Consider the following 57,296-nt stretch of genomic DNA (forward strand, 5'->3'; position numbering starts at 1 on the left):
CAGAGCATGTCGTAGTCGCCGCCGAGATAGCCGCCGGCGAACACCGGCTGGCCGATGATCGCGACGGCGTGGGCGCTCACCAGCACCCGGTTCACCACCAGCGCCACGTTCGCCTTCCGGCTCGGGCCGGTCAGGGTTTCACTCACGCGATCGAACGTAAGAGCCGACGCCTTATGCTGTCCAAGACAAGATCGGTTATCTGTTCATAACAGGTGAGGTATCAGCAGTGGATCTTCTGGCCCTCCGGTACTTCCAGACGGTCGCCCGGCTCGAACACGTCGGCCGCGCTGCCGAGAAGCTGCGTGTCGCGCAGCCCTCGCTCAGCCGGACCTTGGCCAGGCTGGAAAACGAGCTCGGCGTTCCGCTGTTCGACCGCCACGGCCGCCGGATCAGGCTCAACCGGTTCGGCGCCGCGTTCCTTCGCCGCGTCGACCGGGCACTGGCCGAGCTCGACGACGCTCGTCAGGAGCTCGACGACGCCGCCGGGCTGGAACGCGGCACCGTCACCGTCGCGGCCGAAAGCCTGCTCGTCCTCACCGAACCGGTTCGCACCTTCGTCCCCGGCCATCCGCTGGTGGACGTGCGGCTGTCCCAGGCGTCGGGGGAGGGCATGGCGGAGAAGTTGCGGTCCGGCGAGGTCGACCTGTGCGTCACCTCCCAGCCCTTGGCGGGCAACGACATCCGCAGCCGCGTGCTCCTCGACGAACAGGTGATGCTCTGCGTACCCGCCGGGCACCGGCTCGCCGGGCGTGGCCGCGTCAGCCTGGCGGACCTCGAAGGCGAGCCGTTCCTCACCACACGCCCCGGGTACTGGCAGCGCGCGCTCGCCGAGCGCCTTTTCGCGAAGGCCGGGCTCGATCTCCACATCGTCTGCGAGGGTGACGAAGCCGCGGTGCTCTTCCAGCTCATCGACGCGGGCCTCGGGATCGCGTTCGTGCCGTCGCTCGGGCTGCGGCCCGAAACCAGCCAGACGGTGGTCTGGCTGGACGTCGACGATCCCGGGTGCCGCCGCGTGCTCAGCGTCGCCTGGCGCGAGGACACCTATCTTTCCGTTGCCGCCCAACGCTTTCGCGATCACGCCGTCGAGCACTTCCACGCACAGGCCGGGCCCCGGTCGCGGTGACCGAGGCCCGGAGGGTGCTTACGGGTTGAGCGTGACGCTGTAAGCGCTCAGCGCCTCACCGATCGGCTGGAAGTACGACGTACCGCTGCCCTTGCCGGAGGTGATGCCCAGCCCGACGCTGCCGGAGAACAGGCAGCCGCCCGAGTCACCGGGGTTGACCAGCGCGTTGGTCTGGATCAACTGGTAGACCGAGCCTTCGGCGTAGTTCACCGTGACGTTCAGCCGCTGCACCGAACCCGAGGTGAGGTGGGTGGTGCTGCCGCTCTTGCTGATCCGCTGCCCGACGGTGGCCGAACCGGCGGAGGCGATCCGCTGGGTGGAGCCGTTCCACAGGGTGACCGCGCCGGGCGCGCTGCCGGTGGTGTTGCGGATCAGGCCGTAGTCGTTGTTCGGGAAGCTGGCGCCCTGCGACGGCCCGACGTTCCACTGCGACACCGCGCGGGTGCAGTGGCCGGCGTCGAGGATGTAGTTCTGGCCGCCGCGGTTGGTGTTGAACCCGACCGAGCAGCGGGTGCCGCCGCCGGTGATGGCCTCGCCGTTGTAGATCGCGGTGTGCATCTCGCCGGTGGTCCGCTCCACGCGGACCCGGTCGCCGAGCGCTTCCGCGGCCTTCACGAGAGCCTCGGAGCCCTTCGCGGCGTCGGAGATGGTCAGCACGACCTGGTTGGCCTTGGGGTCGAGGCCGATCGAGGTGTGCGCGACCGTGGGCAACGCCTGCAGGGCGTTCTGCGCCCCCGTCAGCGCCGCGCTGGAATGCTTGACGACGCGGGCCCGCGCGCCGGTCGCGGTGACCTGGTCGGCGGCGGCCTGGTCGAGCACGTTCACCACCGGCTCGGCGTTGTCGTCGAGGTAACCGTCGGCGGCACGGGAGCCGAGCGACGCGGTGACCTTTCGCAGCGTCTCGACGCTCGCGGTCTGCGTCCGGAGGAATTCGACCGCGTCGGCCCGGCTGATCCCGGCTTCGGTGGCGAGGGACGTCACCGCCTCGTGCTGCACCGTGGGGGAGTAGCCCGCGATGGTGGTGGCGGTGGCCGTGGACGGGGCGAGGAAGCCGACGACCGCGGCCGCGGCCACCAGTGTGGTGGCGGTACGGGCCAAGGGGTTTGTGCGCATACCGGTGACTCACTTTCGCGAGGGAGGATCCAGCGCGAGGGGTGGCCGCGCTGGACACAGTGGGGTCGCCGGGCACGGCCAAGGCGCCCCGGCACCGGTGATCCGGTGCCGATCATGGTGATCCGCGGCACCGGTGGCGGATACCGACTTTCGTTGGACAGGAAGAAAAATAGGTACCCGCGAAAGGGACTACCGAGGTTTACGCGCACAGTAAACGATGGGTCTCGTGAGTGGTAAGGGCGGTTCTATTGGAGGGGTAGGCCAAACGTGGCGTTCTCGGGCGGGCGGATGGTGGGATGAAGGCTCCCTTCGCCGCGCCTGATGCGGTGAAAGGAGCCTTCGGCCCTGGTCAAGCCACTCACGAGGCGTCGAAAGCCAGCCGTGCGAAGCGTTCCCCGATGAGCCGGTGCGTGGCCGCGTCCGGATGGAGACGGTCGGGCAGCGGCAGCTCGGCGTGGTCCGCCTCGCCGTACAGTTCGAGGCCGTCGAGATGGCGCAGGTGCGGATCGCTCGTACTCCGCTCCTTGACGATGCGGGCGAGTTCGTCGCGGATCACGGTGAGCGTCAGCTTTCCCGCGGCGGTCTCCGCGGGATCACCGGTCGCCCTGAACCGCACTTTTCCTTCCCGCAGGCCGTCCGGGTCGAACTCGAGGGGCCCCGGCGTGTGTTCGTGGATGGGGCAATAGAGCGGCGAGACGACCAGCAACGGCGTGGTGGGGTGCCCTTCCCTGATGGTGTCGAGGAAACCGTGCACCGCCGGGCCGAACGCGCGCAGCCGCAGCAGATCGGCGTTGACGAGGTTGATGCCGATCTTGACGCTGATGAAGTCGGCCGCCGTGTCCCGCATCGCGCGGGCGGTGAACGGGTCGAGCAGCGCGCTGCCGCCGAAGCCGAGGTTGACCAGCTCCACTCCGGCGATGGCCGCGGCCGTGGCGGGCCAGATCCCGGTCGGGGTCGCCGCGTTGGACCCCTGGCTGATGGAACTGCCGTGGTGCAGCCAGATCCTGCGGTCCGCAGACTGGACACTGTGGACGGACGCGTCGGTGCGCAACGCGACGAGCTGTGTCGTTTCGTTGTGCGGCAGCCAGATTTCGACGTTCTTCTCGTGCCAGGGCAGGCCGTCGAACCGCAGGGTCCGGACGGGACCCGGCTGATGCCGTGCGTCGCCGGTGGTCAGGTCGACGGTGATCGTGTCGCCTTCGGTCACGCTCGCCTGCCCGGCGAGCCGCCCGTCGACGAACAGGTCGTAGACGCCGTCGGGCCTGGGCGGCGCGCCGGCGAAGACGCGTTTGGTGGCCAGGACGTCCAGTTCGACGAGTGACGCCGTGGTGCGGAAGACCAGCCGCACCCCGGACGGCTGCGATTCCGCCATGGCCAGCTGTCCGTCGGGGATCTGCTGCCTCGCCCGCGCGGGCAGGCGGTGGGGGAGCAGGCCGCGTTCGGTGTACTCGAGGTCCAGTGCACCGCGGACGAGGGCGGCGGTGATCGGGGTCGTGAGCATTCTTCCGTTCATTTCGTTCGGGGCCAGGCGCGCAGCAGGACGTCGAGCGCGTCGAGGATCTCGGTCCAGCTCTCCTGCGAGCCGGGGACGCTGTGACTGAAGCCGCCGGCGGCCTCCAGGCCGACGAACCCGCTGAACACACTGCCCAGCAGCCGGACCGCGTGCGTCTGGTGTGGTTCGGCGAGGTCGTAACCGCGCAGGATCGCCCGCGTCACTTCGGCGTGCCGGACACCGGCGCTGGTGGAGGCCTTGTCCGGGGTGAGCCGGAATCTCGCGGCGGTGAATCTGCCAGGGTGTTCGAGGGCGTAGTCACGGTGGACGTTCGCCAAGGCGATCAGCGCGTCCTTGCCCGCCAGGCCCGCCACCGCGGAGGCGGCGAGATCGGCGAGCTCGGCCAAGGCCAGCAGGGCGATCTCGGTTTTCAGCTCGTGGGCGTTCTTCACGTGCGAATACAGGCTCGCCGTCTTGACGTCGCACCGTTTCGCGAGCTCGGTCGGGGTCACGTGCTCGAAGCCGATCTCGTCGGCGAGCTCCGCACCCGCCCGGACCACGCGTTCCGTGGTCAGTCCCGCTCTGGCCATGCCGGCCACCTTACCATATTGCATTCGGAATTTGCCTAATGAGATTAGGAAGCAGGGAAACCTGGGTTCGGTAGCGCCGCGCTCGACGGAGGCTGGGCACAGCACGAACGGAGGTGACGTGATGAACACGGTGGACCCGGCCAAGGCCCGGCACGACCGCCTCGAGCGGCTGCGCGGAGACCGCCGGCTGCTCGTGGGCGCGATCCTGGCTTCGGCGGTCGTCCTGGTCTGCGGCTTCTTCGCCGGACGCGGCTTCGGTGACCTCGTCGAGCAGTTCCGGACCATGGCGATCGACAGCGTCTTCGACGACCGAGGTGACGGCATGCCGCCGTACGGCCCCATGTGGGGAACCTTCGGCTTGCTCGGTTGCGTCGCCGCGGGCGGCCTCACGAGGGCCGCCCTGCGGCGGTACCAAGGACGGTCGTCGGGACCGGCGTTCCCCGTCGTGCTGGCGTTCGCCGCCGGCACGCTCGGCCTCTGGTATTCGTCGAGAGACTGGCTTCCGCCGCTCGCCGTGGGCACCGCCGTCGACCCTGTCTTCCACTCGGACGAGAAGTGGGGCTTCTGGGCGTGGCTGATGTACTACGCCGACCGATGGGCACCGGCGTTCCTGTTCGTCCTGACGATGCTGGCGCTCTGGTACACCATCCAGGGTTCGCGACAGCACGCTGAACTGGCCCGCACCCGGGAACGGCTGCTGCGGCACGGTTGGCGGGTGCCCGCCCGGATCGTCGAAGTGAAGCTGCTTCTGGGCGGGGACGAATCAGGCACCCGTGTCGTGGGCGCGAACGTGACGGTCATGTTCACCGATGGCGCGGGTGTCCGGCACTGGGTGACCCGCCGCACCAGGGACACCGCGATCGCGACCGCCGAAGTGCTGTTCGACCCGGCATCACCGGGCGACGACAAGAAGATCTTCGTGGCGTTCCGGCGCCATCCCGCCCTCAGTGACTGGCTGTCCGCGAACTGATCTCTGGAGTATCCATGCCGCTCGCCCTGATCCGCGGATTCCTGACCGGGATCATCATCGGGACCACCCTGTGCGCGTTCATCGTGGGGATCATCCTCGAGTACGTGCCCCTGATAGTCACGGGCGTCGGACTTCCCATCGCCTATGGAATCCTGCTCTACCTCGCCGGGGCCCCGCGACGCGCTCGCGAGGCGAGAGTTGCGCCGGTGATCGCGCTCGCGAGGATCGAGAGCCTCCGCGCGGGCGGCACCGAGACGGGGGACATCCCGGTCTACTTCGACCTCACCGTCGCCCCGGAGGGCCTGGCGACCTACCGGTTGAAGATCACCCACGGCATCAACCTGGTCGATCTCCAGAGCTACCGCCCGGGTGACGTCCTCGTCGTCCGGTATCCGCCGGACCGGCCGTGGAAGGCGGAGGTCGTGGAACGGCCTGCGCCGTCGTGGGAGCGGCGCGCGGCCGAAGCGGTGATCGAACCCGCCCCGGAATCCAGCCTGGTGCGGGAACCGGCGGAGGGCTGCGCGTTCGGCGCGCTCGCGGTCCTCGGGTTCGCTCTCGGTGCGGCGCTCGTGCTGTTTCTCTTCCGCGCGGAGCTGTTCGCACCCGAAGCGCCCGCCCGAGCGGAAGAGACCCAGTCCGCCGTGACCACGTCCTCCTTGGGATCCGCGACCGTCACCGTCAGTGGATCCCTGCTGGGCGAAGGGGAATTGCGCCGGGCGATCGACTCGCTGGCGCAGGCCACGGACGTCTCCCAGGTGATCACCGCGGTCGTCGAGGACCGGCGGCTGACCGTGGTCTTCGCCCCGACGGACGCCCAGGTGCCGAGGTTCGACCTCCGCGCGCCGGCGGTCGACCGCGTCCCGGCCCTGGTCCAGCGGGCGAAGGCGACCATCGACGTCGGGGAGCCGCGAACGTGGCAGGTCACGATCATCCCGTTCGGGACGGGGGTGAGCAGCCGGGTGATCGTGACCGGCCCCGATGGCAGCGGCTCACTCGCGGACGGCGGCTGAGCCCGGCCCGTGCTTTCCGGGCGCGGCGCTGCCGGAGTACTCGCCGAGGCCGGAGATCAGCGCGGTCAGCTCCGCGTCGTTGTCGTAGCGGCGCTGGTGCAGCTCGGCGATCTTCGCGCCCATCTCCGGATCCGGGTCGTCGGTGACGTCGAAGGACGCGAACCGGTCGACCAGCGGGAGACCGACCCGGTCGGTGTTCCGGTGCGCCGGGTGCATGAGGTACTCCCAGTACCCTTCGAGATCTTCGATCGCGAAGACGGCACCCCATTCGTAGTCGCCGCCGAAATCGCGGCCGACCACGAAGGACTTCACCGACGGGATGACCCGGCCCTGATCGCGGAGGCTCTCCAAGGCCTCCTCGACCTGCTCCGGGGAGGCGTCGGGCCGCAGGGTGAAACGGTTGCCGTGGTAGATCATCGTGTGTCCTTTCGGTTGTCGCGAACGCGTCGGTGCCGAGGTGTCCGGCACCCCACCAACTTCGCAGCGGGGCGCCGGGGTTCGCATCGGTGGAAATCGCCTATCCCCGCGCCGCCGATGTCCACAGAGGACTGGCGCGTCGCCCGCCCCGGGACAGCGGTTGCGAGTGCCTTGAGCTTCGGACATCCCGGACACTGGTAGAAATGTCCGGTGCGGGACTTCTTGAAGGGTTTACGGATGTTCGGGCGAGGCCTCGGCATCCTGGCGCGGTCGCCGAGGCTGCTGCTGATCGGCGCGCTGCCCGCGTTGCTGACCACGGTGTTGCTGATCGGCGGGATCGTCGCGCTGGCGTTCTGGATCGACGATCTCTCGCTGCTCATCACGCCGTTCGCCGACGCTTGGTCGCCGGGCTGGCAGACGACGATCAGGGTGGCGGCAGGCGTCGCGGTGTTCGGGGTGGTGCTGGCGATCGCCATGATCGGCTTCACGGCGATCACCCTTGCCGTCGGCGGGCCGTTCTACGAGCACATCGCGGAGAAGGTCGAGGACGATCTCGGCGGTGTGCCCGGCGCGGTGGACCTTTCGTGGTGGCGGTTGCTGGTGATGGGCCTGAAGGACGGGCTGGCCCTGGTGCTGCGCTCGCTGATGTTCACGATTCCGCTGCTGATCGCGGGTTTCCTCCCCGTGGTGGGACAGACCGTCGTGCCGGTCCTGCTGGCCTTGGTGACGGCGTGGTTCCTGGCGCTGGAACTGATCGCCGTGCCGTTCTACCGGCGCGGGATGGGTCTGAAGCAGCGCCGGACGCTGCTGCGACGGCACCGCGCGCTTGCCCTCGGGCTGGGGCTTCCCGTGTCACTGCTGTGCCTGATCCCGTTCGCCGCGCTGATCGTGATGCCGGTGGGCTTCGTCGGCGGCGTGCTCGTCGCGCGTGAGGTCCTGGCGGCGGACGCGGCCTGAGCTTCCGCGGTCGCGTCTGTGTCAGATGACGCAGACGGTCACCGCCGGGCAGACGACGGGTGGCGTGGACCTCGGTCCCTGCCGCCGCTGACAAGTCCGTGAAGGCCTCCTTGCCTACCCTGAAGGTAGTGAAGGAGGCCTTCACGGACAGCGCCGGACTCAGCCGACGGGCTCGATCCAGATGTTGCGGAACCGCGGATTCTCACCGGGATCCCCGTGGTCCTGCAAACGGATCGCGCCCGGTGCCGCGCTTTCCGGGATGCTGTCGCCCGTACCGCCGTCGATCTCCACGTCGTTGTGGACCACGACGCCGTTCCAGACCACGGTCACGCGGGCGTTGTCGGTCTTGTTCCCGGCACCGTCGAACCGGGCGGCCCGGAAGGTGACGTCGTAGGTCTGCCAGGTCCCGGGCGCCGTCGCCATGTTCCGGTCCGGTGCCTTCTTCGAGTAGATCGAGCCCGCTTCGTTGTTGGCGAGGGTGGTGTCCCCGAAGGATTCGAGCACCTGCAGTTCGTAGCGTTCCTGGAAATAGATCCCGCTGTTGCCCCTCTGCTGTCCGGTGACCTCCGGCGGATAGTCCGGCTCGTTCCATTCGACGTGCAGCCGGAAATCGCCGAACTGCTGTTTCGTGCGGATGTCCCCGCCGTTCGACTCCATCGCTCCGCCCGAGACCGGCCAGGTCGCGGCGCCGCCCGCGCGTTTCTCCCAGGCGTCGAGGTCTGTGCCCTTGAACAACTGGACACGCCGGGATTCGGTCAGGGTGAGGCTGTCGAGGTTGACGTTGCCCGCGTCGCCGGTGTCGTAGCGATAGGAGATCGTGTTCGGTCCGGCTTTCAGGTTCAACGTTTCAGGCTGTGTGTTCCAGGTGTCCCAGTTCCCGGTACTGGCGAGCCTGACCTGTTTCACCTTGGCGCCGTTGACGTAGACGGTCACCGATTTGGTCCCTGGCGCGGGATCCGGGCCGTTCGAGTAGCGCAAGGCGGCGTCGTAGGCGCCGGACTTCGGCGCGTTCACGGTGAACGTCGTCGCGGCGCCCTGGTTCCAGTAGCCGTCGACGAATCCGGTGCCCGTGTAGCCGGCGTGGTTCGTGTTCGTCGCGGCGCCGCCGCTCAGTGCGGCCCGCTCAGCCTCGTAGGTCGTGCTCGCCGGAGGACCACCGACCAGGGAATTCAGCGTGTACCAGGCTTCCGTGCTCCACAGCGCCGCACCGGATTCCGACGCGAACGGACGCGGCGACCGCACGTGGACCACGTGCCCGGCCTTCAGCCCTGCCACCTGCAGCGTGACCTTCTTGCGGTCGGCCGACAGGCTCGCCGAGGTGACGGACAGGGTCTGCTCGTCGATCTTCGGCCCGCCGTACGCGGGAGTCGGCTGGTAGCGCCACTGCTGCGCCTGGTACTTCGCCGCGAGGTTCTGCGCGGTCTCTGCCGACAACGGCTGGGTGTACTCCAGTTCGAATCCGCCCGCGACGGCCCGCATCGCGCGGATGTCGAAGGCGTTCGTGCCGTTGGGCGTCACCTTCTGCAGGCCGTAGGCGAGTTTGCCGGGCTGGCCCCAGTTGCCGCCGCCGTCGATCCCGCCGGTGTAGATCGCGCCGTCGGGGCCGAGGCTGATCCGGCTGACGCCCGACTCGAGGCCCTGGGTCATCCGGAAGACCGCGCCCTGGTACTCGCCGTTGACCTTCTCCAGGAACGCTCGCTGCAGCCCGCCGTAGGTCACGTCGCCGTACACCATCTGTCCGGCGAACGGGCCCTGCGTCAGCATGACCATGTTGCTCGGTGAGTTCGCGATCTCGTTGTGCGGCAACCACAACACGGGCGCGGTCACCGGCTTCGCGTCGAACGGGCCCGGGGGATTGGTGTAGTGGTTGAAGAAGCGGTCCTGCTTGATCCGCACGAGCTTGTTCGCCGGCAGCCAGCCGCCCTGGTTGTCGGTGACGAAGACGTCGCCTTCCGGTCCCCAGCCGATGCCGTGCGGCGTACGCAGCCCGCCGGCGATGTAGGAGACCTTGCCGGTGGCCTTCTCGACCTTGATCGTGGTGCCGCGGTTCGGCGCGGGCTGCGGGTCGGTCGTGGCGCCGCCGTAGTTGATGGACACGGAAAGGTTGGCGTAGAAGAAGCCGTCCTTGTACAGCAGGCCGAACGCGAACTCGTGGAAGTTGCCGCCGAACGGCCAGGTGGCGACCGTGCGGTAGTCGTCGGTCACGCCGTCGCCGTTGGTGTCGTTCAGTTCGACGAGGCGCGTCTTCTCCGAGACGTACAGCTTCCCGTCGACGTACTTGACACCCATCGGTTCCTTCAGCCCGCTGGCGACGCGCTGGGTCCGGACCTTGCTCGGATCGGTGTTCCCGCTGACGTTGCTCAGCAGATGGACCTCGCCGAGGACCTTGTCGGAGCCGCCCCAGGTGGCGATGGCGAGCCGTCCGTCCGGCAGCCAGTCCATGCCGGTGACCTGCGGCTGGAATCCTTCGGGACGCAGATTCGTCAGCGTGAAGCCGGGGTGGACGCCGTTCAGCGGCAGGCCGTCACCGGGCGAATCCGTGGCGCCCTCGCATTCCTTGCGCCCCGGCGCGGTCACCCGCACGACGTCGGCGTCGGTGCTGAGCACCGAATTCGGCACGAGCGCGAAGTCCGCCGCGCCCGGCGGCCGCCATTCGAGGGTGACCTGCTGATCGTTGGTGTTGTCGAAATGGTCGATCCGCAGGGCGTGGTACCCGGTGCTCAACTGCGCCGATCCGGTCGCCGGCGTCGCCCCGTGCAGGCCGTCGTGGTTGATCACCGTCTGGCCGTCGATCCGGAGCCGGGAGCCGTCGTCGCTGGTGAGCCGGAATTCGTACTGCCCCGCGGTGGTGATGTTGATGTTCCCGATGACCTCGGAGACGAACCGCTCGTCGAGCCCGAAATCGGCGGTGGTGGTCCAGTTGATCGTCGGCATCAGCTTGTCGACGTTGGGTGTCTGGCCGGATTTGATCGCGCAGAGCTTGGTGAGGTCGCGCTGGAGGTCGTACGTGCGGAGCGTGACACCGGGCTGCTGGGGTGGGATGGCCGCTTCGGCCGGGGCTGTCGTCAGCCCGGACAGTGCCGTGACCAGCGCCAACGAGGCGACGATGGACCGGGTGAAGCGCTTGCGGACGGACGGAAGCATCGTTGCTCCTCGGGTCGGCGGCGGAGCACCTCTGTGACGACGCTGAACCTAAGAGGACTTTCGGTCGAAGTCAACGAAAGTATGTACAGAACGGACGAAAGTTAGTCTGAACGGCCTCTCCGGGCCGACGGCTAGAGTCGCGGTATGGGGAAGCTTCATGATCTGATCCGGCTGGTGCCACCGCCGGCGGAGCCCGTCGCTCCCGGCGGCGATTGGCAAGAGGCCGAGGCGGAACTCGGCCTCACGCTGCCAAGCGAATTCAAAGCACTCGCGGCGCGTTATGGGGCGGGACGCTTCGACGACATCTCCTTGCTGAGCCCCGGCGAGCTGGCCACGGCCGCGCGTGATCTCCTCGGGATGGCAGGGCCGTTTCGCGACGACTGGCCGGAAGCGGTGCCGTTCGCGCTGTGGCCCGAGCCTGGGGGCGTGCTGGAGTGGGCTCGGACCGGCAACGGGGACTCCCTGTGCTGGGTCACCGAAGGCGAACCCGACGGCTGGACGACCGTGGCCTGGAATCCACGGGCCGGCGCCGATCGTTATTCCCTGAGCGCGGTGTCTTTCCTCTTCGCCTACCTCGAAGGACGGCTCGACAGCCCGTTGCTCGGCCCACCGCCGCCGGAGCCGTGGTTCGAGCCCCACCGCGACAGATCCCATGTGTACGTCCGGCTTTCCGACGGCGATTCGCCCTACGAGCAACGCCTGAGGACCCTTCGCGACGCCCTGAGCCCTACCGTGGACCGCGGTTCGTACGACGACGGGGAAGGCAACCGGCAGCATCATTTCAAGGCCATCGGCCGAGATTGGCTGCTGACCTATGAAGAGTGCTACGGGCACCAGATCCGGATCGCGTTCCCGCCGGAAGACGGCGGAGACGCGCGCGCGGTGATTCTCGCCGCCGCCGACGCCATGGGATGCCGGGTGCGCTCGGCGACGACGATCGAAGGGGAACCCGTCTGGCTCGGATAGAGTTGCGGCCAGAGCGGGGGAGGGCGAGTGACGACGGGATCGGGCGAGCTTAGGTCGGCCGTCCTTGCTCAAGCCTGGGAACGCATCGACGGCGTCGAGGTCCTGTCGTCGGCCGACGGCGGGCCGCTGACCCGGACGATCAAGAAGATCATCGACCCGCTGGTGATCCGCACGGCGGCGCGTCCCCGGCTCGGTCGTCCGGTGCTGGACGCGGTCACGGCGGCGGAAGTGACGGAACTCCTGCTGGCCGACGCGGACCGGTTGCGTGCGACGGCCGCGTGGTTCGTCCATCTCAAACGTCAGCGCCGTGCCCTGCGTATCACGGCGGGCAATGTCCAGGACGTCTGTTTCCCGCTGGCCTACGAGCTGGCGACGGGTTTCGGCTCGCCGGGGCCGGACGCGGCGGAGACGGCCGCGGCGGCGTTGCGGGATCTGCACGGCGAGGGCGGCACGGCGGGCGTCGATCAGCTCACCGCGTATCTCGCGGATCCGCGGCACGAAGCGCGGCTGACCGCGGAGCTGCGGCGCCGTTGGCACGCCGAATCCGCCGTACCGCAGGACATCGCCGCGCTCCGGGCGTTCGTCGACGACCTTTCCGACACCGCTTGGCGTGCTCTCGCCGATTCGCCCACCGGGCACGCTCTCGGGCTCGGACTGCGACAGCCGGGCGGGGCCCGCGCTCTGCGCGGTGCCGTCCAAGGGATTTCCGGGCTGCCCGTACCGGATCTCGGACTGCAGCGCGGGGATCGCACCGCCGTCCCGCCCTTGACGCGGCGCGACGAGACCGGCACCGAACTCCTCGACCGCAGTGTCGAACGGCGGGTGCGCGCGACCTTGCGCCGTCTTCCCCCGGACGAGCGGCCTCCCGTCGAGGACCTCGTCGACGACGAACTCACCCGGGTCGCCGCCGGATTCGGGCTCGGCCTGCCCGCACTGGCCGCTTGCTTCGCGCTGGGTGTCGTCCTCGCGCCCGCGCTGCGGCCGCTCGACGGCGCGGCGCCCGCCGGAGTCCCCGAATTCGCACGGCGGCTCAACGCGCAAGTGGCGCGGGAGGGTTACGTCCTGCACGCCCGCCGTGCCCTGGCCGGGGCCACGCCGCTCACCCCGCGGCCCGACGCCGAGCTCCTGCGCGATCTTCGCGAGTTCGCCAAGCACTTCCTCGGCAGGCTTTGGGTCCGGCTGCACGGTTTCGACGTCCGCGGTGATCTGCCTGCCGACGCCTCCGACGTCCGCGACCTCGTCACCGGCGTGGTCCGCTCGACGTCGCTGGATCTGCGGACGAAGGTGCGCCGCGCACTCGTGGCCCGCCTGCCGGATCTGGAGGCCGTGTCGTGACGCATCCGGTGCACACCCCCGTCGTCGCGGCCGACGGTGCCCTCATCCGCTTCGCCCTGGCCGATCTCCTCGCGGGCCGGACGACCACGATGCGCGTCGAGCTCAGTGACGCCGGCGTCGCCGAACCCTGGCTGACCCGTTTCGTGGGCGAGGAGGCGAGCCTCGTCGCGCTCGACCAGGGGCAGGCGGATCTCCCTGCCCGGCCGGAACTCGGCAGGCTCGCGTTGCTGCTGTGGCTCCGGCGTTGGTGGCCCGCCGGGCCGTCGCTGGGAGTCCCGTCGCTGGACCCGGCGTTGCTGGACCTCGAAACGGCGGTCGCGACAGCCGAGGTGGAGGACCTTGCCGAAGGACTTCTCGACGGTTTCGAGGCGTCCCCGGCCGAGCTGTTCGACGCGGCGGTCGCGGACGACGCCCTCGTGGCGGCCGCGCGGCCGGTCGCCGAAGACGTACGGGGACTGTGCGCTCGTCTTGCCGCGTGGTTCGACGAGCAGGACGACGTCGTGCGTGCCGAAGCCGCGGCGGAGGTGTCGGCACGGTTGGAAACACCGCTGCCAAGCCAAAACGCATACGTGCTGGCCGCGGGCCTCGATCCGGTCGCACCCGGCGAAGGCGTACTGGCGAGTGGACGCGCGAGCGTCGACTGGGCGCGGGTGCCGCCAGGGATCCTGGACGCAGGGGAGGACACGGTGAGCTGGCGGATCGTCGCCGCCGCGGCCGCCACCCGGCTCGAAGTCGTCGTCACGGGCGCGTTCGCCGACGCGGCCATCACCGCGTTCGCGAGCCACGAGGGCGAGCCGTTCGCGGAGGTGCCGCTGGAGCTGGGTGCCGGACGGTTCACCGGCACGGCCGACTTGGACGAGTCCGCGACCAGGCTGGCCGCCGGGGTCCATAGTGGACAGATCGCGCTCGTCGTCGGCGTGGCGGACGAGGGTGTCGCCGGGACCACGGCGGAAGACCGGGCGGAAGTGGTCGCGCTCGTGCGGGCACGCCGTCCGGAAGCCAGGACGCTGGCCGAACGGGCGGCGGCCGCTTCCGCCGATGAGGAGTTCTGACGTGCTCGTCGGTATGCCACCGCCCCAGAACTCCCCGGACCGTCCGCTTCCGCCAGAACTGGGGCCGGCCACCTCGCACGGCTACAACTGTCGTTGTGTCGCAAGGCATTTCGGCCTCGATCCGGCATCGTACGGCGAAGTGCCGGCGTGCTCGCTGTCCGCACGTCAGTACCAGCGGCTGCTCATCGACGCGGCCAAACTCCAGGACAAGGCCAAACGTCTCGCCGCCGCCCGGGACGTCGCCGGCGCGCACCGGATGTACGGCAAGATGCGGGAGATCGCGCAGCGACTGGACCGGACGGATCTGGACCTCGCCGCCGTCAGCGATCTGGCCACCGTCTGCTATTCCGCGGGCGACCTGCGCAACGCGAGACAATGCGCCGAGGCGGTGCTCCACGCCTTCAAGGTGAGCACCGCCGCCATCGTCCACTTCGGACAGTACGCCGAAATCCGGATGATCGAGGGCTCCCGCGAGGTCGCCGAGCGCGTGCTCATCTCCTTGAGCACGGAGGAAGGCGACGTCGTCAAGGCGCGTGAGCTGATCGCCGGGCAACGCCGCCGGGCGGCGCTGCGCAAACAAGAGGGCCCGGGCCAGTACCCGCCCGAGCTGCTCGACGTGCACGGCGCGGACGAGCTGGAACTGCGGATCTTCGACGTGCGTGTCCAGATCGCCGCCGGGGACATGGCGGGCGCGCGGGCCGCGCTCGAGGAGATCCTGACGGCGCTGGACGCGATCGCGGAAATCGACGAGGTCCGCGAGCAGGTGGCGACTCTGCGGGCGATGGCGCGAGCTGAACGCGCCCGCGTCCGCCAGGCGGGTGGCGAAGACGCCGACGCGCGTGCGGATCTGCTGCGGTTGAGCGCCCAGCACGAGGGCCGGCCTTTGGCCGCCAGGGCGAGTATCGAGCTCGCGGCCGACCGGGCCTTCGGGGGCGACTTCCCCGGAGCGGTCGCCGCGATCGTCGCCGCCCGCGACGAACTGGCGGCCGCCGGCCTGACCGGCGATGTCGCGGAGGCGAGCCACGCGCTGGGCACGCTGCTGCTGTACACGGGTGATGTCGTGCAGGCCAGAGACCAGTTCGAGCACGCGGGAAAGATCTGGACGGCCAACGCCGACGTTCCGGGCCTGCGGCGGCTCGCCGTGGCGCTGGCCCGCTGCGCCATGGCCGAAGGCGACTGGGCGATGGCGGGGGAGCACGTCACCCGCGCCCGGGAGTCGGCGCGGACGTCGGGGGACTGGTCGGACCGCCTGCACACGGATTTCGTGGCGGCCACGGTCGGCTTCGCCCACGGCGAGGACCTGCGTTCGGTGCTGGATGTGCTGCTCCCGCTGACCCTCGCGGCGGCGGAGTACCGGTTCGAGTTCACCGCGCCGCAGGCACGCACGGCCTGGGCCCGCGACGTCGCCGGCCCGGCGATGGAACTGCTGATGGCGCTACTGGCCAGGCTTCAGGAGCCGAGGCTGGCGGCCGAACTGATCGAGCGCACTTGTGCCGTCGGCGCGTACACGGGTGCGGAAGGGCGTTCGCTGGACCTGACCGGTGCGCCGCCCACCCTCGAAATGCACCCGGCCACCGAGGGACTTCCGTTGGCGGCATTGGGTTCCGTCACGTCGTCGCTTCCACTGCGGCTCGCCCCGCCGCCCGCGCTGCGCTGGTCGCCTTCGTCGCCCATGGAGCTGGACCCGTGGCTCCGCCTCGCCGCCGAGCGGTATCAGCTGCCCCGTCCGGCCGCCGAAACCGTCGAAACCTGGCCTGCCGCCAAGTCCGGACGCGAGACCTTCCTCCTGCGCTTCGCCGACGCCGGGCACACCTTCCTCACTTGGCGGACGACGGAGGATCTCGACACCGTCCACACGCATCCGATCGATTTCACCTTGGTCGCGACCGCTCGCCAGTGTCTGGACGCCGCGTCACCCACACCGCACGAAGGCGAGAGCGTGGCCGACGCGGTCCGGCGCTCACTGAGCGAAGACGCGTTCGGGAGCTTCGCCGGGGAACAACGCCTGGCCCGCGTCCTCGCGCTCAACCTCCTGCCCGCGGATCTGGTCGAACGGCTCCGGCGTGCCGCCGCCGGGGGACGCCGCCCGCTCCTGCGGATCCAGCCCTCACCGAGCCTCGCCGGCGTCCCGTGGGGAATGCTGGCGCTGCCCGATCGGCGGGCCGATCACGTGCTCGAGATCGACGAGATCGGCGGCTGTTTCGACGGCGACGAGCGCGTCCTCGACGTCGCCGACGTCTCGCTGCTCGCCCCGGCCGCGATCCCACGCCGCCCGTCCCCGGCCGGCGGCCCGCCGGTCTACCTGCTCGACCCGCGGATCCCCGGCCAGAGCGCGTTCGGCGAGCTGGGTTCGGTGCTCGGCAAGCAGGACGCGACGTCGCCGCTGATCCGCCACCTCGACACGCGGCTCGCCGAAGGCCCGGTCCTTCCCGCCGCCGCACACGGGCTCGAGCTGGTCCGCCGCACCGACACCGATCGCCGTCTGCTCGCCGAACTGGTGGCGGGACCCTGTTCGCGGCTGGTGTACGTCGGACACGTGAGCCGCGTCCGCGACGAGTACGGCGCGCAGACCGCGCTGCATCTGTCCTGTCCGGCCGATCTTCCGGGCACGGCCGCGCCGATCGGAGCGCACCGGCCGTTCACCGCCGCCGACCTCGCACTGTCCGGAATGGACACCATGCCCGCGCGGGTGGCGCTCATCGGCTGTGCCAGCGCGAGCGATTTCGGCCTCGCCGAACCCTTCGGTGTGCTGCTCGCCGCCGTCGCGGCCGGAGCGGGCCTGGTCGCCGCCACGGTCTGGGCGCTGCCGACCTCGGCCGCCGTGCCCGGTTCGGATCCGATGTCCGAACTGGTCATCGCCGTCGACACCGCGCTCGCCGGTGAGGATCCGGTCACCGAGCTGTGCGACTGGCAGCGTTCCCGGCTCGCTCGCTGGCGCGAGAAGCCCGAGCCGGCGGTCTCGCCGGTCTTCTGGGCGCCCCTGACCTGCCTCGACGCGACCGACGACGGGAAAACCTGGGTTCGGTAGCGGGACGGGCCGCCGAAGCTGTGTCCAGTACCGACGACACGGCGAAAGGCGGCACCCGATGTTCAAGAAGATCCGCGACAAGATCAACGACGCGACGCAGCAGGGCATGGCGCGGGGCGAGCAGGACTTCCAGCGCCACGCGGAGCAGTTCCGGCAGGCCGCCGCCGCGCAGGGCCACGACATCACCCCGCAGCTGCCCACTCCGCAGCTGGCCGCGCAGGCGTTCCGGAGCCTCAACGCCGACCCGGACATGGCGGCGTTCATGGCGCTGCCGATGGACGAGCAGTTGCGCCAGCAGCAGGAACTGCAGGCCTACGGCACCGAACTGCGCAGGCTTTACGACACCTGTGAGCCGGCCACCCTGGTGATCCGCGAGCTGGAGCCGACCGGCCGGAAGATCGCCGGACAGGCGCAGTACACCGCGACGCTCGAGGTCACCCGCGCCGACGGCACCACTTACCGCACGGTGACTCAGCTGATCACGCCGCTGGCGACGATCCAGCAGTACGCGCCCGGCACCCGCCACGAAGCCCGCGTCGACCCGGCCGACCCTGGCAAGGTCGCCGTGTTCGGCCCGATCGCGTAGGCGGGGGCGATGTTCGGGACCTTTGAGTTCGGCCTGCCGGAAGACTCCCGGCAGGCATCCCGCCCGGGCCTGCGTCTCTGGCTGCTCGGCGTGCCCACGACGCTCGCCTGGGCGGCCGCGGGCTGGTCGGGCGCACTCGGGCTGCTGGACGGCTTCAGGTTGATGTCGCTGAACCGCATCGACGCGTGGGGGCCCGACGCGGGCCCGGCGGTCTCGCTCGTCCTGTTCTTCAGCGTCTCGATCACGGTGGCCTCGTCGCTCGGGTTCGCGATGCTGTGGGGCGGCGGGATGTCGCTGCGCGGGATGGGTGTCGGCTTCCGGGCGAGCAGCCTGGCCGCCTCCCTCGGCGTCACGCTGGGCACCGGCGTCGCGATCCCGTCCTGGACTCCGCCCGAGGCGGTGGGGAAGCGGCTGCCGTCCGAACCGTGGACCGATGTCGACTGGATCGTCTACTACGAGCCGTATCTCGTCCCGGCGGTGGCCGGGGTGACCGCGCTGGTCATGATCATGGTGCTGGGACGGGCGTTCGTCACCAAGGCCGAGGCCGACGACCGCGCGCAGGCGCTGGCCCAGACCGGAGTGCAGGTGATCGGCCAGGTGATCGGCGTCGAGTTCACGAACGTCTGGGTGATGGGGAACCCGCGGTTCACCGTGCAGGTCCGGTTCCCCACGGAGTCCGGTGAGCGGACCGTCATCGCCACGATGATCACCTCGCCACTGCAGGCTCCGGCCCGCGGTTCGACGGTGAAGGTCACCTACGACCCGCTCGCCCCCGACACCGTCCGGATCGATCCGGATCCGGCGGATCGGGCGGCGGGCGGAAACCTCGGCGCCTTCCTGCCCCCGCCGTTCTGATCGCCCTCTACACTCCCGCGGATGGACGAACAGACGGCAGAGGTGTCCACCGCGCAGGCGGTCCGCAAGGCGATGATCCGGCTGGTCCCGTTCCTCGGGCTGCTCTATCTGCTCAACTATCTCGACCGGGTCAACGTCGGGTTCGCGGCGCTCACCATGAACGCCGACCTCGGCATCAGCTCGGCGGCCTACGGACTGGGCGCGGGCCTCTTCTTCGTCGGGTACTTCTTCTTCGAGGTGCCCAGCAACGTGATCCTGCACAAGGTCGGTGCCAGGGTCTGGATCGCGCGGATCATGATCACCTGGGGCATCGTCGCCTCGGCCACCGCGTTCATCCAGGGCGAGGTCAGCTTCTACATCGTGCGGGTGCTGCTCGGCATCGCCGAGGCCGGCTTCTTCCCCGGCATCATCCTCTACCTGACCTACTGGTTCCCGCGGAAGGTGCGGGCCAAGATCGTCGCGCTGTTCTTCCTGGCGGTCCCGCTGTCGTCGGTCATCGGCAGCCCGGTCTCCTCCCTGCTCATCAAGAACGGCGACGGTCTCCTCGGCTTCGACGCCGGCTGGCGCTTCATGTTCTTCGCCGAAGGGGTGCCTTCGATCCTGCTCGGTGTGGCGGTGTTCTTCCTGCTGCCGAGCAAACCGAAGAACGCGAAGTGGCTGACCCCGGACGAGCGCACGGCGTTGCAGTCGGCCATCGACACGGAAGACACCCGTGAGGTCGGCAAGGAGGTGAGCACCCGATCGGCGCTGACCGATCCGCGCGTGCTCGCGCTGGCCGCCGTCTACTTCGGGATCATCTTCGGCCTCTATGTCCTCGCGTTCTTCCTGCCGCAGGTGATCAAGGGCTTCCAGCAGCAGTTCCAGACCGACTACAGCATCGTGGAGATCGGGCTCATCACGGCGATCCCGTACGCGGTGGCCGCCGTCGCCATGGTGTTGTGGGCACGCCATTCGGACCGTACCGGCGAACGGGCCGGGCACGTCGCCGTCTCCGCGTTCGTCGGCGCGGTCGCGATCGCCGTCGCGCTGTATCTCGGCTCGCCGCTGTGGGTGATGATCGCGGTGACCGTCTGCGCGGTCGGCGTGTTCACCGCGATCCCGGTGTTCTGGCAGCTGCCCAACGCCTTCCTGAGCGGAGTCGGCGCCGCCGCCGGGATCGGCCTGATCAACTCCTTCGGTAACCTGTCGGGCTTCGTGGGCCCGTACCTCACCGGCTGGTTGCAGGGGTTGACCGGGAGCTTCCGCGCCGGGATGTGGGCCGTCGCGTTCTTCATGGCGATGGCGGGCGCCATCGCGTTGACCTTCCGCCACAAGGAAAAGAACGCGATCAAGTGAGGTGGTCGAAGTCGCCGCGGACCCACCGGATGTGGGTCTCGGCGCTTCGGCGCACGACGGCGCGGGCGTCGCGATCGATCGTGTCGCCGCCGAGGGTGTAGAGCCGGTCGTAGGTGAAGTCGTCGAGCCGGTCGACGACGCGGCGCACCACGGCCGCCGACAACGGGATGTGCTTGGGGAAGTTGCGCTGGAACGACACCCAGCCCGGCGCGAGCCCGCCCGAGATCGTGTCGCCGGCCAGGATGCTGCCGTCCGGTGTCCTGGCCACGGCGCTGCCGCGCATATGCCCGCCGAGCCGGACGAGGTCGAGGCCGGGCAAGGGTTCCACGTGCTCGTCCCAGAACTCGAACGCCGGATCGGGCGCGGGCAGCCATTCGCGATTGCGTTCGTTGACCAGCACCGGGACCCCGCCCAGCGCGCGGCTCCAGCCGAGCTGGGCGCCGAACATGTGCGGATGGCTGGTGGCGATCACGGCGACGTCGCCGAGACCACGTACGACGTCGAGCACCTCGGTGTCCAACCAGGACGGCGGATCCCAGAGCAGGGTGCCCGCCGGGGTCGTCGCGATGAACGACCAGTGCCCGATCGCGAAATGCGGGTCCCGTTTGACGCTGTGCAGGCCGCGGCCGTGATCCCGGTGCAAGGTCTTGTGCGGCGCCGAGATCAGTTCCTCGTGCGTCCACCAGCGTCCGGTGTGCGCGCCGAGGTCGCCGGCTTCCTCGATGCCGACCTCGCCGCGGTCGAGGACGCAGCGAGGCGGTTCGGGGGTGGCCGGGTGTTCGATACCGCACCTGTCGCAAATCCACATGATCGACAGCTTGCGACCTCCAGCGCGCTGGAGGTCAAGACGCGTCTTCCCCCGGCTCGCCGAGCCGGGGGAAGACGGGCGGTCAGCTGACAGTCGTCTTGCCCAGGACGGCGTCCTGGTCGGGCGGGTCGAGGGTGAGGTTGACGTCGAACTCGCCGAGCGAGCTGTCGGTGATGATGTGCGAGGTCGCCGCGGCGTCCACGCTGCTGGTCGCCTCGCCGGCGGGCGTCCCGGTCGGGATGGTGAAGTCGACCTTGCCCGTCGCGGTGAACTTCAGCGAACCTTCGGCGGGCACCTCGGTGTCCGGGATCGGCAGCTCGATGGGGATCGACACCTTCTGCTCGCCGAGCGCGACGTTCACCTTCGAGCTGATCGTGCCGGAGAGCTTCTTGGCGCCGACCAGCCGGAGCCCGTCACCGGCGGCCTGGCCGGAATCGACGTCGAGGGTGAACGGCACCGAAATCGGCTCGCCCGCCTTCGCCGCCGCCGGGATTTCCGCCTTCACCACCACGGCCACCTGCTGGTCGCCGATCATGGGGAAGCCGCCCTTGTACGTGAGATTCTTTTCGACGGCGGCCGCGGTTCCCGCCGCGGTGAGCATTACGGTTCCGGCGACCACGGCCGCGATCCCGGCCGCGCGGAATCGCCGGACACCCTTCCGTACGAGGGTTTCCGTCATGTCTGGTCCTTTCGTCGTTGAATGGGCTCGAAACCGAATGTAGGTGGAAAGTCACCAACGAGGAAAGGGAAAGATCTCTCGCGTTTTCTTTATGCTTCGATCTTGTCACGCGTATGTGGAATGGCGAGTTCTCGAATTGTCATGCGAAGGCGGAAAGGGGAAATGCCGTCCGTATTCTTGTCACCCCGGTGACAGGTGCTCCGTCCGCGCGGCGAACGGCTATCGTCTTGATCGTGACCGAACGACCTGAGCCGTGGCACCTCCGGACACGCAGGTTCCTGCGCGCGACGGACCAGCGCGGTGAGCTGGTGCGCGGCGCGCGGTTCCTCCGCGGGCTCGTCCCCGGGGACGGCGAGCCGCCGGCGCCGTCGACGGGCCGCTCGTCCGACCGGCTCGCCCGCCTGCTCGCCGAAGCGGGCGCGGACCGCCCCAGCGCCACCCGCGAGCTGGGGCTGGCCGCGGTCCAGGCGTGGCAGGCCGTCCGTCGCTCCGGCGCCCCGTCGCGGTCCACCGACGGGATCACCGTGCTGTTCACCGACCTCGTCGGCTTCTCGACCTGGGCCCTGGAGGCCGGTGACGACCGCGTGCTGGAGCTGCTGCGGGAGGTCTCCAAGGTGACCGAATCGATCGTCACCGGACACCGCGGCAGCGTCGTCAAGGGGCTCGGCGACGGGGTGATGGCCGTGTTCGCCGACCCGGGTGAGGCGGTGAACGCCGCCTACGAGACGTGCTCCGCCGTGGGCGTGATCAAGGCCGACGGCTACCTGCCCCATTTGCGCGCGGGGCTGCATCGCGGGAATCCGCAGCGGGTCGGTGACGACTATCTCGGCGTCGACGTGAACATCGCCGCCCGGATCATGGCCGCCGCCGACGGTGACGAGGTCCTGGCCAGCGGAAGTGTCGTCGACGAACTGGATCCCGGTGCGGTGATCACCCGTCAGCGCCGGAGTTTCCGGGCGAAGGGGACCCCGAAGGATCTCCGGGTCTACCGCGTCGTCCCTCGCTATGCGGCCGACGGCTGACTGTCCTCTCGATCACCTTCGCTTGCCCGCCCCTCTATTTCTCTAGAGGCTGGCTCTATGGGCATAGAGTTGGACTCCGGTCAGGTCGCCGTCGCGGCCCTCCTGGAGGAGGTGCCGCGAAGGCGGCGAGGTGTCTACCTGTGGGGTCCGGTGGGGCGGGGGAAGACGATGCTGCTCGACGCCTTCCACGCCGCCGCGCCCGGCCGCAAGAGCCGATGGCATCTGCACCCTCTGCTCGCGCGTCTGCAGTCCACCGCGCACGACCTCGGCGGGATCGACCGGGCCGTCGCCGCCGTGCTGGACCGGCTCTCGCTGCTGTGCGTCGACGAGTTCCATCTGCACGACATCGGTGACGCCATGCTTCTGCAGCGGCTGCTGAAGGCGGTGTTCGACCGCAAGATCATGCTGGTCGCGACGTCGAACTACCCGCCGGAGGGATTGCTGCCGGATCCGCTCTTCCACGACAAGATCGAGGCCGTCGTGACTGCGCTTCGAGCACACGTCGACGTGGTGCGCCTCGACGGCACGAACGACTACCGCCTCCCGGGAACCAGGTCGGGCCGATTCGTCGTCGGCGACTTCCCGGAGTCGGCGGCCGGTGTCACGTTCGGTTTCGATCGGCTCTGTGCGACCACTGAGATGTCGATCGGGGACTACCTCGACCTGGCCGCGCGCCACCGCCGGTTGACCATCACCGGCGTGCCGCCGCTGCGGACGGCGGGCGCCGACGCCACGATGCGGTTCCGCGTCCTCATCGACATCCTCGTCGACGCGGGCGTGGAACTGGCCGTCTACGCGCGGACGTCGCTGGACGATCTCTTCCGCGACCCGCCGGAAGTCCCGGACCTGGACCGGATCCGGAGCAGGCTCACCGCGCTGTCCGATGGAAAGGTCCATTGTGGAGTCGACTGACCGGCGGACACTCATCGCCGAGGCCGCGACGGAAATCCTCGCCTCACAAGGGATCCGCGGTCTGACGCACAGCGCCGTCGATACCCGGCTGGAGCTGCCGCGCGGCTCGACGTCGTACTACTTCCGTACGCGTCAGGCCTTGCTGGAAGCGGTGGTCCGGCGTATCGCGGACACGTCGGCACACCGCTTCCAGCTGACCGGCCTGGCGCACGCCGCCGTCGCGGGCCCTGTCGCCGCGGCGAACGCGATGGCGGCCTGGCTCGACGATCTTCTGCTGAGCCGCCGCCATCACGTCACCGCCCGCTACGCGCTGGCGATCGAACTTTCCGGCTTCCCCGAGCTCCACGAACTCCTCGCGCGTGCCCTGTTCTCCCGCGAGCACGCGACGCGGTTGTGCGAAGCCCTCGGCGCGTCCGATCCCGGCACGGCGAGCGCGGACCTCATCAGCCTGATCGAAGGCCTGCTGTTCGACCGGTTCGCCGGTGCGCGCTCCCTCGACGGTGTCGAGGCGGGCACCCCGGCCAGTGTCGACCAGTTCGCCCGGCCGCTGGCGGCCTACCTGCGAGGAATGCCTTAGCCCGGCATCTCCGAAGGCTGCGAGTCCAGCCCTGCCCGGGACTTCGTCCAGTCGCCACGCGTGAAGTCCGGCATCGCCACCGGTTTCCCGCCGCGAGCCAGGGAGACCACGCTCAACGGCACGGGGGAGCACCAGGCCGCCGAGTCGTAGACGTCGATGTCCGGCACCAGCCCGGCGCGCATCTGCTGCACGATCCGCCACTGCAGCACGTAGTCCATGCCGCCGTGCCCGCCGAGGTTCGGGTCGTCCTTGAGCTTCTTCCACAGCCAGTGGTCGTGGCGGTCGCGGTACGGTCCGAAGTCCTTCCACGCGTGCCCGCTGTGGTCGGGCTCGAGGTAGATCCGGGCGGGGTAGTCCTCCACGATGCCGCGGCTGCCGGCGAGGCTGTTGATGCGGCTGTACGGCCGTGGCGAGCTGACGTCGTGCTCGGCGCGGATGATCCGGCCCTGCTCGGTCTCGATCAGGCAGGTCACCAGGTCGCCGTTGACATAGGTCTCTTTCCACGACGGGTGGCCAGCCGGCATGTGGCGTTCCCGGTAGTCGGCGAGCCCCTTCGGCTCGGTCGCCGTGGCGCGCAGGGTGGCGAACCGGTCGCCGCGGTTGACGTCCATGCAGGCGGCGATCGGCGCGAGCCCGTGCATCGGGTAGAAGCTCGCGGTGCTGCGGGTGTGCCATTTCCGGCGCCACGCGTCGGTGTAGTACGTGTCGGAGAACAGCAGCTCGCGCAGGTCGTGCAGGTAGCCGCCGTGCCCGTTGGTGACCTCGCCGAAGAGTCCTTCGTGCGCCATCTTGAGGATGGCCAGCTCGTTGCGGCCGTAACTGCAGTTCTCGGCCAGGAACAGGTGTTTGCGGGTCCGCTCGCTGGTGTCGACGAGGTCCCACAGCTGGTCGAGCTCGGTGGCGATCGGCAGTTCGACGCCGACGTGCTTGCCGGACAGCAGCGCGGCCTTGCCCTGCGGGTAGTGGAACTCCCAGGGCGTGGCGATGTAGACGAGATCGATGTCGTCGCGCGCGAGCATTTTCTGGTAGGCGTCGGCGGATCCGCCGTACTCGGCCGGACGCGGACGCCCGTCGGCGGCGAGCTTGTCCGCGGCGGCCTTCGCGCGCTCGGCGCGGATGTCGCAGACCGCGGTGACCACGGAGCCCGGAACGGCGCTCCAGCCGCCGATCATGGACATCCCGCGGTTGCCGAGACCGATCATCCCGACCCGGACGGTCTGGTGCCGCTCGAACGGGACGCCGATCATGCTGCGCTGACCAGGACGGCGGGGCGAGCTCGCGGCTTCTTCCGCTGCGGTGGCGCTCGCCGGCATCGCGGCGAGCGCCCCGGCGGCTAGCGCGCCGCCGAACAGTGTCCGCCGGGAGACAGAGGGCAGGTCGGCCATGAAGAACACTCCTTCGTGTCGCCTTCGGTGCCCAGACCTTGTCCAATCGCCGCCGGATATGTCAAGAGATGCGCCAAAGTGCGCAGTAAACTGCACTATTGCGCAGTTTGGCTGTTTGTTTATGGCCGCTTCGCGCAACCCGGGTGCGCGCGCACCCGGGTCGCGCTCGCGCTCAACGGCGGATCAGTACCTGGTCGATCGACTTGCGCACCAGGTTCGGCACCACGCAGTCGTCCGCCGGGTAACCGACCGGGATAACGGCGAACGCCTTCTCGTTCTGTGGCCGCTCGAGCAGTTCGCCGAGGAACCGCATGGGCGATGGCGTATGCGTCAACGCGGCGAGTCCGGACAGGTGCAACGCCGTGATCAGCATGCCGACCGCGATGCCCACCGACTCGTCGACGTAGTAGTGCTTGTGTTTGGTGCCGTCCTCGTCGAGGAAGTAGCGCTGCTGGAAGACCACGATGAGGTACGGGGCGTCGGTGAGGTGGGTCTTCACGGCGTCGGTACCCAAGGGGCGCAAGGCGGACAGCCACTCCTCGCCGAGCCTGCCTTCGTACGAAACGCGTTCCTCCTCTTCGGCGGCTTCGCGGATCCGCTGTTTGGTCGCGGCGTCCTTGATGAGCACGAACGTCCAGGGCTGCTGATGCGCGCCGCTGGGCGCGGTCGAGGCCACCGCGATGGCGTCGACCAGCACCTGCTCGGGCACCGGGTCGGTCGAGAACATCCGCACGGTGCGGCGGCTGTCCATGCGGCGGCGCAGATCGGCGGCGGTGGCCAGCGATTCTTCCGTGGGCATACGCGCCGGACGGTAGGGCACCGGCTCGAAGGGGTCGCCGTAGGTCGGGGTCCACTGTGCTGCGGTCATGATGGCGATTCTGGCGTCGGACCCGGCTTTCGGGAAGCCCCGGCGTCAGGTTATGTCCTTGGGGTTATGCCGCCATCTGTCCCAAGTGGACGGACGCCGGGCGTCGTAACCCGTGGGTGGTTCCAGTACCTAGAGGGGCACTTAGCGGTGGTCGCGGCGAAGAGATAGGTATCCACTGCACGACTTTCGTCGGTGTCCGATTTCTCTTGCCGCGTCCCAGAATCAGCACACCCGTCCCCATCGCGCGGCTGAATCCCGGCCGCAGAAATGAGTCGGAACCATGCGACTGCGCTCCTTCGCACTGATCGCCGGCACCGCCTTCGCGGCACTGCTCGGCGTCACCGCCCCCGTGGCGTCCGCCGCCGAACCGTCGTCCGGCGTCCAGCCGATGATCATCGGCGGCCAGAACGCGTCGAGCGGCCCGTGGGCGGCCAGGCTCTTCGCCAACGGCCGGCAAACCTGTACCTCGACGATCATCGCGCCGCAGTACATCCTGACCGCGAAGCACTGCGTGGCCAGTGGTGGCACGTTCACCTTCCGGATCGGCAGCCTCGACCAGCAGAGCGGCGGCACCATGGCCACCGGCTCCACCGTCACGCGGCACGCGAGCGCGGACCTCGCGATCGTGCGTCTCACCGCCCCGGTGACCGCGACGTACTCGCCGCTGGGCACCACCGCCAGCGTCTCCGTCGGCCAGACCGTCCAGGTCTACGGCTGGGGCGCGACCAGCCAGTGCGGCTCGGAGATCAACTGCCAGTCGCGCTACCTGAAGGTCGCCAACGTCTCGGTCACGTCGGTCTCGTGCCGTGACTACAACGGCGGCGTCGCGGTGTGCGCGCGCCGCGGCGACGGCATCACCGCCGGCGGGGACTCGGGCGGCCCGATGTTCGCCTCCGGCCGTCAGGTCGGCGTCGCGTCGACGAGCGACCGGCAGACGACTACGGCCTACACGAACATCACGCGGTACCGGCCGTGGATTCAGCAGGTGGCCGGGGTCTGACGGTCGGTTGTAGCGGGGCCCTCCTCGGCTTCTTGCCGGGGAGGGCCCTTTTGTCGCGTATTTGTGAGTTCGAGTCCAGCATGGCTGGGTGAGGACCAGCGGCCGCCCGAATGGGGGATTCGGCACGATCCGCGTTCGTGGGAAGAGCCTGGAGGTGGGCCGTTCGTCTCGCTGGTTCGCCGCTGTCGTCCGGGTGAACGACGACGAGCGGACTCCGCCGATGTGTGTTGTCCTTGCCCGGCAACACGCCATCACGGGAGGTGCTCGCGGTGTTCGGAGGGTTGGTCGCGCTGGGGATGAGGTCGGGGTCGATCCATCGGGTCGGTGTCCCGGACGGTCGCGTGACGACTCTCCACGAGCACGCCGGAGCGTTTCCCGACGGTGTCGTGGTGCGGAATGGCGCCGTTTATTGGACCACGATGGGAATTCCCGCTCGGATACCCGGAATGACGGGAGAACGGAGTCTGGACTATTCGCGGCGTGATGGGGGGCTGCACATGGTGAGTCTCGATGGCGGCCATACGCGCGACGTCGTTCCGGCCGGTTCCATCGTCACGGGCAAACAGGTCGTGTCCGACGGCGCCACGACCTTGTACTGGGCGGACCGCGAAGGCTGCCGCGTCAGCCGCGTGCGCGTGGACGGGACCGGGCTGACCGACCTCGTGGTGAACAGCCCCGATTCCACCGGGCGGCAGGAGTGTGTCGGCGTCGCGGTCGACCCCACCGCGGGTTATCTGTACTGGACGCAGAAGGGGCCGGCGAAGGGCGGGCAGGGCCGGATTTTCCGCGCAGGCCTGAAAATACCGGCCGGAGCCACCGCGGCGGATCGCCAGGACGTCGAGGTGTTGTGGGAGAACCTCCCGGAGCCGATCGATCTGGAGATCCGCGGCGATTGGCTCTACTGGACCGACCGAGGTGCCCCGCCGGACGGGAACACACTCAATCGCGCGCCCATCCCGAACTCCGGCGGGCGGGGCACGGCGCCGGAGATTCTCGCCGACGGCTTCCACGAGGCGATCGGCCTGGCAGTGGACGACGAGGCCGGACTCGTCTACGTGTCCGATCTCGGCGGGCGGATCTCCGCCGTGGCGCTACCGGAAGGACAGGGCGGCGGCACGCGCGTCCTCGCCGATCTGGGCGAACCGGTTTCCGGGATCGCCGGAATCAAAGACTGAACAAGGAACGAGAGGCCGGAACGCCATGGCGTACACGCATGACTTCGAGGACATCCGCGACCGCCCGGTGGCGGTGTTCGGCGCGGGAACACTGGGGCGGCGCATTGCGCTGATGTTCGCCTCCCGGGGCGGGAAGGTGCGGATCTACGACCCGAGCGCCGAGCAGGTCGCCGCGGCCATCGACTATGTGGCGCAAACCTTGCCCGGTGTGGTGGCCGAGCGTGGCCACGGCGACGTCGGCCGCGCGGAGGCGGCGACATCGGTGGGCGAGGCTCTCGACGATGCCTGGCTCGCCGTCGAAGCGGTGCCAGAGCGGCTGGACATCAAAATCTCGCTGTGGGGTCAGATCGACGAGGCGGCTCCCGCGGACACGATCTTCGCCACCAACTCGTCGTCCTACCCATCGCGGACGATGATCGAGAAGGTGAAGGACAAGACGCGCCTGTGCAATATGCACTTCTACATGCCGCCCGGCTCCCCGGCCGTCGATCTCATGTCCGATGGCGAGACCGACCGCGGCTTGCTGGACACCTTGCTGGCGGTGCTTCCCGAGTTCGACATCCACCCGTTCGAGGCGCGCAAGGAAAGCGTGGGATTCATCTTCAACCGCATTTGGGCGGCCATCAAACGGGAATCGCTGGCGGTCGTCGCCGAGGGCGTCGCGCGCCCCGAGGACGTGGACGGAATGTTCCGGATCAACTGGCAGATGCCCGTCGGGCCGTTCCAGATGATGGACCAGGTCGGGCTGGATGTCGTGCTCGACATCGAAAACCACTACGCGGAGGAGAACCCCGCCCTTCCCGCCGGCCCTCGGGAATTGCTGCACAAGTATGTCGACGCCGGCAACCTGGGAGTCAAGACAGGAGAAGGCTTCTACCACTATCCTCAGTCGTGACACCGGTCGGCAGGGGATCCACGGTCCTGACGCGGGTAAGCGCTTCTGCCGCGTCGCCACGAAGCCCGTGTCCCGGTCCGGCGGCACGTTTGAAACGAATGGCGCGTACGGCTCAAGCGTTGTGGAATCCGGGTGGCTGAGCAGAGGTCTTGCGTGCCCGATGGTTGGCGACGTTGACACGGTTCCCGCAAAGCGCCGGCATGCAATAGCGACGTCGGCCTGGCCGAGTGGTGTCGATGAACGTGCCTCGGCAAGTGGGTGCACTGCAGGCACGAAACCGTTCCGCGCCGAGAGTGTGGACAACGCCGAGTGCTCCGACGCCACAGATCACCGACAGCACGTCTGGTACCGAAGTGCCCGGCCGAAGGGAAACCGCCCATCGGGTGGGATCGTCGACGAGAGTGACGGCGCCGGCCCTTGCTGTGAGGGCGGAAGCGCCGTCGATGAGGTGTGCCGGGTCTGGGTGGCCTATCAGGTCCCGCACCGTGGCCCGCAGCCGGTGAACCGCGCGCAGATCGCCAGTGCGTGGGGCAACGGGTATCGAGTGAAGCTCCGCGAAGGCGGCAAGAGACGCCAGGTCGGGCAGTTTGTCTTCGCCGCGCCACACCTCCGGCGCCGTGTTGACCAGGTCGGTAGCGACGCCTGCCGCCCAGGCGTAATCGTCTAAAGCTACTTGCATCCCTTACCAACCTCTCGTACGTTCGCGGTTAAACGACACTTTAACCCTTACAGGAGGTTGACCGTGGAGATCGACGCGTTGGTGTTCGACATACTCGGCACGCTCGTCGACGAGTCGGCCGGGATCCGCGCTGCCGTCGGGCAGGCCACGCCAGAAGCCGACGCTGACGAGCTGGTCAGGCTGTGGCAAGGCCACGTCGAGACCGAGCAGCGGCGCATCGTCGCGGGGGAGAGGCCGTACGCCCCGAGTGACGTTCTCGACCGCGAAGCGGCTCAGATCGCCATCAAGACGGACGCGGTGCCGACGCTCTCGCCGTGGCCCGACTCCGTCGAAGGACTGGCCAAGCTGGCTGAACACCACACGCTGATCGGACTCTCCAACGCCAGCCGGACGAGCCTCCTCCGCATCAACTCCCACGCCGGCCTCCGGTGGCATCAGGCTCTCTCCGCGGAGGATGCGCGGACCTACAAACCCGACCCGGCGGTCTACGAACTGGCCGTCGATCTGGCCAAAACGAAGCCGGAGCGGCTGCTCATGGTCGCCGCCCACGCGTGGGACCTGAGGGGAGCGCAGAGCGTCGGTCTCCGGACCGCCTACGTCGCCCGGCCCGTCGGCGACCCGCCCTCGGCGGAGGACCGGTTCGACTTCCACGCCGACGGCCTCGCGGATCTGGCCGTTCAGCTCGGAAAACCACGAACCTGATCAAAACTGTCGGTGCCTCCCGCTAGGTTCATCCCAGTCCCCACCGAGGCACCCCCGCAAGGAGAAGATGCGTTGTCAGACTGGGAAAGAGCAAGCACGGCCCGGGTATTGCCACCGGCCCGCCCGCGCAAGCTCGCGAAGGTCCCGTTCGTCGAATTGGCCGACGGACGGGTGCAGGGCGTGGTGTCCAGCGGATCGGACATCGGGCGGGTGTACGTCTCGTCGGTCGCGGCGAGCACGTACGAATTCTCCTGTAGTACCAACAATAATCGGCCCTGCGGCGGGGCTCGGGGCATGTTCTGCAACCATATTCTCGCCCTGATCAACGAATCCACCCTTCAATACGGTGCCGAGCGGGTCGCGCGGTACTTGCGCGTCGAGGTTCCCGAGCCGACGGCGCAAGCCATTTCGCAGACCATGAGCGCTACACGGCCGAGCCAGGGCGACAGCACCGCTGCGGCTTCCGTGTTCAGCCAATTCTTGCGCCACTTGGCATATCTCGAATTCGCGGCGTCGACGGCGCCGGTGCCGGAGCTCCAGTGGTTCCCGTCGACCAGGGCGGTGGTCTGATGCGCGTCGATCTGCTCACCGATCCCATCGCCGGCCTCGACGAGGCACTGGCGGTTGTCGACGCCTTCGACGACGTGCTCGTCGCCGGGTTGCTTCGTCCTCAGAAAATCGCCGGCTTGACCGAGCTGGCCGATGCGGTCGCGGGGTCGCCGTTGGCGGCGCGGGTTGCGGAGGCCGCCGAGAAGACCGCGGCCGGTGCGGCGGGGGAGGAACACTTCGTTTCCCTTGCGGCGGCGAGGATCGCGGTGTTCGGCTCCGTGCACGACGCGGTCTTTGCTCGTCTCGCCGAAGCGACCGGTCGGCCGCTGGGCGAGGACCCGACTCGACAAGCGGCCGAGACAGAATCGCCGAATCTGCTGGCCGCTGCTCGTTCCTGGCTCTCCGATCTGGCCCGCGCCGGGTGGCAGGGCATCGACCACGACCTGATCTCGGGCTCGGCGCAGGTGATTTCGGCGTTGCTGGCGGAGCCGAGCCTGCGTCGGCTGGCCGTCCTGCTCGACGGTTTCGCCGCTGAGCTCGCGGCGTCCTGTCCTGGTGCGGCGCTGGATCGCGTCCCCGTCCGCCGCTGGGGTGACCTGTGGTCGCGGGCGATGGTGCTGACCTTGCCCGCCGCCACTCCCGCGGTCGGCACGGTCACCGGACGCTTGCTGCCGCTCGGGGTCGATCTGCTGGAACACGCGACGGCCGCGCAGGCCCAGGTCCACGCCGTGTTCGAACCCGAAGACGGCACGGCGCCCCGTCTCGTGCGCGCGAATGTGACCGCGCCGAAGCCGGACACGATCATCGGCGCGGGGATCTGGCAGTTGCTGCGCCCGCATCTTTCCCTGCTCACGGCGATCAGCGAGGGCCGTTCGATGGACCTCGTCGACATGCCGGTCACCGGCGAGGGTGACCTGCTCTGGCAGGACGAGCTGGCCCGTCTCGGCGAGCCCGCGGACGCCTTCTCGACGGCGCGTGTCGCGTTGCCGAAGGCCGTCATGCCGGTGGTCGCGCCCTTGGATCGGCATCCGGTGCGGATCGCCGTCCCTGTCTTCCTCGAGGGCTACGACATCGAGGGCGACGAAGACCAGCTCACGTTCACCTTCGCCGGGAATCGGCTCCCCGTCGAGACCGATCGCATTCCGGCAGCCGGTCCGCTGACGCCGAAGGCGGTCGCGAGTTCCAGCGCCTGTATCGGCCTGATCCGATGGGACGGCGGATTCCGCCTCCAGCCGCTCGCCGTCGAGACGACCGTGCGCAAGAAGACCACCGCCCTGCACGCCGGAGCCTGGGCCGGTGGCACCACGGACAAGGTCGGGGTCAAGGCCGAGAAGGCGGCCACCGACGCCGCGGCCGTACTGCGCGAGCGCGCCGGAAGGCTGTTGCGGAAATGACCGAACCCGAGGACAACCGCCGCCAGGTCCTGTACTGGCGGCTGCTCGCCCGGCTCTTCGACACCGAGGAGCAGGCCGCGCTCGAATCGGCGAGTGTGGCCGTGGTCGAGGACATCGGCCTGCCGGCCGCACTGCTGGACCCGAACGTCGCCGTCGACTCGGTCGTCCAACGTCATCCGGAGCTGGCCGCCGAGTTCGACGGGCTGATGGTCCCCGAAGCCGAGGACAGTCGGGACAAGGCGGCGGAAGTCCGGCGCGCTGCGCTCGTGTCAAAGGTGCTGCTCAACGTCTTCGCTCAGCCGCCCCACACGGTGACGGCCAGCAGGCTGTCGTGCTGGCAGTCCGACGCGGGCTGGCTCGAGCGGGCGCTGGGCTGCCGTCCGGGCGAACTGCGCGCCGGTCGTCCCGGTGGCGCTCCGACCGGGCTCGGCGGCACCGGCGGGGGTGGGACACCCGACCTGAGCACCCTGCTCCCGGCGATCGGCCCGGACCTCGGCGACATCGAGGCGGACCTCGTCAAGCGGATGCATCTGCGCGAGGTCCTCGCCGATCCCGCCCTCGCGGCGAAGCTGAGCCCGAGTATGTCACTCATCGAACAGTTGTTGCGGGACAAGGACAATCTGTCCGGAGTCGCGTTGGCCAACGCCAAATCGCTCATCCGCCGCTACGTCGACGAGATCGCGGAGGTCCTGCGGACCCAGGTCGAGAAGGCGTCGACGGGCAAGGTGGACCGTTCGGTCCCGCCGAAGCGCGTGTTCCGCAACCTCGACCTCGATCGCACCATCTGGAAGAACCTTACGAACTGGAGCCCGGAAGAGGAACGGCTCTACGTCGATCGCCTCTACTACAAGCAGACAGCGAAGAAGACCACCCCACAGCGGCTCATCGCGGTCGTCGACCAGTCCGGGTCCATGGTGGACTCGATGGTCAACTGCGCCGTGCTGGCCTCGATCTTCGCCGGATTGCCCAAAGTGGACGTTCACCTGATCGCCTACGACACGCAGGCGCTCGACCTCACGCCATGGGTCCACGATCCGTTCGAAACGCTGCTGCGCACCAACCTGGGTGGCGGCAACGACGGCATGGTCGCGATGGCGCTGACCCAGCCGAAGATCGCCGAGCCCGCGAACACCGTGGTGGTGTGGATCTCCGACTTCTACGAGACCCGCGTCGAGCAGCTCTTCGAAAGCATGGCCGCGATCCACCGGTCCGGGGCGAAGTTCATCCCGGTCGGTTCGGTCACCAGCGCCGGCCGGGGAAGCGTCAATCCCTGGTTCCGCGAGCGCTTCAAGGATCTCGGCACGCCGGTGATCTCCGGCCACATCACCAAGCTCGTCCACGAACTCAAGACTTTCCTCACCTCCTGAACTCCCCGAAAGGCAAGACATGTCCGACCTGTTGCGCGCCCCCGCCGAGATCAGGTACGCCGAAGAGCTGGACTGGCTCGAGTCGGTCGACGACAACCCCAAGCCGTTCGCCTGGCGCCTGTCCCCGAAGATGCTGCGGCTGTTCATCCTGGGTTCCGAGCGCGCCGACGGCCTCGACCGTGAGATCGCGCAGAAATGGTTCGGCGACCGGAGCATCGTCGAGCGGGCGATCGTCACGCTCGCCTCGGACCGCGGGCTCCTGCTGATCGGCGACCCCGGCACCGGCAAGAGCTGGCTCGCCGAGCTGCTGGCCGCCGCGATCTCCCGCAACTCCACGCTCGTCGTGCAGGGGACCGCCGGCACCACCGAGGACCACATCAAGTACTCGTGGAACGTCTCGATGGTCATCGCGAAGGGCCAGTCCCGCGACTCGATGATCCCGTCGCCGATCATGACCGCGATGGAGGCGGGCTCGATCGGCCGGTTCGAGGAGCTGACCCGGTCCACCAGTGACGTGCAGGACGCCCTGATCTCGATCCTGTCGGAAAAGTACATCTCGGTGCCGGAACTGGACAGCGACGGCATCGTCTTCGCCAAACCTGGCTTTTCGGTGATCGCCACCGCCAACAGCCGCGACCGCGGCGTCAACGACTTGTCGTCCGCGCTCAAGCGGCGCTTCAATTTCGTCCGCATCCCGGTGGTGACGAACAAGAAGAGCGAGGCGGAGATCGTCCGCTTCCGTACCGAGGAGCTCCTGCGCCGCCACCAGATCGAGCTGGACGTGCCGCCGACGCTGCTCGACGTGCTGCTGCGCAGCTTCGGCGACCTTCGCGCCGCGGCGGCGTCGGCGGGCAGCGACGACGAGAAGCTGGAGTCCGCGTTGTCCACGGCCGAACAGATCGGCGTGCTCGAAGACGCGGTGCTGCACAGCAACTTCTTCGGGGAACGCGAGCTGACCGCTCGCGCGCTGGCGTCCTCGCTGGTCGGCTCGCTCGCCCGTCGTGAGCCGGAGGACCTCGCGATCCTCAACAAATACCTGCACGGCGTCGTCGAGCCGCGCAGCAAGGACGAGGGCGGGGACTGGCCGGAGTTCCTCGACGGCGGCCGCGACGCGATCGCCACCCTCTCGTGAGCGGCGCCTTCGAGGCGTTGCGCGGCCAGTTGCAGGAGGCCGCGGCCGCCTTCGCCGACGGTCCCGGCGTGTTGGAGGGCATCCTGCTCGGGCTCGTCGACGACGTCGACCGCGCGGTGCGCGAGCCGTTGGAGATCTTCCCGGTCTGCCACCATTCCCCGGCGTCGGCCGTGGCGATGGCACGGCGGTTGCGGGAGAAGCAGCCGAAGGTGGTCTACCTCGAACTGTGCGAGGACATGGCGCCGTTGCTGACCGAGCTGCGCAACTGCCGTCTTCCCGTGGCGGTGCAGGCCTTCGCGACGGAGGTGAAGGGATTCCCCGCGGAGTGGGCGCCCTTGTCCGTGGTCGCGCCGATCACCGAGGCCTCGGCGGAGTACCAGGCGATCGCGTATGCCCTCGACACCCCGGGCGTCGAGCTCGTCCTCGTCGACCGGTCGGCGGACCACGTCTTCCAATGGAACGAACGTGAACCGTCCGCTGACCCGGACACGCCGCCCGCCGCCGAGGAGGAGGCCGCGCTGCACGGTGACGCGGTCGGCGTCGAGATCGGTGATCTGCGGCCCCGGTTCGCCGAACTCGAGGAACACCTGCTGCGGCACGGGCGGGTGCGGCACTGGTCGGAGTGGTGGCACCAGTACGTCGAGCTGCCGCTCGGCGACAGCGACCACGACACCTATCGCCAGGTCATGTTCCTCATCGGCAGCCTATTCCGACGTCTCGCGCCCGGGGACACCCGGCACGTGCGGGTGGACGAAGACCGCGAGCGCTACATGTGGACCCGCATGCGCGAGCACCTCGCCGCCTCGGGGGCCGACCCCGCGGAGTGCCTCTACGTCTGCGGCGCCTTCCACGCGGCCAGCCGGGTCGCCGAGTTCGGCGTCGAGGGTGCGGACGGCTTCGTGATCAGCCCGCGCAGTGAAAGCACCTGGCAGTACGGGCTGATCCCGTCGAGCCACGCCTCGATCGAGGCGCAGTTCGGGCTTGCCGGGGGATCGGTGTCGATCGCCGCGACAGAGTGGGCCAAGAACCTCAAGCGCACCAAGGTCAAGCAGTTCCAGCTGGAAGGGCAGGTGGGCGGGCCGAAGCGGAAGAAAGCCGCGGAGCTGCCCGCGCCGACGCCGGAGGCAGTGGATCCATCGGACCAGCTTTCCGGCTTCCTGCAACGCCCTCCGGTGCTCGACCGGCTGGACGAGGCCGAGCTGCTGGGCTGGTCGGTCGAGATCGTCCGGGCGGCGCGTCGGAACGGGTACCTGGCCTCGACGGCCGACGCCATCGCGGTGTTCGAGACCTCGATCCTGCTGGCGGGCGTGCGTGACCGGGCCAAACCGACGCCGTACGACTTCCAGGACGCGGCGGTCACCTGCATCGAGAAGGACGTCGTGCCCGGCAGGCGCGACGTACGCCGCCTCGTCGAGATCATGATGGGCGGCGACCGGATCGGCCAGGTTGGCTACGACGCGTTGCCGCCGTTGGCGCGCGACGTGCACGACAGGCTGGAGCCGCTGAACCTCAAACTGCAGCAACGAGGTGTGCAGCGGGCGCTGCTCGACATCGCGTCGAGCCCGGAGCTGGAGCCCTGTTCCGATCTGCTGTGGATGCTGCGCTACCTGATGCCGCACGGTGCGGCGAGGCCGATCATGGGCGAGCGGCGGCTCGGCGAGCGGCCGATCCAGGAGTCGTGGGATCTGGCGCTGGGCACCCACCAACGAGCCCTCATCGAGCTGGGTTACGAGGGTGTCAGCGTCGAACAGGTGCTGGAGCAACGGCTTCGGCGGGCCGCCTACCATCCGCAGGCCACCGCGGCGAAGGTGCTGGGAGCGGTCGAAGACTCGACGCTCTATCTGCGCAGCGCCCGGTTGGCGGGGGAGCTGGGCACACGTGCCCTTGAAGTGCTGGCCACCGAACGCACCGTCGACGGTGCTCCGGAGGTGCTGCGGCGGGTGCGGAGGCTGCTGGCGCACTACCGGACCAGCGAGCCGGTGCTGCCTCGGTGGATCGAGGACTTCGTCAAGACGGGGTACGCGCACTACTGCACCCTGCTTCCGGCGGCCTTCGCCGACGAGGAAGCCGGTGTCGAGCAGGTCGCCGCGATGCTGGGCTTCCTGTTCAGCATGGAGTCGCTCGCCTTGTCACTGGGATGCGACCGCACGCAGCTGGAGCTGGCGATCGTCGGATCGCATCCGCAGGAGCCGTCGAAGGTGGCGCTCCTGTGGGCCGCGCAGGTGCAGCTTGGTCGTCTCTCCCGCGCGGAGTTGCGGGAGCGGTGCGCCGAACTGCTGGCGAATCCGATGGTGCTGCCCGCTTATCCGCGCTACCTCAGCGGATTCGTCCACGCGTTGGAGCCGGCGCCGGGTCTGGCCGACTTCGTCGTCGAGGCGGTGTCGAACGCCTTCGCCGAGCTTCCGGACAGGTTGCTGTTGCCGTGGTTGCCGACGTTGATCACCACGCTGCGGTCCCGGGGAGCCGAACTGGTGCCGTTGCTCGTGCGTGAAGCCGGACGGATCTTCCCCGGCCGGCTCGCGGTCCTCGACGAATGGGTCCCGCCTTGGAAGGACCAGCCGGAACCCATCGCGGCGGCGAGGAAGGCCAAGAGCGGCGGCCTCGCGCTGCTGGCGGCGCATCCGGCGACCTGTGACGCGGTGGCCGGTCTGCTGGGCTGCGACGAGCCGTGGAGGAGCACCGCACCCGCCGGCTTGGCGTTGCTCGGACGGTATCCGGAGTCCGCCGCCGCGTTGGAGGAGGTGCTCACCGTCGTGTGAACCGAGGGGCTGTCGCCGGAGCGTCCGGCGACAGCCCGCTCCGTCAGTCGGCGACCCAGCTTCCGTGGAAGCCCAGCGGTACCGGCCTCGGCAGGTGGATGCGGGCCAGGGGCTTGGCGGTGAAGTCTTGCGCCGCGAGGATCACCAGGTCCGTCGCGTCGCGGTCGGGGTTGTTGACGTAGGCGAGGGCGTACCCGTCGTCCTCGGCCTTGCTGCGGGAGGACGGCACGAATACCGCTTCGCTCGCGTCGGCGCCTCGGCCGAAACGGTGCACTTCCGAGCGTCCGTTCCGCAGGTCGTGCTTGATCAGCGCGTTGCCGAAGGCGCCGGAGGGCTTGTCCAGGTACACGTCGAACAGTTCACCGGGTGAGGCCGAGTAGCCATACCGGTGCCGTCGTGACACCAGGCTTTCGTTGACCCGCGGGAACTCCTGCGGCCGGTCGTCGAGAACGCGGCGCCGGACCCGTCCCTGCGCGAGATCGATCGTCCAGCGCTCCAGCACCGGCGGGCCCGACGCCGACGGGCCGCCGAAGCCCTGCTTGCCCGCCACCTCGAAGGGGGCCGGCATCGTGGTCAGGTCGACCACCACCGTGGAGCCCTGTTCGTAGGCGTTGAGCGTATGCGAGTAGAACACCGGATCCACCCCGAACCAGCGGACCGGGCCGCCGTCGCGGTTCATCACCCCGACCCTGGCCGGGTGATCCGCGTTCCACTTGTAGGGCACCATCTTGCCCGGCTGCGGATCGAAGGTGACCGGCACGTCGAAGACGACCACGTAGTTCTCGGTGAGCCCGAAGTCGTGCATCATCGGGCTGTCGGTGACCGGGATCCGGGTGGTCCGGACCACGCGCCCGGTCCGGTCGACCATCAGATGCCGCACGTGATCCCAGGTCGGGTGATAGGTCACCGCGTGCAGCTCGTCGGCGCGGGCGTCGAACTTGGTGTGCGCGGTGTAGGCGCCCTCCAGCGAACCGCTGAAATCGAACGGCCCCAACGTGTTCAGCTCGTCGTCGAGCTCGTACACCGGGGCACCGGATTCCTGCAGGGTGAGGATGCGGCCGTGATGGCTGATCACGTGCGTGTTCGGCGCGAAGTCCTCGGCGGGTACCGGCCACGGGTACCGCTCGCCGAGTTTCGCCGCGACGCCGGACGCACGCACCCAGCGGTTGCGGTACCACTCGGCCTTCCCGTCGCGCAGCCGGACGCCGTGCACCATGCCCTCACCCAGCATCCAGTGGTGGGCGCGCGGATCTTCGAGCCCGAGAACGTTCGGCCCGGTGCGCAGGTACCGCCCGCAGAGGTCCTTCGGAATGCGGCCGGTGACGGGCAGCCCGAACGCGGTCACCTCCTCTGTGACGGGCTTGAACGCGCCTTCGATGAACGGGTAGCGCGGTTTCGCCGGAGCTTGCGCGGCGACGGCGGACCCGTTGCTCCCGAAGGTCCCGGCGGCTCCGCCGATCGCGAGCGCGGCCGCCCCGCGGAGCACGTTTCGCCTGGTCGGTTCGGTCATGGTCGTTCCCCCAACTCCTAAGAAACTGTGTATGCCATGAACAGTGTATGCCTTTACCGGTTTTGGGTGCAACAATGCCCGGATGGACGACGTGGAGATCGAGTCGCTGCCGCCGGGTACGGCATTGGCCTGGGGGCATGCCCCGGCGCCCCGGCGCGGGCCGAAGCCGGGATACAGCCTCGAGCAGATCGTCGACGCGGCCATCGCGCAGGCCGACGCGGAGGGCTATGCGGCACTGTCCATGCCGTCGATCGCCAAACGTCTCGGCATCACCGCGAACGCGCTCTACCGATACCTGAGCTCGAAAGAGGAACTGCTCGTCCTCGTCGCCGAAGCGGCCTGGGGGCCGCCGCCGGAACTGCCGTCCGGCGATTGGCGCACCGCGGTGACCGCCTGGGCTCGCGCGCTCCTCGAACGCTGCCGCCGCCATCCATGGCTGATCGACTTGCCGGTGCGGAGTGCGCCGAGCACGCCGAACCTGCTGGGATGGCTGGAAAGTTTCCTCGGGGGCATGGCGGATTCAGGTCTGGGCGCCAAGGACGTGACCGGCTGCGCGGTCCTGGTCGACGGATGGGTTCGCAGTACCGCTTCACTGCTCCGGGACGTGAACGCGAGCCCGCCCGAGCAAGTCCGGGCGCTGGGCGCGTTCCTGGTGCCGCGTCTCGAAGGCCGGGGCTACGAACGCGTCGCCGCCGTGATCTCCGGTGAGGCGTACGGCGAGGAAGGTATGGAGGAGGCCGACGTCGAGTTCGGCCTCGGTCGCATCCTGGACGGCATCGAGGCGCTCATCGAACGCCGGTGAACACTCCGCCGAGGCGCGACGACCGATGTCCGGCCGTCGCGCCCGTCGCCGTCAGGCCGCGACCGCGGGGACCGGCCACGACGGTGAACGGCCCAGCAGGGCCATGATCGTGTCCAAATCGGACTGTCCCGCCGCGTCGACGGCCGGCGCGAAGGCGGCTCCCGGCGCGTTTCGGTTCTCGCCGTCCGGGATCGCCTTGGCGAAGCGCAGTCCGGCGTCGAGGACCTCTCGCTGGAACTTGATCGGCAGGCCGAGGGTTTTGGCCACGTCCCACGAATGCACCAGGTAGTCCACGAAATGGAAGCCGAGCGCCTGCTCCGCGCTGAAGGTGACTTCGGTGGAGAACTCGGGGAGCGCGAACCTCCGTTCGGCGAGGTCGTGGGGGACGAAGGCGTTCAGCACCCGGTTCACCGAGGCGCGGTAGGTGCCAATGGGGTCGTCACCCAGGGGGAGTAGCCGCCAGTGGTCGAGATGGCTCTCGCCTTCGGCCGCGGCGGCGAAGCCGTGGTGCTGGGTGGCCATATGTGCCAGCAGGCCGTGCAGGGTCCAGGCGCTGCACGGGGTCGGTTTGGTCAGGTCCTCGGGGGTGATCTTGGTGACGAGATCGAGGCTGGTCCGGGTCACGAGGGCGTCGAGGATGCGGAGTTCATCGATAGGCATACGCATATCATCTACGCATGCGTACGAGTTCGTCAACCGGTTCCGGAACTCCGGTCGGTATGGTCTGCGCATGGCGGAGCAGGGGAGGCCGGATCTCGCGGCGATGCTCGGCGGGCTGATGCGACGGCTGATGAACGCCGAGACGCCGGTGCTGGCCGAGCACGGGTTGACCATGTGGGGCTACGTGGTGCTGAGCGCACTCGACGACGGGCCCGTCCGGACGCAGGCCGCGCTCGCCAAGGCGATCGGCGCGGACAAGACCAGGATCATCGGCACCCTCGACGCCCTCCAGGAGGACGGGCTGATCACCCGCGAGCCGGATCCGAAGGACCGCCGGGTCCGGCTGCTGGGGATCACCGAGGCGGGCCGCGCGTCGCGGAGGTCGGCTCAGGCCCGGATCCAGGAGCAGGAGGAACGGCTGCTCGGTCAGCTGTCGGCGGCCGACCGCAAGGCGTTCCTCAAGGCCGCGCGCGTGCTTTCCGAAGCGAGGTGGCCGTGACTCAGCCCAGCTCCTCGACGATCATTCCGGCCGGATAGTCCGACGGCGACCGGCGCCACCACGCGCTGAAGGCCTGAGCCAGCCGCCGTGGCACCTCGACCTGCGCGCCGCCTCCGTGGAACTCGATCGTGACCAGCAAGGCCTCGACATCCCAAGGGATCCGCCGGGCCAGTTTCGCGTAGTCGGCGCTGGCGGACACGAACGTGACCGCTTTCGCCGCGCCGATCCGGCGCCTTTCCGCCAGTACTGCGTCTTCGAGCACTCCCGGCGGCCAGTCGCTGAGCCGCAGCTTCCGGTCGTAGTAGGAGATCGGCTCGTCGGCGCGCAGGATCCCGTAGCCGCCGCTGAGGATCAGCGTCCGCCCGTTCTCGGCCGCCTCGCCCAGCGCACCGCCGACGTTCCGGTAGAAATTCCCGCTGTAGCGGAGCCACGCGGGCCGCAGACCGCCGCTTTCGACCTTCGACTTCGCCAAGACCTCGGCTCGCGTGCGAAGCAGCGCCTCCGGCCAACGCGTCCCGGTGTCCTCGGCATGGCCGCCCCGGTTCTTGGCCTTGGAAGGGCCGAGAACGGTCAGTGCCTCGCGCGGATCGATCGCGTCGAGAACGTCGGCTGCCTCCATCGCGGGGATCCTATCGGCGACGCGCTGACCGGCCGCTGATCGGTCCCGGGCATGCTGGAGGGACCAGACCGCGGAGAGGGGGAACATGTCGCCACTGGTCGTGCACGGCTTATGGTCCCGTGGCCGCGGAATCGTGCTCTGGGGTGAACACGGCGACCGCCCGGCGACGACGTCGATGCGGCCGTCGACCGCGGCCCGGCCGCATCCGTTCGCCGCGTCGGTCGCCGATCTGACCGCCCTGCATCCTGGGAAGCCGGCGTCGGCGGTCCTGCTGTTGCCGTCGCGGCGCGGCGGTCCGGTCGCCTCGCCCGAGCTGGGCGCCCGCAGCCGTCCGCAGCCGGAACCGACGCTGGAACCCTGGTCGGTACCGGCGCTCCTGATCGACCCCTCGGAGCTGGGGGACCTGGCCGACACGGTCAGCTACGGCACTTCGGTCCGCCATCTCCGCGCCGTCGTCCGGCTGGCGGACGACCTGGTCCGCCGGGGGCGGGTGCTGCCCACACTCGTGCGGAACGAGATCGTGGCGCGGGCGCGCTGGCGGCCGGTGGCCCGGGGCGGGGACGCGGTCGCGGTCCGGGCGCTGATCGCGGCCACCCCACCGGTCGGTCGCGCCGAACATCCCGGGCCGGATCCGGCGGCGCTCGTCACCGACGCCCTCCACACCCTGGTCGACGCCGCCGTCCGCGACCGGCTGGGCGCCGCCGGACACGCCACGGAAAGCGATGGGCGCGAAGGCCCGTTCGGGTCGTGGCTCCACGCGCTGAAGAGCGCCGACGACCGGATCGGCCAGTCGCCGGGACGGATGGGCATCGTCGCCGAGGGCATCGCCGCCTGGGACGCGATCGGCGACACGGACCTCACCGAGGGCACCGTCTGCGTGCGGCTCGACGAGGTTCCGACGTTGCACGGCCCGGCCGACCAGACCGGCGACGGGACCAAGTGGCAGCTGCGTTTCCTCCTGCGCTCCGCGGCCGACCCCAGTCTCCTGCTCCCGGCCGAAGACGTCTGGTCCGGCAAGGCGGGCGCGAAGTTCACCGACCCCGAAGGCCTCTTCACCGCCGAGCTGGAGCGCGCCGCCGGGGTGCTGCCGCTGCTCGGCCCGGCGGTCGACGCCGAGAAGCCGGGCGTCTACGACCTCACCGTGGCCGAAACCGTGGAGTTCCTCGACGGCGGCGCGGAACAGCTGGTCGCGGCCGGATTCGACGTTCAGCTCCCGGCGAGCTGGGGTGGCAGGCGCAAGCTCGCGCTCAAGCTGTCCGTCCGCGGCGCGCCCGTCGACCAGGCCGCGGTGCACCGGCTCGGGCGGCATCAGCTCGCCTCCTACCGCTGGGCGCTCGCCGTCGGGGAGGACGCGCTGACCGACGAGGAACTCGCCGGGCTCGCCGCCGCGAAGTCGTCGTTGGTGCGGCTGCGCGGCCGGTGGGTGAGCGTGGACCCCGAACTGCTGCGCGCCGGTCTGGACTACCTCCGCCGCGACCCGGACCGCGAGAAGCCGCCGCTGCCCACCCCGGCGGACCTCCTCGCCCTGCTCCGTGGTGGCTTCGAAGCGCCGCTGCCGGTCACCGAGGTCACCACCGACGGCTGGATCGACGACTTCCTCGCCGGCCGGGTCCAGCGCACCATCGCACCGGTCGAGCCACCGCCGACCTTCGTGGCGACGCTGCGGCCCTATCAGAGCCGCGGTGTCGCCTGGCTTGCGTTCATGACGTCGATCGGGCTCGGGGCCTGTCTCGCCGACGACATGGGGCTCGGCAAGACCGTCCAGTTGCTCGCGCTCGAAGCGACGGAGAGAGCACAGGACGACGTCGGGCCGACGCTGCTGGTCTGTCCGATGTCGCTGCTCGGGACGTGGCAACGGGAAGCCGCCAAATTCGCCCCGGAGTTGCGTGTCCACCTCCATCACGGTGCCGATCGCGGCCGCGTGCGGACCGAGGGCGTGGATCTCGTCGTCACCACCTACTCGACCGCCGCCCGCGACGCCGACGAACTCGCGGGCATCCGCTGGCACCGGCTCGTGCTCGACGAGGCGCAGGCGGTCAAGAACCAGAACACCGGGCCCGCGCAGGCCCTGCGCCGCATCCCCGCCGGGCACCGGGTCGCGCTGACCGGGACGCCGGTGGAGAACCGGCTCGCCGACCTGTGGTCGCTTTCGGATCTGCTCAACCCCGGTGTCCTCGGTGGCAGGCAGGAGTTCCGCGAGCGGTTCGAGGTGCCGATCGAGCGCCGGGGCGACCTCGCCGCGGCCACCGAGCTGCGCCGGCTGACCCGGCCGTTCCTGTTGCGGCGCCTCAAAACCGACCCCACCGTACTCGCGGACCTGCCCGAGAAGATCGAGATCCTGCAGGAATACCGCCTCACCCGCGAACAGGTGACGCTGTACCGCGCGACCGTGGACGAGATGATGACGAAGATCGCCGACAGCGCCGGGGTCAAACGGCGCGGCAACATCCTCGCCGCGATCACCAAGCTCAAGCAGATCTGCAACCATCCCGCGCATCTGCTGCACGACGGGTCACCGATCGGGCATCGCTCCGGCAAGGTCAACCGGCTCGAAGAACTCCTGGCGGAGATCCTGGATTCGGGCGATCGCGCGCTGTGCTTCACCCAGTTCGCCGAGTTCGGCCACTTGCTCGTGCCGCATCTCTCACACCGGCTGAACGTGAAGATCGCCTTCCTGCACGGCGGGTCGTCCCAGCGCCGCCGCGACTCGATCGTCGAGCACTTCCAGTCGGGCGAGGGCCCCTCGATCCTGCTCGCGTCGCTGAAGACCGGGGGAGCGGGGCTGACCCTCACCGCCGCCACCCACGTGCTGCATCTCGACCGGTGGTGGAATCCGGCGGTCGAGGAGCAGGCCACCGACCGCGCGTTCCGCATCGGCCAGCGGCGCAGCGTCCAGGTGCGGAAGTTCGTCTGCCCCGGAACCATCGAGGAGCGGATCGACGACGTCATCACCAAGAAGGAGGCGCTGGCCGATCTCGTCGTCAGCGACGGCGAGGACTGGCTCACCGAGCTGTCCACCGATTCGCTGCGCGAGGTCTTCGCGCTCGGCAGGGAGGCGGCCGATGACTGAGGGCTTCCGCCGGGCGTTCGACGAACTGGGCGTCCACAAAGGACTCGTGCCGCCTTGCACGGTCGATACGCTCACGATCGGGCCAGGGGCCGCCGTCGCCCGGGTGCGGGTGACCCGGCAACGGTTCTACGACGTCCGTATCGGCCTGCCGGCGTTCGGCAAGCAGGTGTGGACGGCGGTCACCGCGGCCGTCGTCGCGGACGAGTCCACGAAGACCGCCCTGCTCGACGGCCGCGTGCCGGACGGCATCGAGCGTTTCTTCGCCGCCGAGCAGGTGCCGCTGTTCCCCGAGGCGGCGTGGGAACTGTCGCTGGACTGCACGTGTCCCGGCACCCGCGTCCCCTGCGATCACCTCGTCGCGGGCCTGATCGCACTCGAGGAGGACGCGGACCCGTTCTCGATCTTCACGCTCCGCGGCCGCGATCGCGCGACGTGGCTCGAAGAGATCGGACGGCAGGCGGGTGCCCGGGTGACCGGCCCGGCCGCGGAGGACGAAACGCCCGGGCTCGACGAGGTGATGGACGACTTCTTCGGCTGGGGCCCGGCCGGGGACGTCACGAACACGCGACGACCGCCCGCCGGGGATCCGCTGGGACTGCTCGAAGAGGTCCCGCCGCTCAAGGCCACAGTGGACGGAACCTCGGTCACCGCCCTGCTGCGGCCGCTCTACCGCGCGATCACCGGTCAGGAGAAGTAGGCGTCGACGATCCTGTCGTCCACTTCGGACAGTGTGGCGGGTGACCACTTCGGGGAGCGGTCCTTGTCGATGATCTGCGCCCGGATTCCTTCGGCGAACTCGGCGGTCGAGAGAGCGTGGGCCGAGATCCGGTATTCCTGTGCCAGCACGGTTTCCAGATCAGGCAGCGCCGCCGCCGACCGGAGCGCCCGCAGGGTCACCTTCAGCGCGGTCGGCGACTTCGCCTCGATCTCCTTGGCGGCGGTGGCCGCCGCGTCACCCGCGGCGTGGAGCCGGGCCAGGATCTCTTCGACGGTGTCCGCCGCGTAACTTTCGTCGATCCAGGCGGCCTCCGCGGCCAGCGCGCTCGGCGGCGCGGGTTCGGCGATCAGCTCCAGCGCGGCGTCCGGGGCGCGCGACAAAAGCGCGTCGAGCAGGTCCGGAACCCGTTCGCTGGGCACGAAGTGATCGGCGAGTCCACAGTGGATCGCGTCGGGTCCCGAGATCGCCCCGGCGGTGAGCGCGATATGCGTCCCGAGTTCGCCGGGAGTCCGGGACAGCAGATACGTGCCCCCGACGTCCGGGACGAAACCGATGCCGGTCTCGGGCATGCCGACGCGGGAGCGTTCGGTGACGATCCGGTGGCTGCCGTGCGCGGAGACGCCGACCCCGCCGCCCATCACGAGCCCGTCCATGAGCGCGAGGTACGGCTTCGGGTAGCGCGCGATCAGGGCGTTGAGCCGGTATTCGTCGGCCCAGAACCGCAACGACGCGGTGCCACCGGCGCGCGCGTCCTCGTAGATGGCTCGGATGTCGCCGCCCGCGCAGAGCCCGCGATCGCCGGCGCCGTCGATGAGGACGGCCCGGACCCCGGGGTCGGCGCGCCATGCTTCGAGGTGGTCGAGCATGGCGAGGACCATGCCGTGGTTCAGCGAGTTCAGCGCACGCGGCCGGTTCAGCGTGATCCGGCCGATTCCGCTCTCGACGAGGAACTGGACGTCATTCACCAAGCCAGCCTAAAAGTAGGAAGTCCTACTATGTCGAGGTTGTGGCGTACGCCTCAGCCGCGTTCGGCGGCGCGAGCGGCGGGTCGGGGAAGAACCTGGTCAGCATGACCGTTTCCCACGCGATGGTGAAGTAGAGGATGCCGGTGGCCGCCCAGCCGGTGAGTGGTTCTCCAGGCCAGAGCAGCACGGAGGCCACCGCGGTCAGCGACGCGGCGACGAGCGCGGGGAAGAGCACGGTGAGCCCGACGAAGGTGAGCCGTCGTCCGCGCCCGCTCCGGATGCCGATGGCGGTGACGCCCCACAAGGAGACGAGAACGCTCAACGCGCTCAACCCGCCGACATAAGCGGCACGCTCCCAGGGATCGAATTCCCACGGCAGCGCGGTTCTTCGCAGGAGCAGGCCGAGTCCGAGCAGGAAGAGCAACGCGCCCACCGCGAACGCGACCACCCGGCGGAACGGGGTCGCGCCGCCCTTGTCGGGGAGGTAGTGCCAGCAGAAGTACCCGCCCGCGAAGCCGATCCCGATCGCGAGGAAAAGGTGACCTGGCGGGCTGAACCACTCGTTCGTGCCGACCGACACCGCGCCCCACGCGAGCAGCCCGGCGACGACACTCCACAAGGGAGCGAGGAAGCCGATCAGCAGCGGCGGCACGACCATCGGTTTGGTCACCGCGAAGAGCGTCCGTCCCAGTTTGGCGCCCTTGCTCGTTCCCGCGGGCTGGATCGCCCGCCAGGTGACCAGGCCGAGGCGCAGGCCCGCTCTTCGCAGATGGGGGCGTTTGAAGAGCACGCGCACCGTTTCCGCGCCCACCTGTCCCAAGACCTGGGCCTTGTCCGAGAGCCGGGCGACGGAGGTCCCGGTCGCTTCCTTGAGCTGCTCGGCGGTGGGCGGGATGTCGCCGTTGTGCCGCAGGTCGGCCAGGCCGGTGAGCAGCGGGATCTCCTGCTGCAGGATATTCCAGTGCAGCCAGGTGGTGAGCAGGATCGGGAGCTTGTGCCGGACGTTCGCCGGGGTCACTCCCAGGGCCTCCCAGGGACCGATGAGACCTGCCAGCTCGGGACGCGCGTCGAGGTCGTCCGAGGTCTTGCCGAAGACGTGGACATACTGCTCGGCATAGAGATCCCGGAGCCAGTCGACGAGTTCGGTGTCCTTCCGCGCCTGGAGACGCTCGCTCCTGGCGACGACGTCGACGAGTGAACAGGCCGCGTCGAGGCGACCCCAGGTCCAGTCGTTGAGCCGCCAGCGCGAGGACAGGAAACTGGCGAAGTTCATCAACTGGTTTCCGCTGAGCTTGCGCTCGACCCGCTGGATGTCGTCGGCCGGTGGCTCGGCCAGCAGGATCGGTTCGAGAGGGCTCTTGGCGATCGCGGACATGGCATGCACACGGATCCGGCTCGGCTCGGAAAGCGGATCCGGGCGGAGCGGACCGATCAGGAGCTCGGCCACGGCGAAGACGTCGAGCGTCGACTTCAGGTCGATGCGCGCCGCCTCGTAGAGCGCGGTGAACCCCGGCGCCTTCGCGTGTTTGCCCAGTTCGGAGACGAGCTCCCTGGCCAGCTTCCCGACCCGGTGCCAGATCGGGGTGAGGAACGGCTCCGGGAAATCGGGAGCGACGGGGAGCAGATCCGCGTGGACGGCGTGTTCGGCGACATCGGCGATGGCGCAGCACCAGTTTTCGCCGGACCGGAGCCCGCCGGCGGTCTCGATGAAGCAGGCGAGCCGCCGGCAGGCGGCCATGACCCAGGGAAGGACCTCGAAATCCGGTGAGCCACCGCGAAGGAGGAGCCGATCGCGGCAGGCGAGAAGGACTTCGCAGGCGAAGCGGGTCTCGTAGAGCTTGTCGCGGATCGAACTGAGCGCCGCCTTCTGCTTCTTGTTCAGGCTTTGGCCGGCTTCGATGGCCTGGACCCAATCCAGGACCAGCGCGACGGCGCGGGCGGGCGCCAGCAGGGAACGGAACCACGAGACGGTGAGCCGCTTCGCGCCGGGTACACGGACGAGATCGGGAACGGCGGGACCTCGCAGGAGTTCGAGGATCGGCGCCGCGGCCCGCCCGGAGGTGAACGTGCGGCTGTCGGGGATCGGCAGCGGATCGGGACCGGTCAACGAGATCGGGTCGTCGACCAGTCTCGCCAGCCGGTCGGCCTCCACGGAAGCCACGGCCTCGGCATAGCGTGGCATCAGCTTCCGGCGTGCCTTCCGGCCGGGAAGATTCGCCAGGCCCGGGTCTCCGGGAAGGCCTCCGGCGGTGCCGTGCAGCCGTTGCGCGGACGTCCAGGCGTCGCTGAGCTCGGCCGCGTCGTCCAACAGGGACTCGCTGTTCATCTTGGTGCGGATCAAGGCCTTGACCACTCGCGCCAGCCGGGCGAGCGAGCCCTGTTCCTTGCTGTTGGCGGGGAGTTTGGGCGGCGTCGGCGGCACCGGCTGCAGATAGAGCAACCAGCGGTCGACGGGTGCCTGCGCGGGTGCGCCGGCGACGGCGCGGATGGCCCAGGAGAGCGGGATGTTGTCGAGAACGCCGCCGTCCATCAACTGCGCCTGGGTGCCGCCCACGTCCGGGACGCCGGTCTCGCTGCACGTGCCGACGGCGTCGAGCCACGGTTTGTCGTCGACGATCTCGGGCCCGGTCACCGTCAGCCTCGCCGGTTCGAAAGCTCCGGGGAACGACGACGTCGTCCGCGCGGCGTAGGCGAGCCGGTCGAGATGTGCCGTCGAACCGGCCGGGAAATCGCTGAAGATCGGGTGGGCGACCCCGCATTCGGTCCGGTAATGGCGAAATGCGAGGTGGGCCTGTGACCAGCTCGCGAGCAGGGCCTGGCCGACGGAAGGGCGGAGGTATTCATTGCGAGGGAACAGCCTCGTGGCGGTGAGGATGAGACGCACCAGGCGAGGGGAGTCGTCGGTGCGCAAGGGATTGCACGACGAGGTGTCGAGCAATTGTTTCACCTGGTCCGCGAGCCTCGCGTAGAAGCCGCCGTCACCGTCGAGCAGGGAAGGCGGGATTCCGTGACCGGGGTGCCGGGTGAGCAGCTCGAGATCACCCAGTTTGAGCCAGATATCCCGGATCCCGTCGTCGAATCGCATTCCGTAGACGAGATGACTGGCGAGCAGGGCGCCGTTGAGCCCGCCCGCGCTGGTCCCGGCGATGACGTCGACATCGACATGCTCGTATCCGGCGACGGTGAGGATTTTCCGGTAAATGGCGCGTTGGGTGATATCCCGTGCCGTCACCGCTTCCGGCGAGCCCTGGGAACTGCCGGCGGAACGGAGTGCGGTGATTTCCCGGCAGGCACCGCCCATCCAAACGGCGAGGCTGACACCGCCGCGCATGCAGAGCGCCAGGCGGAGATCATGTGGACGTGCGGAAGAATTCTCGGTGGTCATCGCTGCCTCCCTGCGAAGGGGTCGGCGATTCCGGAACAAGGGTTACCGGAATGCGTAAACGATGAGAGGTCGTGACGCACTCGACGCTGATCCACTTCCGCGAGGCGGGTAATTGTCAGCGGGAGATGCGCCCGATCTGGTAGTCATCGGTGATGAGCGATGTGCCCACAGCGGCTGAGCTGGCGGACGAACTTCTCGACGTCCTAGCGACCGAGGATCCCTTGATGGCGACGTTCGACAACATTCCCGGGCACGATCACGAATTGCGGGACGTTTCGGCGGCGGGCGACGACCGGCTGCGGGAGCGGGCCGTCCGGATCGCCGGGCACGCCGCCCGGTCCACCGATCCGGACCGGATCACCGTCGGCGTCGTCACCCATCACGCGGAATCGATCATGACCAGGCTGGACGCGCGGCTGAGCGAGTTCGTCATCTGCGATCCGATGGTGTCCGAGGGAATCGGGGCGCTGGCCTGGCTTCCGCAGCTGGAGCCGTCGGGGGAGCAGGCGGAGGAGGACTATCTGGCCAGGCTGGCGGCGTTCCCGGCGTTCTTCGCGGCGCTGGCCGAACGGCACCGTGCGGGGGTCGCGGCGGGCCGGACCCCGGTGGAACGCGCGGTGCGCAACGCCGTCGACCATCTCGACCGGCTCCTGGCCGCCGAACCCCATCCGCTGCTCGTCCCACCGCTGACCGGCGACCGTGCCGCGCGACGGGAGCGGCTGTTCACCGAGCGGGTGCGACCGGCGATCGTCGCCTACCGCGAAGTGCTCGCCCGGGAGATCACCGGACGCGGCCGCCCCGACGCCCGGCCGGGTCTCTGCTGGCTGGACGGCGGCAAGGAGAATTACGCCGGCCTGGTCAAGACGCACACCACCACCGGGGTCTCACCGGAGGAACTGCACGAGACCGGCCTCGAACTCGGCCGGGCGCTGGACGAGGAGTACCGGCGGCTCGGCGCGGCCGTGTTCGGCGAGGATGACCCCGTCGCGGTCCGGCAGCTGCTGCGCACCGATCCGTCGCTGCGCTGGCGGGACGCGGACGAGATGATCACGACCGCGACGGAAGCGGTCGCGCGGGCCGCGGCCGCCGCGCCCGGCTGGTTCCACCGGGTGCCGTCGGCCGAATGCGTCGTGCGTGCCGTGCCGGAAGCCGACGGGCCCTCCGCCGCGCTGGGGTACTACATGCCGCCGTCTGCGGACGGCAGCCGTCCCGGCGTCTACTCCACCAACACCTACCGGGTGACCGAGCGGTTCCGGCTCACCGCCGAAGCGATCGCCTTCCACGAAGCCGTTCCAGGGCACCATTTCCAGGCCTGCGTGTCCTACGAGCTCGAAGATGTGCCGCGGTTGCGGAAGCTCGTCCCGCTCTCGGCGTTCGACGAGGGCTGGGCGCTCTACACCGAACGGCTGGCCGACGAGATGGGCTTGTACTCCGATGACGTGATGCGGCTGGGCATGGTCGCCGAAGACTCCCTGCGTGCCGCGCGGCTCGTTGTCGACACCGGATTGCACGCACTGGGCTGGAGCAGGCAACGATGCGTCGACTATCTCACCGACCATTGCGTGCTCAGCGACGTCGAAGTGCAATCCGAGACCGATAGGTACATCGAATGGCCCGGTCAGGCGCTGTCGTACATGACGGGCCGGCTGGAGATCCAGCGGTTGCGCGCCTTCGCCGAGGAACGGCTGGGCGAGGCGTTCGACATCCGGGATTTCCACGACGTGGTGCTGAGGAACGGGCAGGTGCCGTTGCCCGTGCTCGGCGACATCGTGCGGGAGTGGGTGACGGACACGCGGCGCCGGGAGTGACCCCGGCGCCGCGTGCCCGGGCTCAGTCGCGCTTCGCGAGCGTCGCGACTTCAGCGTCGGACAGTGGCCGGTCGTAGAGCCGGACGTCGTCCACCGCGCCGCGCAGGAAGTCGACCTGCTGACCGCCGTACTGGCCGCGGCCGATCACCGTGTGCCCGGTGCTCGGGGCGGCCGAGCAGGCGTTCTGCGAAGCGACCTTCTTGCCGTCGACGTACAGCGACAACGTGCCCGCCTTCGCGTCGCGAACGCCGGTCAGGTGGTACCAGCGGCCGACTTCCGGCTTTTCCGGGGACAGGGCGCGGAGGCCGACGAAGCTCATCGCCCACCGCTGGTCCTGCCCGGAGTACTGCAGGAAGAACGCGCTGTCGCGGCCGGTGTCCTGGCTGACGACGGTCTGGAACGCGCCGCTCGCCTCGTCCAGCTTCGCCCAAGCCGACACCGAGTAGCTGCCGGCCGTGTTGACGAGGTTGGCTCCGGTGTCGGCCTGCCCGTTGCCCGCGAAGGCCAGCGCGCCGCCCTCGATACCGCCAGCCCACTGCGCGTTGGCCAGCGTGGCGTGCGCGGTGCCGACCGAATCCTTGGCGCTGGATCCGGTGCCCTCGTCGAACTTGTACGCGTGCACGCCGTCGATCCCCGGGGTGCCGGGGCCGGGGTCGGGTGCGCCCGAGCCGCTGCCGTCGGCATTGCGGATGATCGCCTGGTTGACCGCGCGCACCTGCGCGAAGTCCATCTTCCTCACCTGCCTGTCGTAGGTGAAGAAGCCGTTGACCTCGTGCTCGACGTCGGTGATCTGCGTGTAGATCGAGCCGCTGATACCGCAGCTCTGCGCGGACGCGAGCACGTCGCGCTGGTTCTGGACGTAGCGGCTGTTCAGGGTCGCCTGGTCCTTCACCATCTCGTAGGCGTGGCCTTCGCCGAACCACATGTGGTCCTGGACCTCGAGCCCGTAGCCGCCGTGCTCGCCGTCGATCGAGATCCGCTTGGCGTCGGGCATCGGCTTCGCCGGGCCGGGGTAGGAGTGCCAGTCGAGGACGTCGCCCTTGCCCGAGTCGCCGAGCGAGTCGCAGCAGTTGACGCCGCTGTGCGCGTTGACCAGCCGGGTCGGGTCCTGGGCCTTGACGCTCTCGGCGACCTTCCCGGTCTCCTCGCGCGACCATTCCGCCCAGCCCTCGTTGAACGGCACATAGCCGACGATCGAGGTCCAGTTCTTCTTCTGCTCCACCAGTTCCTTCAGTTCGGCCTTGAACTGCTGCTGGGCGTCGACCGGCGGACGGCCACCGGTCCGCATCGACGGCATGTCCTGCCAGACGAGCAGGCCGAGCTTGTCGGCGTGGTGGTACCAGCGGTCGGGTTCGGTCTTGATGTGCTTGCGGACCGTGTTGAACCCGAGGACCTTGTGCTGTTCGAGGTCGAAACGCAGCGCCTGGTCGGTCGGCGCGGTGTAGATGCCGTCCGGCCAGTAGCCTTGGTCCAAAGTGGACTGAAGGAAGAGGATCTTGCCGTTGAGAGTGAAGCGGAGTTTGCCGTCGGCGCCCTTCGCGGTACCGAATTCGCGCATGCCGAAATAGGACGAAACCTTGTCCACCGTGCGGCGGCCGTCCTTCAGTTCGACGTCGAGGTCGTAGAGGAACGGCGAATCCGGCGACCAGAGTTTCGCCTGGGGCACCGGAAGCGAGATCGTCCCGGCCGCGGACGCCTTGCTGCGGCTGACCACCTTCCGGCCGTCGCGGACCACGGCCTCGACGGTCAGCCCGGAGTTCCCGCCGGTGTCGACGGTGAGCTTCAGCGTGGAAGACTTGAGGTCGGGGACCATACCGAGCGTGCCGACGTGCTTCGCCGCGACCGGTTCCATCCACACCGTCTGCCAGATGCCCGAGGCGCCTTCGTAGAAGATCCCGCGATCGGGCCGTAGCCGTTGCTTGCCGACCGGCTGCCAGGTCGCGTCGGCGCGGTCCTCGACACCGACGATGATCTCCTGCTCTCCCTTGGGTTTCAGCGCCGACGTGACGTCCGCGGAGAACGCGCCGTAGCCGCCCTGGTGCGCGGCCACCTCCTTGCCGTTGACGTAGACCTTCGCCTTGTAGTCGACCGCGCCGAAGTTGATCCGGAGGGTGTTGTCCTTGCCGACGTTCCAGTTCCTGGGCACGGTGAACGTGCGCCGGTACCACATGAAGTCCTCGTGCCGCTGGATCCCGGACAGCGCCGATTCGGTGGGGTAGGGGACCAGGATCTTCTCGGCGAGCTTCTCGCCGAAGGGCGGGACCTCGCCGGGTGCGGCGCCGGCGAACTCCCAGACCCCGTTGAGGTTCTGCCAGTTCTCGCGCACCAGCTGCGGCCGCGGGTACTCGGGCAACGCGTTGGTGGGCGACACCTGGTTCGTCCACGGGGTGGTCAGGCGTGGCTTGCCCATCTTCCAGCCGCTCTCCGCGGCCGTCGCGGCCCCCGACGTCAGTGCCAGGGCGGTTATGGCGACCACCGCGGCGGTCAGGGGCTTCCGGAAGCGTCTCGGCCTCCGGGGGCGTTGTGGTGACAACGTTGACAACATCTGCTCGACACCCTTCTCCGGGGGCGGCCGCCTCGGCGGAGGTGCGCCTCCCACTGGACCTGTGCAGGCGTGAAACCACGACCCCGTGGCCGGTGGGAACCGCTGTGAGTCGGGCCACGGCTGGCCGTCAGGATGTTTTTACATCGTTGATACAACGTTGTAAAGCGTCGAAGGCCTCGAATCGGTCCTCGGTGGAAGAGCTGTCCTGTGTCAGGAGCGGCGGGATTCCCGCAGCCACCGGTCGAGCTCGCGATAGTCGGCGCCGGTCAGGCCGCGCCGGGGATCGACGCGGTGCAGCAGGGCTGCTCCGGGGTGGTTGCCGGAGACCCACTCGCGATCGACGTCGGAAATCTCGTCGTCGATCCAGGCGAACGGGCGACCCCACGCGTGGTCCAGGAGGGGCCGGGTCTTCCAGTGCAGGCCGATGCGGGCGTCGAACTCGTCGGTGCCGGACGGCCCCGGCCAGTCCACGACCGGCAGGCGGGGTAGGCCGAGCCTTGGAGTGAGGGAGTCGTTGGCGTCGTGGAGCCAGGTCGTGGCCCAGACGAGTTCTCCGGGGAGTGCCTTCAACCGTGGCCCATGCGCGGGATCAAGCCTGCTGAGAAGCGGATTCTCGTCGTCTCGTGGCGAGGGTTCGAACAGTGGGTAGAAGGAAGGCTCCAGCCCGAAGGGAATGAGCGGGCCATCGACGTCGAGGTAGATCAGAGGGCTCGGTGCCACGGCGGCCACGGTATCGGTGCTTCGTTGACACGGTAATTGACCGACAAGTAACTTACTGGTGAGTCAGATCGAACGGAGGCGACGATGCCGGCCGAGGAGCGTTCGTGGTGGGGCTGGGGCACCACCGACGGCGAACTGTCCCAAGAGGAGTCCGACACGCTGGTCGCCCGCACCTCGGGTGTGCTGCCCGGGCACGACTTCACCGACCACGTCCCGCCGGACCCGTCGGATCTCGACCTCCCGGCGCCGCGGGTCCGCCCGCCCGGGGCGCTCGCCGCGTCGTGCAGTGACGTCCCGGCCGACCGGCTCTCCCACGCCCGCGGCAAGGCGTTCCGCGACGTCGTCCGCAACCTGCTCGGACAGCTCGGCCACGTCCCGGATCTGGTCGCCCGCCCGCGCACGGAACAGGACGTCGTCGACCTCCTGGACTGGTGCACGGCCTCCGGCACCCCGCTGATTCCTTACGGTGGCGGCAGTTCCGTGGTCGGCGGGGTGGAACCGCGGTTCGACGGCCCGGCGATCTCGATGGATCTGGCGGGCCTCGGCGAGGTGCTCGAAGTGGACACGGTCAGCCGCGCGGCCCGGATCCAGGCCGGGATCTTCGGACCGGCGCTGGAAGACCGGCTTCGTCCGCTGGGGCTGACCCTGCGGCATTTCCCGCAGTCGTTCGCCCATTCGACGCTCGGCGGCTGGCTCGCCACCCGCGCGGGTGGCCATTTCGCCACCCTGGCCACGCATATCGACGATCTCACCGAATCGCTGCGCGTCGTCACACCTGCCGGGATCAGCGAATCGCGGCGTCTGCCGGGATCGGGCGCCGGTCCCTCGCCGGACCGGATGTTCCTCGGCTCCGAGGGCACGCTCGGCGTGATCACCGAAGCCTGGATGCGCCTGCAGGACCGGCCGGTGTGGCAGGTGACCGCGTCCGTCGCGTTCGAACGGCAGGAAGACGCGGTCGCGGCGACCCGCGCGATCGCGCAGTCCGGGCTGTACCCGTCGAACTGCCGTCTGCTCGACCCGGCGGAGGCGTTCATCAACGCGGGCGCGAGTGTGGGCGGCGGCCTCCTGCTGGTGGCGTTCGAATCCGCCGATCACCCGGTCGACACCTGGCTCGACCGCGCGCTCGAACTGGCCGCCGGCCACGGCGGTGTCGTGAAAGCCAGGCGCGGCAAGGATTCCGCCGGTCAGGACAGCGCGTCGACGTGGCGATCGTCCTTCCTGCGGATGCCGTATCAACGCGACGCGCTGGCCCGCCGGTCGCTGATCGTCGAGACCTTCGAAACCGCGTGCACGTGGGACGGCTTCCCGGAGTTCCACGACGCGATCACCTCGGCGGCCCGCGCCGCGATCGACGAGGTGTGCGGCGGCGCCGGCGTCGTCACCTGCCGCTTCAGTCACGTCTATCCGGACGGTCCGGCGCCCTACTACGGGATCTACGCCGCCGGGCGCTGGGGGAGCACGGTCGCCCAATGGGACGAGATCAAGGCCGCCGTCTCGGAGGCGATCGCTGGCCACGGCGGCACGATCACCCATCATCACGCCGTCGGCCGCGACCACCGGCCCTGGTACGACCGGCAGCGTCCCGGCCCGTTCGCCGCCGCGATCACCGCCGCCAAAGCCGCGCTCGACCCGGCGGGGATCCTCAATCCCGGGGTGCTGATCGGCTGACCGGTGGGCGGACGAACTCGGTCAGCAGCGCGGTGAACCGCATGGCCGCCAACGACAGCGTCCGTCCCGCCATGGTCTGCACCTGGGCTTCGCGTTTGCGGAAGACCGCGTTGTCGAGCAGCACGTAGGCGACCCCTTCGGTGGCCGCGTCCTGCTCGATGTCACCCAGCCCGCCGACCAGGGCGATCCCGCCGCCGCAGCGGACGAACTCGTACTTCGGGCTCAGTTCGTTGCACTCCAGCACCGGATGCGCCGTGAGGTTCTCGATCCTGGCGGCGATGTCGAACAGGTCGCGCAGGCTCTGTCCCGGCTCGGGGAGCGCGAGCGGGTGCTCGCACAGCTCGGCGAGCCCGACGGAACCGCGACTGGTCAGCGGATGGCCGAGCGGGACGATCGCGTACACCGGTACGACGACCGCGCTCTCGACGCGTACACCGTGCTGAGGCCCGGT

The 57,296-nt window shown here is 69.3% G+C and carries 48 protein-coding genes (2 of these 48 only partly in view); 29 read left to right on the forward strand and 19 right to left on the reverse strand.

Annotated elements, in window-relative coordinates; all coding sequences use genetic code 11:
- Positions 1-146: the start of a hypothetical protein gene (locus tag ACIRGA_RS07245; RefSeq protein WP_400937626.1), read on the reverse strand. 262 nt of this gene lie to the left of the window's left edge; the window shows 146 of its 408 coding nt (coding positions 1-146); its start codon is at positions 144-146; its stop codon lies off the left edge, out of view.
- 80 nt (positions 147-226) lie between these two features.
- Here ACIRGA_RS07245 and ACIRGA_RS07250 point away from each other — a divergent pair, with 80 nt between their 5' ends.
- Positions 227-1,123, forward strand: a complete 897-nt coding sequence (locus ACIRGA_RS07250; RefSeq protein ID WP_400937628.1) for a LysR family transcriptional regulator — start codon at positions 227-229, stop codon at positions 1,121-1,123.
- An 18-nt stretch (positions 1,124-1,141) separates the two neighbouring features.
- Here the strand turns inward: ACIRGA_RS07250 and ACIRGA_RS07255 are convergent, their stop codons facing one another.
- The 3 genes from ACIRGA_RS07255 to ACIRGA_RS07265 all read right to left on the reverse strand — a co-directional run bounded on the left by ACIRGA_RS07255 (position 1,142) and on the right by ACIRGA_RS07265 (position 4,318).
- Complete coding sequence (locus tag ACIRGA_RS07255; protein WP_400937630.1) at positions 1,142-2,236, reverse strand: S1 family peptidase; 1,095 nt, start codon at positions 2,234-2,236, stop codon at positions 1,142-1,144.
- Positions 2,237-2,594: 358 nt separating this feature from the next.
- The gene (locus tag ACIRGA_RS07260) at positions 2,595-3,737 is read right to left on the reverse strand and encodes an SGNH/GDSL hydrolase family protein (RefSeq protein ID WP_400937632.1); all 1,143 of its coding nucleotides are present in this window, start codon (positions 3,735-3,737) and stop codon (positions 2,595-2,597) included.
- An 8-nt stretch (positions 3,738-3,745) separates the two neighbouring features.
- Positions 3,746-4,318: a TetR/AcrR family transcriptional regulator gene (locus ACIRGA_RS07265; RefSeq protein ID WP_400937635.1), complete on the reverse strand. Its 573-nt coding sequence runs from the start codon at positions 4,316-4,318 to the stop codon at positions 3,746-3,748.
- A 121-nt stretch (positions 4,319-4,439) separates the two neighbouring features.
- Here ACIRGA_RS07265 and ACIRGA_RS07270 point away from each other — a divergent pair, with 121 nt between their 5' ends.
- Complete coding sequence (locus tag ACIRGA_RS07270; protein ID WP_400937637.1) at positions 4,440-5,288, forward strand: hypothetical protein; 849 nt, start codon at positions 4,440-4,442, stop codon at positions 5,286-5,288.
- Positions 5,289-5,302: 14 nt separating this feature from the next.
- Entirely contained in the window at positions 5,303-6,298 is a 996-nt protein-coding gene (locus ACIRGA_RS07275) for a hypothetical protein (RefSeq protein ID WP_400937639.1), read from the forward strand.
- Here the strand turns inward: ACIRGA_RS07275 and ACIRGA_RS07280 are convergent.
- Positions 6,278-6,715, reverse strand: coding sequence for a Dabb family protein (locus tag ACIRGA_RS07280; RefSeq protein ID WP_400937642.1), 438 nt, complete (start codon positions 6,713-6,715; stop codon positions 6,278-6,280). The two genes, ACIRGA_RS07275 and ACIRGA_RS07280, sit on opposite strands and share 21 nt — an antisense overlap.
- A gap of 210 nt (positions 6,716-6,925) precedes the next feature.
- Here ACIRGA_RS07280 and ACIRGA_RS07285 point away from each other — a divergent pair, with 210 nt between their 5' ends.
- Complete coding sequence (locus tag ACIRGA_RS07285) at positions 6,926-7,672, forward strand: EI24 domain-containing protein (protein WP_400937645.1); 747 nt, start codon at positions 6,926-6,928, stop codon at positions 7,670-7,672.
- A 159-nt stretch (positions 7,673-7,831) separates the two neighbouring features.
- Here the strand turns inward: ACIRGA_RS07285 and ACIRGA_RS07290 are convergent, their stop codons facing one another.
- Positions 7,832-10,816 carry a family 16 glycoside hydrolase gene (locus ACIRGA_RS07290; RefSeq protein WP_400937647.1) on the reverse strand — a complete coding sequence of 995 codons (2,985 nt, stop codon included), beginning with the start codon at positions 10,814-10,816 and terminating at the stop codon, positions 7,832-7,834.
- A gap of 144 nt (positions 10,817-10,960) precedes the next feature.
- On the opposite strand from ACIRGA_RS07290, the gene ACIRGA_RS07295 reads away from it, so the two are divergent.
- Genes ACIRGA_RS07295 through ACIRGA_RS07325 form a run of 7 tightly spaced genes read left to right on the forward strand, consistent with a single transcriptional unit; the run spans position 10,961 to position 19,973 of the window.
- On the forward strand, positions 10,961-11,782 hold the full coding sequence (locus ACIRGA_RS07295; protein WP_400937649.1) for an SMI1/KNR4 family protein: 822 nt from the start codon (positions 10,961-10,963) through the stop codon (positions 11,780-11,782).
- 27 nt (positions 11,783-11,809) lie between these two features.
- A complete protein-coding gene (locus ACIRGA_RS07300) occupies positions 11,810-13,117 on the forward strand; it encodes a hypothetical protein (RefSeq protein ID WP_400937651.1) in 1,308 nt (435 codons plus the stop codon).
- Positions 13,114-14,169, forward strand: a complete 1,056-nt coding sequence (locus ACIRGA_RS07305; protein WP_400937653.1) for a hypothetical protein — start codon at positions 13,114-13,116, stop codon at positions 14,167-14,169. Before ACIRGA_RS07300 ends, ACIRGA_RS07305 begins: the two co-directional genes overlap by 4 nt.
- Positions 14,156-17,197 carry a hypothetical protein gene (locus ACIRGA_RS07310; protein WP_400937654.1) on the forward strand — a complete coding sequence of 1,014 codons (3,042 nt, stop codon included), beginning with the start codon at positions 14,156-14,158 and terminating at the stop codon, positions 17,195-17,197. The genes ACIRGA_RS07305 and ACIRGA_RS07310 overlap by 14 nt, the downstream gene beginning before the upstream one ends.
- Positions 17,198-17,255: 58 nt before the next feature.
- Entirely contained in the window at positions 17,256-17,783 is a 528-nt protein-coding gene (locus ACIRGA_RS07315; RefSeq protein WP_400937656.1) for a hypothetical protein, read from the forward strand.
- A gap of 9 nt (positions 17,784-17,792) precedes the next feature.
- Positions 17,793-18,638, forward strand: coding sequence for a DUF3592 domain-containing protein (locus ACIRGA_RS07320; RefSeq protein WP_400937659.1), 846 nt, complete (start codon positions 17,793-17,795; stop codon positions 18,636-18,638).
- A 21-nt stretch (positions 18,639-18,659) separates the two neighbouring features.
- Entirely contained in the window at positions 18,660-19,973 is a 1,314-nt protein-coding gene (locus tag ACIRGA_RS07325; RefSeq protein ID WP_400937660.1) for an MFS transporter, read from the forward strand.
- Here ACIRGA_RS07325 and ACIRGA_RS07330 read toward each other — a convergent pair.
- Together ACIRGA_RS07330 and ACIRGA_RS07335 are read right to left on the reverse strand one after the other, a co-directional pair.
- The gene (locus tag ACIRGA_RS07330) at positions 19,966-20,781 is read right to left on the reverse strand and encodes a hydrolase (protein ID WP_400937662.1); all 816 of its coding nucleotides are present in this window, start codon (positions 20,779-20,781) and stop codon (positions 19,966-19,968) included. The two genes, ACIRGA_RS07325 and ACIRGA_RS07330, sit on opposite strands and share 8 nt — an antisense overlap.
- Positions 20,782-20,863: 82 nt before the next feature.
- Entirely contained in the window at positions 20,864-21,460 is a 597-nt protein-coding gene (locus tag ACIRGA_RS07335; protein ID WP_400937663.1) for a DUF6801 domain-containing protein, read from the reverse strand.
- Positions 21,461-21,687: 227 nt separating this feature from the next.
- Here ACIRGA_RS07335 and ACIRGA_RS07340 point away from each other — a divergent pair, with 227 nt between their 5' ends.
- From ACIRGA_RS07340 to ACIRGA_RS07350, 3 genes are read left to right on the forward strand one after another with little or no spacing between them, the layout of a single operon-like run.
- A complete protein-coding gene (locus ACIRGA_RS07340; protein WP_400937664.1) occupies positions 21,688-22,482 on the forward strand; it encodes an adenylate/guanylate cyclase domain-containing protein in 795 nt (264 codons plus the stop codon).
- Positions 22,483-22,539: 57 nt separating this feature from the next.
- Entirely contained in the window at positions 22,540-23,394 is an 855-nt protein-coding gene (gene zapE, locus ACIRGA_RS07345) for a cell division protein ZapE (RefSeq protein ID WP_400937666.1), read from the forward strand.
- Positions 23,381-23,971, forward strand: coding sequence for a TetR/AcrR family transcriptional regulator (locus tag ACIRGA_RS07350; protein ID WP_400937669.1), 591 nt, complete (start codon positions 23,381-23,383; stop codon positions 23,969-23,971). The genes zapE and ACIRGA_RS07350 overlap by 14 nt, the downstream gene beginning before the upstream one ends.
- Here the strand turns inward: ACIRGA_RS07350 and ACIRGA_RS07355 are convergent.
- Positions 23,968-25,356, reverse strand: a complete 1,389-nt coding sequence (locus ACIRGA_RS07355; RefSeq protein ID WP_400937672.1) for a Gfo/Idh/MocA family protein — start codon at positions 25,354-25,356, stop codon at positions 23,968-23,970. The two genes, ACIRGA_RS07350 and ACIRGA_RS07355, sit on opposite strands and share 4 nt — an antisense overlap.
- Positions 25,357-25,528: 172 nt before the next feature.
- Complete coding sequence (locus tag ACIRGA_RS07360; RefSeq protein WP_400937673.1) at positions 25,529-26,224, reverse strand: nitroreductase family protein; 696 nt, start codon at positions 26,222-26,224, stop codon at positions 25,529-25,531.
- A gap of 280 nt (positions 26,225-26,504) precedes the next feature.
- Here ACIRGA_RS07360 and ACIRGA_RS07365 point away from each other — a divergent pair, with 280 nt between their 5' ends.
- The 3 genes from ACIRGA_RS07365 (at position 26,505) to ACIRGA_RS07375 (ending at position 29,294) form a co-directional block, all read left to right on the forward strand.
- Positions 26,505-27,224: a S1 family peptidase gene (locus ACIRGA_RS07365; RefSeq protein WP_400937675.1), complete on the forward strand. Its 720-nt coding sequence runs from the start codon at positions 26,505-26,507 to the stop codon at positions 27,222-27,224.
- A 497-nt stretch (positions 27,225-27,721) separates the two neighbouring features.
- Positions 27,722-28,399, forward strand: a complete 678-nt coding sequence (locus tag ACIRGA_RS07370; RefSeq protein WP_400937677.1) for a hypothetical protein — start codon at positions 27,722-27,724, stop codon at positions 28,397-28,399.
- Positions 28,400-28,424: 25 nt separating this feature from the next.
- Positions 28,425-29,294, forward strand: a complete 870-nt coding sequence (locus ACIRGA_RS07375; RefSeq protein WP_400937678.1) for a 3-hydroxyacyl-CoA dehydrogenase family protein — start codon at positions 28,425-28,427, stop codon at positions 29,292-29,294.
- A 112-nt stretch (positions 29,295-29,406) separates the two neighbouring features.
- Here the strand turns inward: ACIRGA_RS07375 and ACIRGA_RS07380 are convergent, their stop codons facing one another.
- A complete protein-coding gene (locus tag ACIRGA_RS07380) occupies positions 29,407-29,973 on the reverse strand; it encodes a CGNR zinc finger domain-containing protein (RefSeq protein ID WP_400937680.1) in 567 nt (188 codons plus the stop codon).
- Positions 29,974-30,036: 63 nt separating this feature from the next.
- On the opposite strand from ACIRGA_RS07380, the gene ACIRGA_RS07385 reads away from it, so the two are divergent.
- The 6 genes from ACIRGA_RS07385 (at position 30,037) to ACIRGA_RS07410 (ending at position 37,876) form a co-directional block, all read left to right on the forward strand.
- A complete protein-coding gene (locus ACIRGA_RS07385; RefSeq protein WP_400937683.1) occupies positions 30,037-30,675 on the forward strand; it encodes a haloacid dehalogenase type II in 639 nt (212 codons plus the stop codon).
- Between the two features lie 72 nt (positions 30,676-30,747).
- Complete coding sequence (locus tag ACIRGA_RS07390; RefSeq protein ID WP_400937685.1) at positions 30,748-31,245, forward strand: hypothetical protein; 498 nt, start codon at positions 30,748-30,750, stop codon at positions 31,243-31,245.
- A complete protein-coding gene (locus ACIRGA_RS07395; protein WP_400937687.1) occupies positions 31,245-32,618 on the forward strand; it encodes a hypothetical protein in 1,374 nt (457 codons plus the stop codon). Before ACIRGA_RS07390 ends, ACIRGA_RS07395 begins: the two co-directional genes overlap by 1 nt.
- Entirely contained in the window at positions 32,615-33,985 is a 1,371-nt protein-coding gene (locus tag ACIRGA_RS07400) for a VWA domain-containing protein (RefSeq protein ID WP_400937690.1), read from the forward strand. Before ACIRGA_RS07395 ends, ACIRGA_RS07400 begins: the two co-directional genes overlap by 4 nt.
- A 19-nt stretch (positions 33,986-34,004) precedes the next feature.
- Positions 34,005-35,117 (forward strand): AAA family ATPase, encoded by a 1,113-nt coding sequence (locus ACIRGA_RS07405; protein ID WP_400937692.1) that lies wholly within the window; start codon positions 34,005-34,007, stop codon positions 35,115-35,117.
- A complete protein-coding gene (locus ACIRGA_RS07410) occupies positions 35,114-37,876 on the forward strand; it encodes a hypothetical protein (RefSeq protein WP_400937694.1) in 2,763 nt (920 codons plus the stop codon). The genes ACIRGA_RS07405 and ACIRGA_RS07410 overlap by 4 nt, the downstream gene beginning before the upstream one ends.
- Before the next feature lie 43 nt (positions 37,877-37,919).
- Here the strand turns inward: ACIRGA_RS07410 and ACIRGA_RS07415 are convergent, their stop codons facing one another.
- The gene (locus ACIRGA_RS07415; RefSeq protein WP_400937696.1) at positions 37,920-39,386 is read right to left on the reverse strand and encodes a carotenoid oxygenase family protein; all 1,467 of its coding nucleotides are present in this window, start codon (positions 39,384-39,386) and stop codon (positions 37,920-37,922) included.
- A gap of 82 nt (positions 39,387-39,468) precedes the next feature.
- Here ACIRGA_RS07415 and ACIRGA_RS07420 point away from each other — a divergent pair, with 82 nt between their 5' ends.
- Positions 39,469-40,188 (forward strand): TetR/AcrR family transcriptional regulator, encoded by a 720-nt coding sequence (locus ACIRGA_RS07420; RefSeq protein ID WP_400937698.1) that lies wholly within the window; start codon positions 39,469-39,471, stop codon positions 40,186-40,188.
- Positions 40,189-40,239: 51 nt separating this feature from the next.
- On the opposite strand, the gene ACIRGA_RS07425 is transcribed toward ACIRGA_RS07420, so the two are convergent.
- Positions 40,240-40,848: a TIGR03086 family metal-binding protein gene (locus ACIRGA_RS07425; RefSeq protein WP_400937700.1), complete on the reverse strand. Its 609-nt coding sequence runs from the start codon at positions 40,846-40,848 to the stop codon at positions 40,240-40,242.
- A 70-nt stretch (positions 40,849-40,918) separates the two neighbouring features.
- Between ACIRGA_RS07425 and ACIRGA_RS07430 the strand changes: the two genes are divergently transcribed.
- The gene (locus tag ACIRGA_RS07430) at positions 40,919-41,347 is read left to right on the forward strand and encodes a MarR family winged helix-turn-helix transcriptional regulator (protein WP_378413645.1); all 429 of its coding nucleotides are present in this window, start codon (positions 40,919-40,921) and stop codon (positions 41,345-41,347) included.
- A 1-nt stretch (position 41,348) separates the two neighbouring features.
- Here the strand turns inward: ACIRGA_RS07430 and ACIRGA_RS07435 are convergent, their stop codons facing one another.
- Positions 41,349-41,966: a hypothetical protein gene (locus ACIRGA_RS07435; protein ID WP_400937703.1), complete on the reverse strand. Its 618-nt coding sequence runs from the start codon at positions 41,964-41,966 to the stop codon at positions 41,349-41,351.
- Between the two features lie 85 nt (positions 41,967-42,051).
- On the opposite strand from ACIRGA_RS07435, the gene ACIRGA_RS07440 reads away from it, so the two are divergent.
- Positions 42,052-45,036, forward strand: coding sequence for a DEAD/DEAH box helicase (locus tag ACIRGA_RS07440; protein ID WP_400937705.1), 2,985 nt, complete (start codon positions 42,052-42,054; stop codon positions 45,034-45,036).
- Positions 45,029-45,733, forward strand: coding sequence for a hypothetical protein (locus ACIRGA_RS07445; protein ID WP_400937707.1), 705 nt, complete (start codon positions 45,029-45,031; stop codon positions 45,731-45,733). The genes ACIRGA_RS07440 and ACIRGA_RS07445 overlap by 8 nt, the downstream gene beginning before the upstream one ends.
- On the opposite strand, the gene ACIRGA_RS07450 is transcribed toward ACIRGA_RS07445, so the two are convergent.
- Both ACIRGA_RS07450 and ACIRGA_RS07455 read right to left on the reverse strand, forming a co-directional pair.
- Positions 45,721-46,719 (reverse strand): enoyl-CoA hydratase/isomerase family protein, encoded by a 999-nt coding sequence (locus ACIRGA_RS07450; protein WP_400937708.1) that lies wholly within the window; start codon positions 46,717-46,719, stop codon positions 45,721-45,723. The genes ACIRGA_RS07445 and ACIRGA_RS07450 overlap by 13 nt on opposite strands.
- A 28-nt stretch (positions 46,720-46,747) precedes the next feature.
- Positions 46,748-50,104: a DUF3376 domain-containing protein gene (locus ACIRGA_RS07455; RefSeq protein ID WP_400937710.1), complete on the reverse strand. Its 3,357-nt coding sequence runs from the start codon at positions 50,102-50,104 to the stop codon at positions 46,748-46,750.
- A gap of 152 nt (positions 50,105-50,256) precedes the next feature.
- Here ACIRGA_RS07455 and ACIRGA_RS07460 point away from each other — a divergent pair, with 152 nt between their 5' ends.
- Positions 50,257-51,912 carry a DUF885 domain-containing protein gene (locus tag ACIRGA_RS07460; RefSeq protein WP_400937712.1) on the forward strand — a complete coding sequence of 552 codons (1,656 nt, stop codon included), beginning with the start codon at positions 50,257-50,259 and terminating at the stop codon, positions 51,910-51,912.
- Positions 51,913-51,934: 22 nt separating this feature from the next.
- On the opposite strand, the gene ACIRGA_RS07465 is transcribed toward ACIRGA_RS07460, so the two are convergent.
- Both ACIRGA_RS07465 and ACIRGA_RS07470 read right to left on the reverse strand, forming a co-directional pair.
- On the reverse strand, positions 51,935-54,388 hold the full coding sequence (locus ACIRGA_RS07465; RefSeq protein WP_400937714.1) for a LamG-like jellyroll fold domain-containing protein: 2,454 nt from the start codon (positions 54,386-54,388) through the stop codon (positions 51,935-51,937).
- Between the two features lie 279 nt (positions 54,389-54,667).
- Positions 54,668-55,177: a hypothetical protein gene (locus ACIRGA_RS07470; RefSeq protein ID WP_400937716.1), complete on the reverse strand. Its 510-nt coding sequence runs from the start codon at positions 55,175-55,177 to the stop codon at positions 54,668-54,670.
- Positions 55,178-55,261: 84 nt separating this feature from the next.
- Between ACIRGA_RS07470 and ACIRGA_RS07475 the strand changes: the two genes are divergently transcribed.
- Positions 55,262-56,845: an FAD-binding oxidoreductase gene (locus ACIRGA_RS07475; RefSeq protein ID WP_400937717.1), complete on the forward strand. Its 1,584-nt coding sequence runs from the start codon at positions 55,262-55,264 to the stop codon at positions 56,843-56,845.
- Here the strand turns inward: ACIRGA_RS07475 and ACIRGA_RS07480 are convergent.
- Positions 56,820-57,296: the 3' portion of a LysR family transcriptional regulator gene (locus ACIRGA_RS07480; protein ID WP_400937718.1), read on the reverse strand. It continues 447 nt past the right edge of the window; 477 of the gene's 924 nt are visible here — the last part of the coding sequence; its start codon lies off the right edge, out of view; it ends in the stop codon at positions 56,820-56,822. The genes ACIRGA_RS07475 and ACIRGA_RS07480 overlap by 26 nt on opposite strands.

It is taken from the genome of Amycolatopsis sp. NPDC102389, from assembly GCF_044765885.1.
Lineage (GTDB): Bacteria > Actinomycetota > Actinomycetes > Mycobacteriales > Pseudonocardiaceae > Amycolatopsis.

Coding starts and splice junctions, on each gene's coding strand:
- ACIRGA_RS07255 (WP_400937630.1), bottom strand. CDS start 2,236: ATGCGCACAAACCCCTTGGCCCGTACCGCCACCACACTGGTGGCCGCG.
- ACIRGA_RS07260 (WP_400937632.1), bottom strand. CDS start 3,737: ATGCTCACGACCCCGATCACCGCCGCCCTCGTCCGCGGTGCACTGGAC.
- ACIRGA_RS07265 (WP_400937635.1), bottom strand. CDS start 4,318: ATGGCCAGAGCGGGACTGACCACGGAACGCGTGGTCCGGGCGGGTGCG.
- ACIRGA_RS07270 (WP_400937637.1), top strand. CDS start 4,440: ATGAACACGGTGGACCCGGCCAAGGCCCGGCACGACCGCCTCGAGCGG.
- ACIRGA_RS07275 (WP_400937639.1), top strand. CDS start 5,303: ATGCCGCTCGCCCTGATCCGCGGATTCCTGACCGGGATCATCATCGGG.
- ACIRGA_RS07280 (WP_400937642.1), bottom strand. CDS start 6,715: ATGATCTACCACGGCAACCGTTTCACCCTGCGGCCCGACGCCTCCCCG.
- ACIRGA_RS07290 (WP_400937647.1), bottom strand. CDS start 10,816: ATGCTTCCGTCCGTCCGCAAGCGCTTCACCCGGTCCATCGTCGCCTCG.
- ACIRGA_RS07295 (WP_400937649.1), top strand. CDS start 10,961: ATGGGGAAGCTTCATGATCTGATCCGGCTGGTGCCACCGCCGGCGGAG.
- ACIRGA_RS07310 (WP_400937654.1), top strand. CDS start 14,156: ATGAGGAGTTCTGACGTGCTCGTCGGTATGCCACCGCCCCAGAACTCC.
- ACIRGA_RS07315 (WP_400937656.1), top strand. CDS start 17,256: ATGTTCAAGAAGATCCGCGACAAGATCAACGACGCGACGCAGCAGGGC.
- ACIRGA_RS07320 (WP_400937659.1), top strand. CDS start 17,793: ATGTTCGGGACCTTTGAGTTCGGCCTGCCGGAAGACTCCCGGCAGGCA.
- ACIRGA_RS07325 (WP_400937660.1), top strand. CDS start 18,660: ATGGACGAACAGACGGCAGAGGTGTCCACCGCGCAGGCGGTCCGCAAG.
- ACIRGA_RS07330 (WP_400937662.1), bottom strand. CDS start 20,781: ATGTGGATTTGCGACAGGTGCGGTATCGAACACCCGGCCACCCCCGAA.
- ACIRGA_RS07335 (WP_400937663.1), bottom strand. CDS start 21,460: ATGACGGAAACCCTCGTACGGAAGGGTGTCCGGCGATTCCGCGCGGCC.
- zapE (WP_400937666.1), top strand. CDS start 22,540: ATGGGCATAGAGTTGGACTCCGGTCAGGTCGCCGTCGCGGCCCTCCTG.
- ACIRGA_RS07355 (WP_400937672.1), bottom strand. CDS start 25,356: ATGGCCGACCTGCCCTCTGTCTCCCGGCGGACACTGTTCGGCGGCGCG.
- ACIRGA_RS07360 (WP_400937673.1), bottom strand. CDS start 26,224: ATGACCGCAGCACAGTGGACCCCGACCTACGGCGACCCCTTCGAGCCG.
- ACIRGA_RS07365 (WP_400937675.1), top strand. CDS start 26,505: ATGCGACTGCGCTCCTTCGCACTGATCGCCGGCACCGCCTTCGCGGCA.
- ACIRGA_RS07370 (WP_400937677.1), top strand. CDS start 27,722: ATGGTGAGTCTCGATGGCGGCCATACGCGCGACGTCGTTCCGGCCGGT.
- ACIRGA_RS07375 (WP_400937678.1), top strand. CDS start 28,425: ATGGCGTACACGCATGACTTCGAGGACATCCGCGACCGCCCGGTGGCG.
- ACIRGA_RS07380 (WP_400937680.1), bottom strand. CDS start 29,973: ATGCAAGTAGCTTTAGACGATTACGCCTGGGCGGCAGGCGTCGCTACC.
- ACIRGA_RS07395 (WP_400937687.1), top strand. CDS start 31,245: ATGCGCGTCGATCTGCTCACCGATCCCATCGCCGGCCTCGACGAGGCA.
- ACIRGA_RS07400 (WP_400937690.1), top strand. CDS start 32,615: ATGACCGAACCCGAGGACAACCGCCGCCAGGTCCTGTACTGGCGGCTG.
- ACIRGA_RS07405 (WP_400937692.1), top strand. CDS start 34,005: ATGTCCGACCTGTTGCGCGCCCCCGCCGAGATCAGGTACGCCGAAGAG.
- ACIRGA_RS07415 (WP_400937696.1), bottom strand. CDS start 39,386: ATGACCGAACCGACCAGGCGAAACGTGCTCCGCGGGGCGGCCGCGCTC.
- ACIRGA_RS07420 (WP_400937698.1), top strand. CDS start 39,469: ATGGACGACGTGGAGATCGAGTCGCTGCCGCCGGGTACGGCATTGGCC.
- ACIRGA_RS07425 (WP_400937700.1), bottom strand. CDS start 40,848: ATGCCTATCGATGAACTCCGCATCCTCGACGCCCTCGTGACCCGGACC.
- ACIRGA_RS07430 (WP_378413645.1), top strand. CDS start 40,919: ATGGCGGAGCAGGGGAGGCCGGATCTCGCGGCGATGCTCGGCGGGCTG.
- ACIRGA_RS07435 (WP_400937703.1), bottom strand. CDS start 41,966: ATGGAGGCAGCCGACGTTCTCGACGCGATCGATCCGCGCGAGGCACTG.
- ACIRGA_RS07440 (WP_400937705.1), top strand. CDS start 42,052: ATGTCGCCACTGGTCGTGCACGGCTTATGGTCCCGTGGCCGCGGAATC.
- ACIRGA_RS07445 (WP_400937707.1), top strand. CDS start 45,029: ATGACTGAGGGCTTCCGCCGGGCGTTCGACGAACTGGGCGTCCACAAA.
- ACIRGA_RS07455 (WP_400937710.1), bottom strand. CDS start 50,104: ATGACCACCGAGAATTCTTCCGCACGTCCACATGATCTCCGCCTGGCG.
- ACIRGA_RS07460 (WP_400937712.1), top strand. CDS start 50,257: ATGAGCGATGTGCCCACAGCGGCTGAGCTGGCGGACGAACTTCTCGAC.
- ACIRGA_RS07475 (WP_400937717.1), top strand. CDS start 55,262: ATGCCGGCCGAGGAGCGTTCGTGGTGGGGCTGGGGCACCACCGACGGC.